Raw genomic sequence first — 40643 nt, forward strand, 5'->3', positions numbered from 1 at the left:
CGCCCTGGGTGGCCTCCCCCGCTAACCCCCCCCCGCCCCCCCCCTGGGGGGCGCACGGCGTCGACGCCGTACTCATCGCCTCGCCGGGGCCCGCCCACGAAGCGGCCCTGCTCAAGGCCCTCGAGTACGACCTTCCCGTACTGTGCGAGAAGCCGCTCACACCCGACGCGGCCTCCGCGCTGCGGGTCATGGACGCGGAGGTGGGGCTGGGCCACCGCCGTATCCAGGTCGGCTTCATGCGGCGGTACGACACCGAGTACGTCAAGCTCAAATCGCTGCTGGGCAACGGTTATCTGGGCCGGCCGCTGATGCTGCACAACCGGCACCGCAACGCCGCGGCGCCGGCCGGGTTCACCAGTGCGAATCTCATCAACGACTCGGTGGTGCACGAGGTGGACGTGACCCGGTGGCTGCTCGGCCAGGAGATCACCGCCGTCACCGTGCTGCGCCCGACCCCCTCGGAGAACGCCCCGGAGGGACTGGACGACCCGCAGTTCGTCGTCTTCGAGACCGACGGCGGCGCCCTCGTCGACGTCGAGATCTTCGTCAACTGCGGATTCGGCTACCAGGTACAGGCCGAGGCGGTCTGCGAGCGCGGCACGGCCAGGATCGGCGATGGCCATGCCATGGTCACGAACATGGCGGGCCGCTGGGGCGGCACCATCGCCCAGGACTTCACGGAACGCTTCGAGGACGCATACGACCGCGAGGTGCAGGCCTGGCTGGACGCCACCCGCCGCGGCGAGGTGACCGGCCCCAGTACGTGGGACGGGTACGCGGCGGCTGCAGTGTGCGAGGCCGGGGTACGCGCCCAGACCGAGGGCGTACGGGTGGAGGTTCAACTCGAGGAGCGCCCGGCGCTCTACGGCTGACGTCTGCGCCACCCCGCCGGGGTTCGGGTCAGGTTCCAGGGCACCGCCGTCGTGGGTTGTGCCCACCCTCCCCCATTGCCTCAAGGGCATGGGAGGTGCCCCCATCGCCCTGCGGAACGTCTGCCCACAACGGTGGCGACCCGCCGACCGGCCGCGCCGACGACCCGTCAAAGCCGCGACAGCTAGCAGGCTTCGGCAAGGAGCCCTGACACCCGAACAGCCGGGGCGATACGGAAGCCGTTCCGCCATTTGCTCACGGAGTGCCGTCAACGGGTGACCCTGTGTGGCGAACGGGGTTGAACGAACCTAGCTTCGCCTCATGACGACTCGAAAGATCAAGTACCTCGGATGCGTCGCAGCAGTCGCGGTGTCGGGGCTCAGTGCAGCCCCACCGACCGCCGCAGCGGCGCGCCACGTGGTGCTCCCGGGACAATCGATCCAGAAGGCGGTCGATGCCGCCCGGCCGGGGGACACCATTGTCATCGCACCCGGCACCTACCGTGAAAGCGTCCTGATCACCAAGTCCGGGCTGACGCTCCGTGGGGCGGGGAGCCGGACCGTGATCGTGCCCCCGACCAGCGGAGCGGGCAACCGCTGTGCAACGGCCGGCAACGGCATGTGTGTGCTGGGCACGGATGCCCAGCCCGTCCAGGGCACCGCCATCCGCTCCCTCAGGCTGTCCGGCTTCAAGAAGAACGCCCTGTGGGCCTCGCGGACCGACCGGCTGACCGTCCAGGGCGTGATCGCCGAGAAGAACGGCCAGTGGGGCATCGCCGAGGAGAGGTCGACGCGGAGTCTGTTCTGGGGCAACACCGCCCGGGACAACGCCGAGTCGGGCCTGTTCCTCTCCAACACGGTCGACACCGAGGCGGGTGCCACGGACACCCAGGGGACCGTGGTCAGGTACAACCTGCTGCAGCGCAACCGCATCGGAGTCACGGTCAGGCGCCTGAGGAACCTCACCGTGGCGAACAACAGCGTCACCGGCAACTGCAACGGGGTGTTCGTCGTCGGCGACGAAGGGCGTCCGCAGGCCGGGGACATGGACATCCGGCGCAACACGATCTACTCGAACAACAAGTACTGCGCGAAGACGGCTCGCCTGCCGTACATCCAGGGATCGGGGATCGTACTCACCGGTGTCGAGGACACGCTCGTGGAGGGCAACGTCATCCGCGGCAACGAGGGCAAGTCCACGTTCTCCGGCGGAGTCGTGCTCTACAAGAGCTTCGTGGGCGCGGTCAACCAGCGCAATGTCATCCGCGACAACCTGGTGCTCGACAACACGACGGCCGACCTTGCGAACCGGGACACCGGACCCGGCAACCGCTTCAGCGACAACATGTGCAAGGTCTCCGAACCCGCGGGCATGTGCTGACCGGCCGGCCGGTGCTCCCGCTACACCAAGCGAATCGAGGCGCTAAATGACCACGGTAACTCTCCGCCCCCAGCCCGCCACGGCCCCCCAGCCGGCCATGCAGTTGAGGGAACTCGTCTTCGGGGCGGCGTGCGCGGCGGCCGTACGCGCGACCGCCAAGCTGGGCGTCGCCGACGCGCTGGGGGAAGAGCCCGCCGGCGCCGAGGAACTCGCGGCCGCGCTCGGCGTCGAAGCGCGGCCGCTCAGGCGGCTGCTGCGGGCGGTGTCCTGCTACGGCATCTTCGCCGAGACCGAGGACGGCAGGTTCGTCCACACCCCCATGTCGCGGCTGCTGCGCGACGACGACCCGAACAGCCTGCGCTTCATCTCCCTGTGGTGCACGGAACCCTGGACCTGGGCCGCCTGGCCGCGGCTCGACGAGGCGGTGAAGTCGGGCGGCAGCGTCTTCCACGACCTGTTCGGCAAGGGGTTCTTCGACTACCTGCACGAGGACGCGCACGAATCGGCCCATGTGTTCAACCGGGCCATGACCACATCCAGCATGCAGTCCGCGCGGGACCTCGTGGAACTGCTCGACATGACAGGGGTGTCGACGGTCGCCGACATCGGCGGCGGCCAGGGCCACGTCGTCGCCGGACTCCTTGAGAAGTACCCGCACATGCGGGGCACCCTGCTCGATCTGCCGCGCGTGGTGGAGAAGGCGGATCAGCGGCTGCGCGAGGGCGGTGCGCTCGCGGACCGGGCGGACATCGTCGGCGGCGACTGCCGGGAGGACATCCCGGTCGAGGCCGATCTCTACATCATCAAGAACATCCTCGAGTGGGACGACGACAGCACCCGCAGGACCCTGCGGAACGTCATGGCGGCGGCCCGGCCCGGAGCCAGGGTGGTGATCATCGAGAACATCGTCGACGACACCCCGTCGATGAAGTTCACCACGTCCATGGACCTGCTGCTGCTCCTCAACGTCGGCGGAGCCAAGCACACCAAGGAAAGCCTGGTCACCCGCATGAAGGAGGCCGGTCTGACGGTGGGTGAGATCCAGCCCGTCAACCCGTATCTGCACGCCTTCGAATGCACCGTGCCCAGCTGACCGGCGCCGCACCGGAAAACGCCGTCGCCGGCTCCGCGGAGTTCCTGCGGAGCCGGCGACGGCGTTTCTTCTCCCCAGCTCGGCCGGTCAGGCCGAGCCGTCCCGTTCCCAGAGGTAGAACTGCTGGGCCATGGCGTCCTTGGGGCTGCGCCACGTCTCCGGGTCGTACGCGCTCACATAGGCGGAGAGCCTGTCGCTGATGTCCCGGAAGGCGGGGTGGCCCGCCACCTTGGCGATCGCCGGGCCGGGCGGCCGGTCCGCCTCCACCATGTGCATATACACGTCACCGAACTGCCAGAGGGTGCGACGCGTGACCCCGACGAGGTGCGGCAGCTCGCCGCTGTCGGAGTCCGCGAACACCTTGGCGATGTCCGTGGCCGAGCCCGGTGCCATCCGGGCCACGATCAGGGCTTGGTGGGTCAAGGGGGTTCCTTTCGTCGGCGCCAAGCCGCGCGGACCGCCCGGAAGGCGGTCCGCAGGGCGACTGGCGACTAGGCGGTCAGTCGGTGGTGACGGAGGCGGTCGGACGCGCCTGGGTCGCGCGCTGCTCGACCTTGTCCCGGATGAGCTGCATCTGGACGACCGAGTTGCGGTTGATGTTGTCGGTCATCCAGGCGTCGTCCACCGGGGCCTCGGGCTTCATCGCGAAGTCCTGAGTCCAGTGCATCCGAACTCCGTCGGGGGTCTCCGAGTACACCCACTCGATGTTCATGTACTCGAAGGGGCCAGTCTCGACCCGGCGGGCCCGGACTTTGAGCGCGCTGCGGTCAGCGACCCGTTCGGAGACCCAGCTCCAGACCTTGCCGTTCTCGTCGGGGTGCATGGTCAGCCGGAAGGTCGTCTTGTCGCCTTCCCGCTCCAGGACATCGACGGACGCGTACTCGCTGAAGAGCTGCGGCCAGTTCCCGATGTCGTTGGTCATGTCCCAGACGAGGTCCAGGGGCGCGGCGATGATGATCTCGTTCTCGGTGTGCCCTGACACGTCAGGCTCCTGCCATCAGGCTGCTGTTGACGAGGTTGAGGAACTCCCTCGGGGTCTTGCACCGCTCCGCGTCGGTGGGCAGCGCGCGGCCGTGGCTGTTCTCCAGCTCGCCTACGATGCCGAGCAGACCGAGCGAGTCAAGGCCGATCTCGGAGAAGCCGGTGTCGAGCCGGCGCTCCATGTCCTTGGCGTCGACGGTGACGCCGGCGGCCTTCTTCATCAGAGCCGTGAGCTCCTGGACGGTCAGTTCGCTGTTCATGAGGATTTCTCCTTCTCACGAGAGGGCGTCGGTCCCGTGCCGGAGCACGAGCGCCGCGTTCGAGCCCATGAGGCCCCGGCTGAGGACCAGTGCCGTGCGCAGCTCGGCGGGCCGGGCACGGGAGGTCACCAGATCGAGGTCATGGCAGATCTCGAACACGTTCGGGGTGGGCGGGACGAGGCCGTGCTCCATGGCGAGAACGGCGGTCGCCGTGTCCAGCACGGGCGCACCGCAGTAAGCACGGCCGATTCCGGTCTTGGGCGCCGTCACCGGCACGCGAGTGGCGCCCGCGCCCAGTGCGTCGGCGATCGCCAGTGCCTCCGCGCGATCCGCCTCCGGTACGCCGAGCGCGTCCGCGAACACCACATCGATCTCCTCGGGGGCGCACTGTGCCTCCTGGAGCGCACCGCGGATCGCCTGGGCCAGTCCCTCGCGGGTCTGCTCCCAGCGCGATGCCCCGGTGAAGGTCGCGGCGTGACCGGCGATGACCGCGCGCGCCCGGACGTCCCTGTCCCGGGCTGCCGTCGCTTCCTCCACCACGAGCATGGCGCCGCCCTCGGCGGGCACGAACCCGCTGGCGCCGGTGGTGAAGGGACGGTATGCGCGCGCGGGGTCGTCGCTCGGGCTCAGCTCTTCGTAGCCGAGTTGGCAGACGACCGAATAGGGGGCCAGCGGAGCCTCCGCGGCGCCGACGACGACTGCGTCGGTGCCGCGCCGGATGGCTCCGGTGGCGTGTGCCAGCGCGTCGAGACCGCCGGCCTCGTCGCTGGCGACTACTCCACACGGGCCCTTGAAGCCGCCCCGGATGGAGATCTGTCCGGTGCTGGCGGCGTAGAACCACGCGATGGACTGGTACGGCCCCACAAAGCGGGAGCCCTGTCCCCACAGCTTCTGTAGTTCGCGCTGGCCGAACTCACCGCCACCGGAACCGGCCGCGGTGACCACCCCCACCGCGAACGGGTCGTCGACGGTGTCGGCACGGCCGAGCCTGGCGTCCTCCCGGGCCATGTCCGCCGCGGCCATCGCGAAGTGGCTGAAGCGGTCGGTCTGTACGAGGTAGGTCTCCTCGATCAGATCCGCCGGCTCGAATCCGCGGACCTCCCCGGCGATCCGGAGCGGCAGGTGCTCGCACCCCTCGCGGGTCACCCTGTCCAGGACACTCGTGCCGGCCTGAGTGGCCTTCCAGAAGGCCTCGGTGGTCGTTCCATTGGGTGCGACGACGCCGATGCCTGTGATGACCGACTGCCGTCCGGGCTTGGAGCTCATCGTGTCCCCCCTTCGGGTCGGGTCAGCACCACTGCGGACTGGAAGCCGCCGAACCCGCTGCCGACGGACAGCACGTTGCGGAGCTTCAGCGAGCGTGCGGTGCGCGGCACGTAGTCGAGGTCGCACTCGGGGTCGGGGGTCTCGTAGTTCGCCGTCGGCGGCACCACCTGGTTGACGAGGGCGAGCACGCACGCCACGACCTCGATGGCCCCGATGGCGCCCAGCGAGTGGCCCACCATGGACTTGATCGAGCTCATCGGCACCTCGTAGGCGTGCGCGCCCAGGGAGCGCTTCACGGCGGCGGTCTCGTGCCGGTCGTTCTGCTGGGTGCCCGAGCCGTGCGCGTTGACGTAGTCGATCCCTGAGCCGTCGATGCGGGCGTGGGCGAGCGCGTCGTCGATGGCGTGGGCCATCTCCAGGCCCTCCCGGGTGAGACCGGTCATGTGGTAGGCGTTGCCGTAGGTGGCGTAGCCGCCGATCTCGCAGTACACGTGCGCGCCGCGGGCGCGGGCGTGTTCCAGCTCCTCCAGCACCAGCACGGCTCCGCCCTCGCCCATGACGAACCCGTCGCGGTTGGCGTCGAACGGCCGGGACGCGTGCTCCGGGTCGTCGTTGTTCGGGGACGTCGCCTTGATCGCGTCGAAGCACGCCATCGTGATGGGCGAGATCGGGGAGTCGGAGGCGCCGGCGATGGCGACGTCCATCCGGCCGTCCTCGATGGCGTGAAAGGCGTAGCCGATCGCGTCGAGTCCGGAGGTGCAGCCCGTGGAGACCGTCTGCACGGGGCCGTGGGCGCCGAACGTTTCGGCCACCTCGGAGGCGAGCGCGCTGGGCGAGAACGCCCGGTGCAGATGAGGGCCGGCCGCGTGGTGGTCCACATCCCACCGCCGGCCCCTCTCGCTCACCGCGACATAGTCGTGTTCGAGGCGCGTGGTGCCACCGACCGCGGTGCCCAGGGACACGCCCATGCGCCAGGGGTTCTCCTGCTCGGGGGCGAGACCCGCGTCCCGGACCGCCTCGCGGGCGGCGACCATGGCGAACTGGACGTAGCGGTCGGCACGCTGCGCCGTCTCCGCGTCGATTCCGTGTGCCGCCGGGTCGAAGTCGCACTCGGCCGCGATGCGCGAGCGGAGCCCCTCCGGGTTGAAGAGCGTGATGCCCCGCGTCGCGGTACGTCCGTTGGCGAGGAGATCCCAGAACGCCGGTACGCCGACGCCGCCCGGGGCAACGATGCCGACACCGGTGACCGCCACGCGCCTGGTCATGACAGGGCCTCGGTGCGCTGAGGCGTCTTGGCCTGTCCGGCTCCTTCCGTGGCGTCGGTCTCCTCGGTGTCGACATGCCCGAGCGCGGGGCGCGGTGCCAGCGGTCCCAGGTGGAACACGAGGCGGGCCTCCTCGTCCCCCACGTTGCGGAACCGGTGCCGCATATAAGGGGGAATGAGCAGGGCCTGATCGGGCCGGATCGGGTGCGTCTCACCATCGAGGTCCACTTCGAGCGCACCGCTCACGACGTACACGAATTCCTCCGAGTACGGGTGGTAGTGCTCACCGATGCGGTCGCCGGGCTGGACGATGGCCAGGCCCATGAAACCGCTCTTGGCGCCCACCGCCATGGGCGTGAGCATGGCGCGCAGATCACCTCCGCGCTTGGTATTGGGCTGAGTCTCGCTGAGGTCCACGATGCGTGGGCGGTGCATGGTCATATTTGCTTCCTCCAGATGACGGGTACCGACGGCGTCCGCGCGTCCGGCCGTGACACGGCCGGACGGGTCCGGGTCAGGAGTCCGATGCGCGGCGGTCGGTGATCAGTTGCATGTCGGAGCGTTCGAGGAAGCGCAGGACGTCCTGTTCGTCCGCCGACGCGCCGTCCACGCCGAGGGCATCGCCGTCGAGCAGACGCCCCAGGACGGCTGCCTTGCGTTCGCCCTTCAGACCGAGCGCCGCGGCGGGGTCGGCCTCGATGGAGCCCCGCACATCGACCAGCCGGACGACGATGTCGTCGCGCTGGAAGACGGTGCTGCTGTGGATGGGACTGGTGGGGTCGTCCGCGGCCGCCTCGTCCTGGCGGGCGAGCAACTGGGCAAGGGGCAGACCGCACCCCTCCTTGGCGGGATACAGCAGCGCGTGCCGCTGAATGTCCTCGGGCTCCGGACCGCTGATCGACACATGGTGTACCGACGGCAGCGCGGCACGTGTGAAGAAGAGCCGCGCGGATCCGGGGTTGCTGAGGTCCCGGTCCTGCTCGAGGTAGGGGTTGATGGCCTCCTCGATCGCCGTGACCTCGGGCTGCTTCGCCACGTAGCGCAGGGCGGTCATGAGGTCGCCCTCCACCTCGATGGCCCGGACCAGCCGGTTCCCGTGCATGTAGACCGAGGTGCGGCGCAGCTTGGTGGTGTCGTCGACCCGCGGGTTCGGCGCGGTGTATCCGGACATGATCTCGCGGACTACCGGCTCGCTGCCCGGCTTCACGGTGAAGGTGAGGGCGTGGCGCACCACACCGTCGCCCAGCCGTGGCGAGACCTGCAGATGGCCCTTGGCCGACTCGGGCAGGGGCCCGGCGACGTTGCCGGTCTCCCGCAGAATGCTGAAGCGCATCGAGCGCGTGTCACGGACGCAGCTGTGCATGGGCTGGACCGTCTCCACGTGCTCTTCGCTGTTCACCCAGGCCAGGAAGGGCAGGGCGCTCTCCCACTCGCTGGTGATGAGCCATTGCGAGGGGTTCTCGATGGACTGGCACAACTGGTCGCTGATGTGCCCGGGCACCGAGGCCACATGGTTGCGCAGTCGCTCGTATGCCTCCAGGAACTCCTTCTGGGCCCCTTCGTAGAGGTCCAGCAGCAGGACGACCCGAACTCTGGAGCCGTCGAACGCGGACTGCGACACGCGTTCCGAGATTGTCATCGTCATCCAGCACACATCTCCTTCGAGACAGCAAGGACGCCACATCTCCTGATGCGACGTCAGGCCGCTTGGAATCCGGGTAGGTGTCCCGCGGATTCCCAGGGTCGTCCCCCGAGAGCGAGGGCGACGATCAGCACGGAACCGATCATTGGTCGGTCCCGGGAGGCGCGCGAGTTGCGTGAACCACGTGGGTGACGGCCCCGGTGAAGCGGGTGACACACCGGGCTGAACCACCCGGGGGACCCGGGCGGCGAAGCGGCTGAACCAGCCGGGTGAATGGCGCTGACGAACCAGTCGCCCCAAGCCCCGTCAGGGCATGGAACCTTCATCCCCGAACGTGGGGGGACCCCAGCTGGAGGCACTGATGAACGAAGAAGTCGACCACCGCGTACCGGTCCTCATCGTGGGCGGCTCCCTGGTGGGGTTGTCCGCCTCGCTGTTCCTGGGCCGACTGGGCATCGAGCACATGGTGGTCGAGAAGCACTCGGCCACTTCGATGCATCCGCGTGGGCGCGGCAACAACGTACGCACGATGGAGCTGTTCCGGGTGGCCGGTGCGGAGGAGCGGATCCGGGAGGCCGCGTCGATCCTCGCGGAGAACCACGGCATCCTGCAGACGCCGTCGCTCGCCGAGGAAGGCGAGTGGCTGTTCAAGGAGATGGACCCGGGTGGCGGGCTCGCCCGGTTCAGCCCGAGCGGCTGGTGTCTGTGCAGTCAGAACGACCTGGAGCCGGTGCTGCTGCGTTGCGCCCGTGAGCTCGGGGGCGACATCCGCTTCTCCACCGAGATGCTCTCCTTCGAGGAGGACGCCGACGGGGTCACCGTGGTCGTGAAGAACCGGGACACCGGCGAGCACACCACCGTGTACGCGGAGTACCTCGTCGCCGCCGACGGGCCACGCAGCCCGGTGCGGGAACGGCTGGGCATCGGCCAGTCGGGGCCCGGCGAGCTGTTCCACAACGTCAGCATCACCTTCAACTCCAAGCAGCTCGCGGACCTGGTGGGCGACCGGCGGTTCATCGCCTGCTACCTCACGACGCCCGAGGCGGACGGAGCGCTGCTGCCGGTGGACAACGTGGAGAAGTGGGTGTTCCACGCGCCCTGGCAGCCCGGGCGGGGCGAGACCCTGGAGGACTTCACCGACGACCGGTGCATCGACCAGATCCGCAAGGCCGTCGGCGCGCCGGACATCGACGTCGAGATCACCGGCAAGGCACCGTGGCACGCCGCGGAGCGCGTCGCCGAGTCCTATGCGGCGGGCCGGGCCTTCCTGGCCGGGGACTCCGCCCACGAGATGTCGCCCACCGGGGCCTTCGGGTCCAACACGGGAATCCAGGACGCCCACAACCTCGCCTGGAAACTCGCCGCGGTACTGAACGGCTGGGCCGGACCCGGACTGCTGCAGACATACGAGACGGAGCGCCTTCCGGTCGCCCAGGTGACCAGTGCCCGCGCCTCGGCCCGTTCCGTGGAGCACAGCCACCCCGGCTACGCCCCCGCGCCCGGTGCGGGCGGCGGACAGCAGGGCGGTGTGCTCAAAGTGGCCCTGGGCTACCGCTACCCCCGCGGCGCCGTCATCGGCGCCGACCCCGCGCAGCCCGTGGTGCCGGACAGCATGCTGCTGAACGGCGAGCCGGGCAGCCGGGCCCCGCACATGTGGCTGCTGAAGTCCGGCGTCCGCACGTCGACGCTCGACCTCTACGAGCGTTCCTGCGTGTTGGTCTGCGGCGCGGGGAGCATGTGGCACACGGCGGCGAAGCGGGTCGCCGAGCGGTTGTCCGTACCCCTCGAGTCGTACCGGATCGGCAGCGGACCGGATGCGGATCTCGCCCCCGAGAAGGGTGCTGACTGGGCCGCTCTGCACGGCACGACGGACGATGGCGCGGTGCTGGTGCGCCCCGACGGCTATGTGGCCTGGCGTGCGGAGGGCGCGGTCGCCGACCCGGAGTCGACGCTGTACGAGATCATGGCGTCCTTGCTGGACCTGGCCTGAGCTCGGACTTCCGCAGCAGGGGCCACGCCGCCTCCCGGTGATGTCGGCACGGGAGGCGGCGGGCGGCTTCGGCGCCTTCTGTCCCGAGGCCGTGCTTGCCGGCCTCGGGACAGAAGCGTGTCTAGACGGTGCAGTCGGTCCCGTTCAGCGTGAACGCGGTGGGTGCGGTGTTGGCGCCCGTCAGCGATCCGTTGAATCCGAACGTCACGGTGGAGCCCGCCGGGATGGACGCGTTGTACGACGCGTTCGTGGCGGTGACCGCGGTGCCGGACTGGCTCACGGTGGCGTTCCAGGCCTGGGTGACGCTCTGTCCTGACGGCCAGCCCCACGCCAGCTGCCAGCCGTTCACGGCGGTCGTTCCGGTGTTCTTGATGGTCACCTGGGCGGTGAAGCCGGTGTTCCACTGGTTCTGCACGGTGTAGGTGACCGCGCAGCTGCCGGTCGGAGCCGGGGTTGTGTCACCGGTCCAGCCGAGGGCCTCCGCGATGCCGTAGTAGGCGGGCTTGGGCTGGTAGCTCTCGTCGTACGGGGTGGCGGCGCCGTATCCGTCGAAGAAGTCCGGGATCCAGGAGTCTGAGTCCGTGAAGCCCCAGACGGTGATGCCCTTGCAGCGCGAGACGGCCACGCAGGCGCTGGTTACGGCCTTGTAGTCGGCCTTCTGCTGGGCGAGCTGGGCCTCGGTGGCCGGGACCGTCATCCGGATGTCGAGCTCGGTGATCGCGACGTCGACACCGAGGTCGGCGAAGCGCTGGATGTTGGCCTGCAAGGTCGAGGGGACCTGGCCGAGGATGAGGTGGGCCTGCAGACCGACGCCGTCGATCGGGACGCCCTGTTCCTTGAGCGACTTGACGAGGTTGTACATCGCGGTGCTCTTCGCGTTGACGCCCTCGACGTTGTAGTCGTTGATGTACAACTTGGCGTCGGGGTCGGCGGCGCGGGCGGCCTTCAGCGCGTCGGCGATGTAGGAGTCGCCGATCGCGGTCTGGAAGACCGACTGGCGGCGGGTGCCGTCCTCGTTGAACGGCTCGTTGACCACGTCCCAGTGGTCGATGCGGCCCTTGTAGCGGCCGGCCTCGGTGGCGATGTGGTCGGTCATGACCGTGCGCAGGCTGTCCGCCGTCCAGGTGCCGTTGCTGACCCAGCTGGGCAGCTGGCTGTGCCAGACCAGCGTGTGTCCGCGGACCTTCTGGTTGTTGGCCTCGGCGAAGTCCACCACGCTGTCGGCGCCGGACCAGTTGTAGCTGCCGCGGGTCGGCTCGACCGAGCCCCACTTCATCTCGTTGCCGGGGGTGATCGAGTCGAACTGCTCGCCCGCAACCGTCCCGTAGGTGCCGTTGAGCTTGGACGCGGTGACGGCGGTTCCGTAGTAGATGCCCTTGGCGGCGGCGAGGTCCCGCAGTACGGGGGCCTCCGCCGCATGACCGGAGGGAGCGCCTCCGATCAGTAACAGGGCGACGGCCGAGACCCCGACCGCGGCTCTGCGCAAGCTCTGCAGCTTCATGGATGTCCCTCTCACTTATGTCTTCACGTGGCTTCCGGTTTCCGGAAGGATTCTGCAAAGTTTCGAGAGTGCGTCCGGAACGGTAGAGGCGTATGAGTCAACCGTCAACGGAGGAGGGGGAATTGGCTGCAAGGGATGCCGTTGGCAGAGTGACGCGGGGGGCCGGGCGCAGGGTCACGATCGCCGAGATCGCCCAGAAGGCCGGGGTCTCGGTGCCGACCGTGTCCCGGGTCGTCAACGGGCGGTCCGACGTCTCGCCGCAGACGCGGGCACGGGTCGAAGACCTGCTGCGCCTGCACCGCTACCGCAGGCGCGTGCCGGGGTCCGGCGACCGCGCGGCGCTGCTCGACCTGGTCTTCGGCGATCTCGGCAGCCCCTGGGCGGTCGAGATCATCCGGGGCGTGGAGGAGGTGGCGCACGCTGCGGGGATGGGCACAGTGGTCTCCGCCATCCACGGGCGCTCGGATGCGCGCCGGTGGATGACGAACCTGCGGGCACGGGCGTCCGATGGGGTCATGACGTCCGTGCTGGAGCCGGTCCTCCACGAGGAGTTGCGCACGCTCGGCGTACCCGTGGTCGTGATCGACCCCGCGGGCTCGCCCGCCCTTGAAACGCCCAGCGTGGGTGCCACGAACTGGGCGGGCGGCATGGCCGCCACGGACCATCTGCTCCGGCTCGGGCACCGCCGTATCGGCATGATCGCGGGTCCGCTCCGGCACCCCTGCTCGCGGGCCCGGCTCGGCGGCTACCGCGCGGCGCTGGAGGGCGCGGGCATCCCCGTGGACGCGAGTCTGATCGCTCGGGGCGACTTCCGCCACGCGTCCGGATTCACCGGCTGCAACACGCTGCTCGACCTGCGCGAGCCGCCGACCGCGCTGTTCGCGGCCAGCGACCCGATGGCGCTGGGCGCCATCGAGGCGCTGCGCAGACGCGGTCTCAGGGTTCCCGAGGACATCAGCGTGGTGGGTTTCGACGATCTTCCGGAAGTCCGCTGGTGCGCGCCGCCGCTCACCACGGTCCGTCAGCCCCTCGCGGACATGGGCAAGATGGCCGTGCGCACCCTGCAACGCCTCGCACGCGCGGAGGAGCTGGACTCCACCCGTGTGGAGCTCGCCACGGAACTGGTCGTACGGGCGAGCACGGCGGCACCCGCAAGAAGGGCCTGACGCCGCCGGGCGCACGGCCGAGCGGCGTTCCTGGAGGCGCGCGTGCCACCTACGAGCGGGCCCCGTCGCCGGCACCGCATGCGACGGGGTTCCCCGGCAGCCGCCGGCTCGGGCCGCGCGGATTCAGCCGACAGGCCCGACGCCCGGACCGCGCGCGCCGGGGTTGCCCTGGCACCGACGGCCGGACCCTGCGGATTCACCCGACGAGCGAGCCGCACCGTCTGCACCGCGCGCGACGCGGTCGCCCGGGTGCCGACGGCCGGGCCCTGCGGATGCACCCCAACGGGACCGGCCGCCGGCGCCGTGCGGGACGGTGTGCCGGCGGCCGGTCGCCCGCGCGTTCAGCGGTCCTGGTGCGGTGAGACGCTGAACGTCGCGTGCAGCCGGCGGGTGTGGTCCACCTGCCGTACCGGTCCGGTGAGCGTCACCGTCGCCGTCAGCCGCGGCTCGGTGCTGGAGGCGCTGAGCCGCAGCTCCAGCTCACCGGGCTCGACGATGCGCCGCCCGCCGCGGCCGGTGAAGGACGCGAGATCGGCGGGCACAGTGACGCGGACCCGGCTCGCCTCTCCGGGGGCGAGAGGCACCCGTGCGTATCCGACCAGGCGCTGGACCGGCTGCACGACCGACGCGACGGGGTCGTGCAGATAGAGCTGCACGACCTCGGTGCCCTCGCGGTCCCCGGTGTTGCGGACGGTGAAGGCCAGCTCCACGGCGCCGTCCGTCGCGGCCTGCGCATCCTCCACGAGGAGGTCGGACCACTCGAAGGTGGTGTACGTCAGGCCGTGCCCGAACCCGTAGGCCGGGGTGGGATCCGTGTTGGACACGTCGCTGAGCTGGCCCAGCGGGGCCGCCAGGTAGGTGGACGGCTGGACTCCGGGCCGACCCGGGATGCTGACGGGGAGCCGGCCGGCCGGGGTGACCCGTCCGCTGAGCACACCGGCGATGGCCGCGGTGCCCTCCTCGCCGGGGAAAAAGGACTGGACGATGGCCGCGGACTCCTCCACGGCGCGACCGAGCGCGTACGGCCGTCCGGCCAGCAGCGTCACGACCACCGGCGTGCCGGTGTCGAGGAGCGTGTCGAGCAGCTGCTGCTGTACGCCGGGCAGCACCAGGGACTCCGTGTCGCAGCCCTCGCCGCTGGTGCCGCGGCCGAACAGCCCGGCCCGGTCGCCGAGCGCGAGGACGACGACGTCGGCGCCGCGCGCCAGCTCGGCGGCCACGGCGAAGCCGCTGGTGTCCGTGCCGTCGACACTCGCGCCGGGCGCCGTGACGATCTCGCTGCCGGGGAACTCGGCCAGAAGCGTCTCGCGAAGCGTCGGAAGCTCGATGCCGACCGGCACCTCGGGGTGGTGGACGCCGACGTGCGCGGGGAAGGAGTAGCAACCCAGGACAGAGTTCGGGATGTCGGCGGTGGGGCCGATGAGGGCGATCCTGGCGGGGCGTGCCAGGGGCAGGGTGCCGTCGTTGCGGAGCAGGACGACGGCCTGTTCCGCGATCTCCCGGGCGATGGCGCGGTTGGCGGCCGAGTCCAGCTCCACCGATCCGCGCAGCGCCTCCGTGTCCGTCAGGTCGGCGCCGGCCAGCGCCTCGGGCACCGGGTTCCAGTCGGGGTCGAGGAGCCCCAGCTCCGCCTTCTGGATGAGCACGCGCCGCAGGGCGCGGTCCACCAGCGCCTCCGGCACCTCCCCTGCGGTGACCGCGTCGAGCAGCGGCTGTCCGAAGGCCTTGACGTTCGGCAGCTCCACGTCCACGCCCGCGGCGAGGGCGGCACCGGCTGCCTCGCCCCAGGTGCCGGCCACGCCATGCAGGGTCTTGAGGAAGGCGACACCGAAGTAGTCGGCAACCACCGTTCCCGTGAAGCCCCAGGTGTCCCGCAGCAGTCCGGTCAGCAGCTGCTCGTCGGCATGGGACGGCACCCCGTCGGTGTCGGTGTAAGCGGCCATGACCGACCGGACGCCGCTCTCCCGTACCGCCATCTCGAACGGCGGGAGCATCACGTCGGCACGCTCCCGGGCACCCATGCCCACCGGCGCCAGGTTGCGGCCGGCCCGGGAGGCCGAGTAGCCGACGAAGTGCTTGAGCGTGGCGACGATCCCGGCGGACTCCAGGCCCTGGATATAAGCGGTGGCGACCGTGCCCACCAGGTAGGGGTCCTCGCCGATCGTCTCCTCGACGCGGCCCCACCGGGCGTCGCGCACGACGTCGAGGACGGGGGCGAGCCCCTGGTGGACACCCACCGAGCGCATGTCACGTCCGATGGCCTCGGCCATGCGCCGGACGAGTGCCGGGTTGAAGGTGGCGCCCCAGGACACCGGTACGGGATACGCGGTGGCGCCCCAGGTCGCGAAGCCCGCGAGGCACTCCTCGTGGGCCAGGGCCGGGATGCCGAACCGGTTCGCCTCGGCGATCCGGCGCTGGCTGCGCAGCAGGGAGAGCGCTCCCAGGGCGGGATCGACCGGAGCCGTGCCGAACGGGCGGGTCAGCTGACCGAGTCCGTGCGGCAGCAGGGCGTCGAGGTCGACCGGTTCCTCCATGTCGTGCTGGTGCGGCGCGACTTCCCCGCCCTCGTCGGACGCTCCGACCCAGACGCTGTACAGCTGCGCGATCTTCTCCGGAAGGGTCATCGCGGCGATGAGCGCATCGGCACGGGTCTCGGCGTCGAGGGAGGGGTCGCTCCACACGGGAGCCTCGGATTCTGTCTCTACGGACACGTTGTCGATCACTTTCCTCCGACGCCCATGAGCCCCTGGACCAGGGTGCGCCGGGCGAACAGGTAGACGAGCAGGACAGGCAGGGTGGACACGACCACGGCCGCCAGCAGTCCGGGGATGTTCATGCCGTACTGCGTCTGGAAGTTGAAGAGGCCCAGGGTGATGACCTTGGTGGATTCGGACTGGGTCAGCACCAGCGGGAAGAGGAAGCCGTTCCATGCCTGGAGTGCGGAGAAGACCATGATGGTCGACAGACCGCCCTTGGACAGCGGAAGCACCAGCTGGAAGAAGACCCGCCAGGTCGGCGCGCCGTCCATGGACATGGCCTCGTACAGGTCCGGGGTGATGTCACGCATGACCCCGGTGAGGATCAGCGCGCACATCGGCAGGGCGAAGGCCGCCGTCGGCAGGATGACGCCGATGAGGTTGTCGTACAGCCCGGCCTGGCTGATGACGTAGAACATCGGCACGATGACGGCCTGCGCGGGGATGGCGAGGCCGAGCAGGAAGAGCCGGAAGACCCCCGTGGTCATCCGGCCGCGGCTCCTGACGATGGCGAACGCCAGCGGCGGCACCAGCAGCAGGACGATGGCGACCACGGACACGGTGACGATCAGCGTGTTGAGGAAGTACTGCCCGAAGCCGCTGGAGAACACGTTGGTGTAGTTGTCCAGCGTGAGGTCGTCGGGAAAGCCCAGCGGACCGTTCTCGGAGTAGTCATCGCGGCTCTGCAGCGTGGCAGCCAGCAGGACGTACAGCGGCAGGGCCACCAGGAACAGCCAGAGCAGCGATCCGAAGCCGGCGAGGTAGTTGGGACGACGCTTCATCACACGCCCTCCATCGTGCTGCGCATCTTGTCGTAGCCCGAGAGGCGCACCATGACGAGCGAGATGATGGTCGCCACGATCACCAGGACGAGGGCGATGGCCGAGCCGAAGCCGAAGTCGAAGCCCTTGAAGGCCTTTTGGTACATGTAGTAGGCGCTGATGGTGGTGTCGGTGCCGGGGCCGCCCTGCGTGAGGATCAGGATGGTGTCGAAGGTCGTGAGGCCGCCGACCACCATGATGATCCCCGAGGTGATCATGGTATTGCGCAGCTGCGGCAGGGTGATGTGGAAGAACTGCCGGAACCTGCCCGCACCGTCGATCTCCGCGGCCTGGTAGAGCACCTTCGGGATCGCCCGGGCCGCGCCCTGGTAGATCAGGGTGTGGAACGGCACGTACTGCCAGGCGCCGACGAAGACCAGCACTCCGATGGCGCTGCTCTGCTCGCCGAGCAGATTGCCGTCTCCGAACAGCCACTTGGCTTGTGCGGGGACTCCGAAGTTCGGGTCGAGGAGAGCACGCCACAGGACGGACACGGCCGTCGCGGACAGCAGCAGCGGGACGAAGAAGATCGCCGACAGGACCGCACGGTTGCGCTGCTGGCCGGCTGCCCAGACTCCCATAAGGATGCTGAGCGGCGTCTGGACGAGCACGCCGAGCACGGTGATCAGCACGCTCAGCCAGAGGCTCTTGACCAGGACCGGGTCGTCGAACAGCTTGGTCCAGTTGTCCATGCCAACGAACTGCGCCGACCCGAGTCCGTTCCAGCTGGTGAAGGACAGCAGGGCGACCAGGACGAGCGGGACGATGGCGAACAGGACGAAGAACACGGCGGCGGGGGCCGCCCAGGCAATGCCCGGGCGGCCCACCTTGGCGGCGGGCCGGCCCGCGGGCCGCCGCCTTTCCACGGTTTTCAAGGTGGTGATGGAGGTCATCTCGGTAGTCCGGCTCACGAGGTCGGCAGGGCCTGCATGGCCTTGATGAACCCGTCCGCGTCGAGCTGCCCGTTGAAGAACTGCTGGATGGCGGTGTGCATCGCGTCGGCCGCGGACTGCGGGTACGCCTGGTCCCACGACAGCTGGAACGACGGGGCCTTCTTGACCAGGTCGTACTGGAACTTCGCGTACTCCGGGCTGGCGGAGGTGTCCAGGAACTTCTCGGTGTTGGTGGTCGTGGGCAGGTTGCCGATGCCCAGCTGCGCCTTCACGAACTTGTCGGAGTACTGCAGCTTCAGGAACTCGGCGACGGCCTCCGGGTGCTTCGTCTTCTTCAGCACCGAGTAGAAGTTGTTGGTGTTGCCGACGACGTTGGCCTGGTCACCCTTGCCGCCCTCGATGGTGGGGAAGGTCGTGTAACCGAGGCCGTTCTTGGCGAACTCGGGGTTGTCGGTCTGGTGCTGGGAGTACTCCCACGAGCCCATCAGCTCGAACGCTGCCTTGCCCTTTGCCAGCAGCGTCACGGAGCCTTGGTCGGTGTACTTGACCGAGTCGAAGTTCTTGCCGAACGCGCCGGTGTCGACCAGCTCCTTGAGCATCGACAGCGCCTTCTTGCTGTCGGCGCTGGCCCAGGCCTCCTTGTCGCCGTTGAGCGCCTTCTCGAACAGCTCAGGCCCCGCGACGCGGTCGTAGACGTACTCGAACCACATCAGAGTCGGCCACTTGTCGCCACCGCCGAGGGCGATGGGGGTCTCCACACCCTTGTCCTTCAGGGTCTTGACCACGTCCAGCAGCTCGTCCCAGGTCTTGGGCGGCTCGGCACCCGCGTCCTTGAGCACGTTCCCGTTGTTGAACAGCACGACCGGCTGGGTGCCGCGCATGGGCACGCCGTAGGACTTGCCGTCGACCACGGCGGCGTTGAACACGGACGGCAGGAAGTTGGACTTCAGGCCCGGGTCCTTGGCGATGAAGTCGTCGAGCGGCAGAAGCAGGCCCGCGTCGACGAACGGCTTGATGCTGCCGCCGCCCCAGTTGAAGAAGACGTCGGGGGCCTGGTCCGTGTTGATGATCGTCTGCAGCTTCTGCTGGTAGTTCGCACCGGGGATGGTGTCCAGAACCGCCTTGACCTTCGAGGTCTTGTTGAACTCCGCGACGATCTGCTTCTCCACCTTGTTGGCGGAGTCACCGTAGACCAGGACGTGGATCTTGCCGTCGCCCCCGCCGCCGGCCGAGTCCTCCGAGCCGCCACACGCCGACAGCGTGAAGCCGAGCGCGAGTGCTGCGCTGGCGGCGACGGCGCGTGGGAGCCATGCCCGCTTCTTCATCGAAGCCCCTCCGAAAATTATCGTGCCCAACACCGAAATATGTTGTGCGCGGTGCGACCGTAGGCGGCCCCTCAAAGTGGGTCAACCCTCTTTCGGGGGGTTACCGAAGCGTTACCGGTCTGTCGTATGCTGCCGCCCATGCGCGATGACGACGAGACGGGGCGCGTCACCCTTGCCCAGGTTGCCGAAAAGGCGGGCGTCTCCATTTCGACAGTTTCGAAGGTCCTCAACGGCCGCCAGGACGTCTCGCCGCCGACCCGGGTCAAGGTCGAGCGGCTGCTGGAGACCCATGGCTACCGGCGGGCCCCGAAGTCCGCGGGTGAGGCCCCGCTCATCGAGATCGTCTTCCACGAGCTGGACAGCATCTGGGCCATGGAGCTGATCCGGGGTGTGGAGAACGTTGCGGTGGCGAACGACGCGAGCGTGGTGCTGACCGAGAGCGGCACCCGGCATGCGCCGACGTCCGACTGGATCGAGAAGGTGCTGCGGCGCCGCCCGCTCGGCGTGATCCTCGTGTTCTCGTCCCTGCCGCTGGAGTTCAAGCAGCAACTGCGGTCCCGCGCCATACCGTTCGTCATCATCGACCCGGCCGGCGACCCGGAACCGGACGTGCCCTCCGTCGGCTCGGCCAACTGGTCCGGCGGATTGGCCGCGACCCGTCATCTGATCGAGAACGGACACCGGCGCATCGGGATCATCACCGGGCCCGAGGACATGATGTGCTCGCTCGCCCGGCTCGACGGCTTCCGGTCCGCCATGAGCATGGCCGGACTGGACATCGACCCGGAACTCATCCGCTTCGGCGACTTCCACGTCGAGGGCGGCTATTCCCGGGCGATGGAGCTGCTGCAGCGCCCGGACCGGCCCACCGCCATCTTCGCGGGCAGCGACCTGCAGGCCCTCGGCGTACTGGAAGCGGCGCGCGTCAACGGGCTGCGTATTCCGCACGATCTGTCGGTCGTCGGGTACGACGACGTCCCGCTCGCCCAGTGGACCAGCCCGGCGCTGACCACCGTCCACCAGCCGCTGAAGAAGATGGCCGAGGAGGCGGCGCAGATGCTGCTGCGACTCAGGGCCGGCGAACCCACCATCACACGCCTGGAACTGGCCACCAGCCTGGTCGTCAGGAAGAGCACGGCCCCTCCCCCGCGCTCCTGATCCCCAGTCGTCCGCAGCGATCGGAGCCCGTCAACTGCAGGCGGGGCCGCAGACGTGGCCCACGACGAAGCGGGCGCGGTGATCGGGGATCACCGCGCCGCGCGTCATCTGCTGTTCATCGGAGGGCGTGCGTCAGGAAGCGGTGCACGCACCGATGATCGGTGCCGACGTGTTGCCGTTCGTCATGACGGTGAACCCGAAGCTCGTCGACGCTCCGGCCGCCAGGCTGCCGTTGCCGTTCGGCTTCATGGTCATCACGTTGCCACTGGTGTCCCACGTGGGGGTGCCGTTCCAGGTCGCGGAGACCTTCTGCGGCGAGGTCACCGTGACGGTCACGGTCCAGTCGGTGATCGCGGAGCTGCCCGCGGTGATCGTCACCTTGCCGTTGAAGCGGTCGCTCCACTCCTCGGCCTTGCTGTAGGTGGCGGTGCAGGTGGCGCCGCTGCCGCCGCCGGAGCTGGAACCGCCGAGTGCGGTGAGAACGGAGGTGTAGGCCGCCTTCTTGGTGTAGTTGCTGTCGAAGAGCAGGGGCGTGCCGCTGCTGCGCCAGGAGTACTTGTCGGTGATGCCCCACACGGTGATGCCGGTGCAGCGCGAGACGGCCAGGCAGGCCTTCACCACGTTGCTGTAGCTGGTGGCCTGCGACGTTCCGGACCCTTCGATGTCCAGCTCGGTGATCTGCACGTCGACGCCGAGGTCCGCGAAGCGCTGCAGGTTCGCCTGGAAGTCGGACGGCACCGGCGAGGCGCTGTTGAAGTGCGACTGGAGGCCGACGCAGTCGATCGGCACACCGCGCGCCTTGAAGTCCTTGACCATGTTGTAGACGGCGGTGCTCTTCGCGTTGACGCCTTCGATGTTGTAGTCGTTGTAGCAGAGCTTGGCGCTGGAGTCGGCGGCGCGTGCGGTGCGGAACGCCTCCTCGATGTAGCCGTCACCGAGCTTGTCCTGGAACGGCGAGCTGCGCCGGGCACCGCTGCTGCCGTCCTGGAACGCCTCGTTGACCACATCCCAGGAGTGGATCTTGCCCGCGTAGTGCTGCATCACCTTGGTGATGTGGTTGTTCATCGCCGAACGCAGGTCGGTGGCGCCGAGGTTGCTCACCCAGCTCGGCAGCTGGGAGTACCACACCAGCGTGTGGCCCCGCACCTTCATGCCCTTGCTCTGCGCGTGGCTGACGATCTGGTCGGCCGAGGTGTAGGTGAACGAGTTCTGCGTGGGCTCCACGGCGTCCCACTTCATCTCGTTCTCGGGCGTGACCGAGTTGAACTCGGTGTTCAGCGTGGAGACGTACTGCGACTCGCCCAGGTGACTCGCGGCGACAGCGGTGCCGAAGTACCGGCCCTTCTCGGCCGCCGCGGCGCCCAGCGTGCTCGCGGCGCCGGCACTGCCCGCCAGGGTGACGACACCGGCCGCGGCAAGGAGGCCGGCCACGCCCAGGGCGACCGCCCTCCGGGCCCGGGACGGTCGTGTCGCGCGCGCGGGTTCGCGACCATGGGTTGAGATGGTCATGTCAACCTCTTCTTTTCGAGTTCCGGGCGGACAGGGCACGCCGCCCGGACGTTGCGGAGTGGCGCCATGCGGGGAGTCGTATCGGGGGCATGGCGAACCCATGACACGGGAGCCGCATGGCGAGAGGTGGAACGAACGGTGGCGAGTGTGGCAGCCACCCCCTGCAACGTCAACGCCAAGTTTCAGAAATATTTCGCACCGGAATCACGTCTGACTGTGCTGGGCGCTTGCAGCTTTGACCAGGACAAACACGGCTTCGATAGAGTCGGAGCGGCCTGGAGACTCGATGTCACCGGGTCTCGCCCAGCGGAGGGTTACGGCAATTCCGCGAAACACTTGACGCAGAGTCACCGAAACATGTCTTCGCATACGAAGGTGGGTCGCACCACGCGCGATGCCGGCGGACGACTTCGGGCGTCGACTCGAAGCCTTCGCCCTCATCTGTCCCACTCTGAGGCGTGCACCCGCACTCGAAACGTTTCGAGATCCGTGCGATTCAGGCGTGTAAGACGGGCGGGTGTCAGGTGTTCAGACGCGGGCCGTCCAGATTCCGGCGCAGGAATTCCCCGACGGTGTCCCAGGTCGGGTCGGCAGCTCGATCCCCGGTGGCCCGGCCGCCCCGGGAGGAGACGCTGAACGCGTCCTGCTTGGTGCGGGGATCGGTCAGGAAGTCGTTCCACGGGCCGTGGCCGGCGTGCGGCAGAGAGATCATCGTGACGTCCCGGCCCGCCTCGGCGAGCGCCGAATAGAGCGCTCGGCCCTGACCGTAGGGCACGATTCGGTCCGCCTGGCCGTGCAGGATCAGGAAGGGCGGAGCCTCCTGGTGGACGTGGGTGACGGGGCTGGCCTGCTTGGCCAGTTCGGGACGTTCCTGCAGTGGGCCGCCGAGCAGCCGGGACTCGGGCGAGGCCGGGTCGTTGTGGCCGTAGGGCCCGCCGGGGAAAACGGTGAACTCCTCGAGGGCACCCGGCGGCATCTGCTCGTCCATGCGCAGCAGATCGGTCGGCGGATAGAAGGACACGGCGGCCCGCACATGACCGGTGACCCCCGGCGCACCGACGGTGAGGGCGGCCATGGCGGCGAGCCAGCCGCCGGACGAATCCCCCATGATCGCAAACCGCTCCGGATCGAGGCCGTACCGCTCGGCATGGGCGTGCAGATGGCGTATCGCCGCCGTGACGTCGTCCAGCTGGGCGGGGAAGCGCGCCTGCGCGCTGGAGCGGACGGAGACGCCCGCGACCGCGAAGCCGCGCGGCACGAGGTGCGCGGCCACCAGGCCGGCGGTGCTCCGGCCGTTGTCGGCGAGCCAGCCCGAACCCTGGCTCCAGATCACCAGCGGCCACGGACCCTTGCGTGGTCCAGCGGCGTCGTCGTCCTCCACCTCGCCGACCCGGCTCGCCTCAGGGACATACACGTCGAGCAGATTTCCCTGACCGACCGCGAAGCCGGAGCAGTAGGCGATGTCCTTGAGCTCAGGCATCGTCGGCACCGTCCGTTGTCGCGGGGAGAGCGCTCGGCACCCCGGACGCGACGCGAGCGGCCGGGTCGGGGCGGCCCGGAACCGGCTGACGACCACGGACTCTACCTCCGGCCCGCCAGACAGAGGGCGGCGGATGTCATCCTTGAGCCTCCGGTGATCTGTTCCGGTTCTTTCGGAAGTGACCCGAAAGGGCGGGCTACGATACCCCTGAGGGTATACGCGAGGGAGTGGCTGTGGAGTTGCAGTTCGAGGGCGGGGAGCTGAAGGCCGTACTGAACCGGCTGCGCCGGGCTCAGGGCCAGATCTCCGGTGTCATCCGGATGATCGAGGAGGGACGCGACTGCGAGGACGTCATCACGCAGCTCGCCGCAGCCTCGCGGGCCCTCGACCGGGCGGGCTTCGCGATCATCGCCACGGGCCTGCAGCAGTGCCTGACCGACGTCGAGAACGGCGCGAAGAACGGCGAGAGCACCGAGCAGATGCGCGCCCGGCTGGAGAAGCTGTTCCTGTCGCTCGCCTGAGGCGGCCCCGGGACCCTAGAGAGCGGCCCCGGGATGGATGCAGTGCGAGTCCTGAGAGTGCGACTGCGCTGCGTGTTCAGGTGAATCCGGTGCGCGCTGCCGGAGGTTCGAGACATGAGTGACGGGCCCCGGCTCAGGAGAGTCCGGGACCCGTCGCGGTGCCCTTAGTGACCGCCGCCTCCGTGGCCGCCGCCGCCTCCGTGGCCGCCGCCGCCACCGTGACCGCCGCCACCACCGTGACCGCCACCGCCGTGACCGCCACCGCCGTGACCGCCACCATCGTGGCCGCCACCGTTATGGCCGCCACCGTTATGGCCGCCGTAGCCGCCGTCATGGCCATTCCCATAGCCGTGGTGGTCCGAGCGGCCGTAGCCGTGGTCGTCATCGTCGTTGTAGTTGCTCCAGTAGCCGCGCCCGTTGTCGTGATCGCGGTCGTGGCCACGTCCGTTGTCGTGGTCGGAGTAACCCGAATCGTGATGCGAACCCGAGTCAGCGGCGCTGGCGACGCCGGCACCGGTGAACGCCAGGACGACCGCAGCGAACAGCGCAGCGGCCAGGCGCCCGAACCTGGACAGGATTGCACTCATGATGCTTTGCCTCTCAGGGGAAATGGATTGTCGCTGATCCCGGAACATCCAGGTCCAGCCGCATCCGGCCCTCAACCGGGGGACCCGACGCGTGGGAAACGCTCACGGCCCTGTCCGACACCCCGCCCAACAACGCGCCACCTGATGCACGACTGTGGACGTGTGGCTCGACGCCGGACCCTCGCGGCTCGCCAACGTTTGCGGCAGGCCGTACTTCCGCGACGCCATCCCTCCGACCGGACCGCGGCACGCGGTCACGGCGCCGACCGGTCTTCGAGACCCCGTGCGGCCTTGAAATCAAGCCCATCGAATCGCCTCGTGTCCTCACGCTAGGCAGATAACCGGCAAAACGTCAACTACTGGAGAAATCGCCCAAAAAAGGGGCTGTTGCGCACTGCGCGAATCCGCGTCAGATTCTCCCGCTGCGCCCTGATTGAGAAGGTTTCTTTGCATTGATACCTTCTCGTCATGCACGAGACTCAGCGGCGCGAAGTCTCGGACGCCAAGGCGCTCAAGGGACTCGCCCATCCCCTCCGGCAGCAGATGCTCACGCGGCTGCAGCGCAATGGCCCGGCCACCTCCGCCGACCTGGCCGCCGAGCTCGGTGCGGACCGCGGTGCCACCAGCTATCACCTGCGCCAACTCGCCCGGTTCGGCTTCATTCAGGAGGACACCGCGCGCTCGACCGGTCGCCGCAAGTACTGGCGCGCCGTACCGGAAGACGTCCGGCTCCCCCACCTCGCGGCCGACACCGAGGCCGAGACCACAGCCCAGGAAATCGGGCATCAGTGCTGGGAGCGCGCCGAACGCGACCTGGCCGCCTTCCTGAGCACCCCCGCCTCCTTCGGTGAGTTCGGCGTCGCCGCCCTCCACTCGCTGGGCGGCACCACGCTGACCGCCGAGGAACTGGCCCGGTTCACCGAGGAGTACATCGCGTTTCTCACTCGCTGGCACCGCGAACCCGATCAGGCGTCACCCGGCAGCCGGCACATCACCGTACTGTTCAACGCGTTCCCGACGCCCGACGACAGTGAACGGCACGGGTCGACTCCGCCGCGCCCTAGCGCCACCGGCGATGCACGTCAGCCCCCGTGAGGCATCGGCTGTGCCGGAACTGTACAAGCGTCAGATCACGCTGCGCTGGCAACTACCGTCCTCTTCGGTCGAGTTGGTGCCGTACCAATGGTGGGGGCAACACCTCCTGGTAGCGGACCAGTTGGCGGTACGCGTCACATATTCGGAGGCTCTATGGGCGGTTTCGGCGGTCGTTCGGTCACGGTGACCTGGGCGGGACGCAGCAGGTGATCGCCGACGCGGTAGCCGGGTCGGTGGACGGCAGCGCAGGTGGGCCGGTCGACCCGTTCCGAGTGGTCGTAGGAGACGGCCTCATGCAGGGCGGGGTCGAACATCTCGCCCTCCCGCCCGAACGACTCCAGACCGAGCGCGGCCAGCTGGTGCTCGAGCGCATCGATGACGAGCCGGAAGCCACCCGTCACTTCGCCGGCCTCGTCGGCGTGCTGGACCGCGTCGAGTACGGGCAGGAGCCCGGCGAGCACGTTGGCCACGGCGATCTCGCGGACCGCCAGGCGGTCGCGTTGCACACGCTTGCGATAGTTGTCGTACTCGGCCTTCAGTCGCTGCACGTCCGCGGTGCGTTCCTTCAGCTGTGCACGCAGCGCCTCGGTCTCCGACCGCTCCGTCCCCTTCGTCTGTTCCCTCTGCTGCGTCCGCCCGCTCGGCTGCGCCTGCGCAGCGCCGCCGGGCCGGTCGGCCGCAGGCCGATTCCGGTCAGGGGTCTCGGGTCCGCCCTTGAGGCCGGGGGCGGCGGGGGACCCCGGTTCGGCGGACTCGCCGCCATCCCTGAACCGGGGCTGAAGGGTGACCTGATCGGTTCGCCGCTTGTCCCGGACGAGCACCAACCGGTCCTTGGGCTGGTGATCGTGGGGCTGGTTCATCCCGTGCCTCCCTTCGAATGCTGTTCGTCATCGACGATCTCGGCGTCGACGACGTCTTCCTCCGCGCCTGTCGCTCCGGTGCCGGATGCCCCGCCCTGAGCCTCGGACGCCTGGGACTGGGCCGCCTGCGACTGGGCCGCCTGGGCCTGGGCGTACATGGCGCTGCCGATCTTCTGGGCTGCCGCCGCCGCCTTCTCGGTGGCCGTCCGGATGGCGGCGGTGTCCTCGCCCTTGAGCTGCTCCTTCAGCTCGGCCAGCGCGGTCTCCGTCTCGGTCCTGACGTCGTCCGGGATCTTGCCCGGGTTGTCCCTGATCAGCCGCTCGGTCTGGTAGACGAGCTGTTCGGCCTGGTTGCGGGTCTCGGCGGCCTCCCGCCTGCGGCGGTCGTCCTCGGCGTGCTGCTCGGCCTCCCGGACCATGCGGTCGATGTCGTCCTTCGGCAGCGCGGAGCCACCGGTGACGGTCATCTTCTGTTCCCTTCCGGTACCCAGATCCTTGGCCGACACATGCATGATGCCGTTGGCGTCGATGTCGAAGGCGACCTCGATCTGCGGAACTCCGCGCGGGGCCGGCGGCAGACCGGTCAGCTCGAACATGCCGAGCTTCTTGTTGTACGCCGCGATGTCCCGTTCGCCCTGGAACACCTGGATCTGCACGGACGGCTGGTTGTCCTCGGCCGTCGTGAAGATCTCCGACCGCTTGGTCGGGATGGTCGTGTTCCGCTCGATGAGCTTGGTCATGATGCCGCCCTTGGTCTCGATACCGAGCGACAGCGGCGTGACGTCGAGCAGCAGGACGTCCTTGACCTCACCCTTCAGCACACCGGCCTGCAGCGCGGCGCCAACGGCCACGACCTCGTCCGGGTTGACGCCCTTGTGCGGATCCTTGCCGGTGAGCTCGCGCACCAGGTCCGTCACGGCCGGCATCCGGGTCGAACCACCCACCAGGATCACGTAGTTGATGTCCGAGAGCTTGATCCCGGCGTCCTTGACGGCGTTGTGGAACGGCGTCTTGCAGCGCTCGAGCAGATCGGCGGTCAGCTGCTGGAACTGGGCGCGCGTGAGCTTCTCGTCCAGGTGCAGCGGGCCCTCTGCCGAGGCGCTGATATAGGGCAGGTTGACGGTGGTCTCGGTCGCCGCGGACAGCTCGATCTTCGCCTTCTCGGCAGCCTCGCGCAGGCGCTGGACGGCCATCTTGTCCTTGAACAGGTCCACGCCGTAGTTGTTCTTGAACTGCTTGGCCAGGTGCTCGACGATCCGCTGGTCCCAGTCGTCGCCACCGAGGTGTGTGTCGCCGTTGGTGGCCTTGACCTCGACCACTCCCTCGCCGATCTCGAGGAGCGACACGTCGAACGTGCCGCCGCCCAGGTCGAAGACGAGGATCGTCTGGTCGCTCTCCTTGTCCAGACCGTAGGCGAGCGCGGCCGCGGTCGGCTCGTTGATGATCCTCAGCACCTTCAGACCGGCGATCTCGCCTGCCTCCTTGGTGGCGGTGCGCTGGGCGTCGTTGAAGTACGCGGGGACGGTGATGACCGCGTCCGTCACGTCCTCGCCCAGGTACGCCTCCGCGTCGCGCTTGAGCTTCTGCAGCACCCGGGCCGAGATCTCCTGAGCGGTGTACCTCTTGCCGTCGATGTCGCCCGTGTCCGGGAAGCGCCAGTGCGCGTCGCCCATGTGGCGCTTCACCGAGCGGGCGGTGCGATCCACGTTCGTGACCGCCTGGCGCTTGGCGATCTCGCCGACCAGCACGTCGCCGCCCTTCGCGAAGCCCACGACCGACGGCGTGGTCCTGGCGCCCTCGGTGTTGGTGATGACGGTGGGCTCACCGCCCTCCAGCACGCTCACCACGGAGTTGGTCGTCCCAAGGTCGATACCGACTGCCCGTGCCATGTCAGATCTCCCTCCTCCACTCACACCTGCGGCAGCAGACACTTTTCAACACCGTGGTAAATCCTGAGTCGCCTCAAGTCAAGAATCCTTAGCGGAAACCTGTTTGCGGCGATGGGGACCGCGGGTGAACAGGACAGATGGGCGACTGGCGGCCCGCCGTCCCGGCCCGCACCCGGCGGAGCGTGTACGGACGTCGCACGGGTACCCGAGTGGCGACATGCCCATGTGAACCGTCGTCCCTGCGGGCGGCCCGCCCGGGGCCGCGGTGGCCGCTGCAGGAGGAGTGCCGTGGAGTGGTTCACCGACGCGGACTACTGGCTGGGCAGGCTCGGCTTTCAGCGCGGCCTGGCGGCCCTGTACTTCGTGGGGTTCCTCAGCACGGTCAACCAGTTCCGGGCGCTCATCGGTGAGCGCGGACTGCTCCCCGTCCCGCGATTCGTGGCCGGCGTTCGCTTCCGGCAATCGCCCAGCATCTTCCATCTCCACTACTCGGACCGCTTCTTCGCGCTGGTCGCCTGGACGGGCGTGGCCCTCTCCGCCGCACTGGCCGCGGGGGCGGCCGACCGCGTTCCCCTGTGGGCGTGCATGCTGATGTGGGCGGCCCTGTGGGTCATGTACCTGTCGATCGTCAATGTCGGGCAGACCTGGTACGCGTACATGTGGGAGTCGCTGCTGCTCGAGGCCGGTTTCCTGGCGATCTTTCTGGGCAACGAGCGAACGGCGCCGCCGGTCCTGGTGCTGTGGCTCCTGCGCTGGCTGCTGTTCCGGCTGGAGTTCGGTGCCGGGCTCATCAAGATCCGTGGCGACCCGTGCTGGCGTGATCTGACCTGCCTCTACTACCACCACGAGACCCAGCCGATGCCCGGTCCGCTCAGCTGGTTCTTCCACCGCCTGCCCAGGCCGGTGCACCGGGTGGAGGTCGCGGCCAACCACGTCGCGCAGCTCGGCGCTCCCGTCGCGCTGCTCACCCCGCAGCCGGTCGCGAGTGTGGCGGCCGGGGTCATCATCGTCACGCAGCTGTGGCTCGTCGCGTCCGGCAACTTCGCCTGGCTGAACTGGCTGACCATCGTGCTCGCGCTGCCCGCGATCGACGGAGCAGAGGCCGCGAAGGTCCTGCCGCTGCCCGGTCCTCCGGCCTTCCCCGCCACCCCGGCGTGGTACGAGGGCGTGGTGCTCGCCGTCACCGTACTGGTGGCCGTGCTCAGCTACTGGCCGGTGCGCAACCTGCTCTCGCGCCGCCAGATGATGAACTTCTCCTTCAACCCGCTCCACCTCGTCAACACCTACGGCGCCTTCGGCAGCATCAGCCGGGTCCGCTACGAGGTCGTGGTAGAGGGCACGGACGAGCCGGAGATCACCGACAGCACCGTGTGGAGGGAGTACCGCTTCAAGGGCAAGCCGGTCGACGTGCGCCGGCTGCCGCCGCTGGTGGCCCCGTACCACCTGCGGCTCGACTGGCAGATGTGGTTCGCCGCGATCTCACCCATCTACGCCCTGTCCTGGTTCGCGCCGTTCATCGGGCGGCTTCTCGACAACGACCGGGCCACCCTCAAGCTCCTGCGCGGCAATCCCTTCCCCGCCGCGCCGCCCACCTACGTCCGCGCCCAGCTCTACGGCTACCGCTTCACCGACCGGCACGACCTGCGAAAGAGCCGCGCCTGGTGGGACCGCACTCTGGTGGGCACCTACCTTCCGCCCGTGGCCAAGGAGCCCTGAGGACCGAGCGCCTTCCCCACTGCTCGTCCACGCGCGGCACCCCGGCGCGAACCCCGTGAGGAGGCCGCCGGTGAGCGTTTCGCCGAGGCGGTGTCCGCCTACGGCACGCTCCGCGGCCCCGTCCTGCGGGAGGCGCACGACGCAGAGCACGGTTCCGCTGCCGCGAGCACGTGGCAGTCGGTCATACGGTGGTGAGGAGGAGAGCTTCACTGCCCGTCGGGCCCGGCGCCAGGAGGTGTCAGAGGTGGCACGACTGCAGGTCGAGGGCGACGAGCTGGTGCTGCACCTGTCGGCGGCGGAACGGCTCGGCGCACGTCGGCGCGATATACGGGTGCCGTTGGCCGCCGTCGAGGACGTCGCCGTCACACGCGACTGGTGGCGCGCGCTGCGCGGGGAGCCCGAGACGGCCGTGTGGCTGCCGGGGACCTGCTTCGTCGGAGTGCGCAGGCACCCCCACGGACGTGACTTCGCCGCCATGCGGATGCCCAGACCGGTGGTGAGCGTGGACCTGCGGCCGCCGTCGCCCTTCGCGCGACTCGTGGTCTCGGACCCGGAACCCGAGGCCGCGGCTTCGGCCATCCGTACCGCCGCGCTGGACCGGAAGGCCACCGCGCAGCCGTCATAGGCCCTGACGCGACCTGGGCGTGGCCGGCCTCAGTCGACCGGCCACGTGTGGACGGGTGCGTTGAGATGCATGTAGTCGATGTACTGCTGCGTCATGCGCCGCAGCGCTTCGTGGTGGCCGACGTGGGACGAGTCGTCGATACGGTGGTACGTCTCCTTCTGCCACACCGCGCCGTTGCGCCCGGTGACGCACCGTTGCTCGATGATGCCCAGCAGCGGCTCCCGCCAGGCCGCGTCCATTCCCGAGAGCTCCAGCCCCCGGTGCGCGAGCGGCAGCAGACGCCTCAGAACGAGTTCGGACACCGGCACTTCGCCCATTCCGGGCCAGTACAGCCGGGCGTCGATGCCGTTCCGCGCCGCCGTGTGGAAGTTTTCCTCCGCAGCCGAGAACGACATGCGTGACCAGACCGGTCGGTCCTCCTCCACCAGGGCTCGGGTGAGCCCGTAGTAGAAGGCGCCGTTGGAGAGGGTGTCAGCGACCGTCGGGCCCGCGGGGAGCACGCGGTTCTCCACCCGCAGATGCGGTTTGTCGTGCGCGACGGCATAGACCGGGCGGTTCCAGCGGTAGATCGTGCCGTTGTGCAGGGTGAGTTCGGACAGCTCGGGGATGTCCCCACGCTCCAGGGTCTCCTTGGGGGGCTGATCGTCGCAGATGGGCAGCAGCGCCGGGAAGTAGCGCACGTTCTCCTCAAAGAGGTCGAAGACGCTGGTGATCCACCGCTCTCCGAACCACACCCGGGGCCGCACACCCTGCACCTTGATCTCCTGCGGGCGGGTGTCGGTGGCCTGCTCGAACAGCGTGATGCGGGTTTCGTCCCACAGTTCCTTTTCGAACAGGAACGGCGAGTTGGCGGCCAGCGCCACCTGGACCCCCGCGATGGCCTGCGCCGCGTTCCAGTAGTCGGCGAACTCCTCCGGGGACACCTGCAGGTGGAACTGGGTGCTGGTGCACGCGGCCTCGGGGGTGATGGTGTCCGCGTAGGTCCGCAGCCGGTCCGTACCGTCGATCTCGATCCGCAGATCCTCGCCACGGGCGGCGAACACCTGCTCGTTCAGCAGCCGGTAGCGGGGGTTCTCCGACAGCGCCGCCTCGCCGACGTCCGACTGGCGCAGGGTGGGCAGGATGCCGACCATGATCATATATGCGCCGACCGTCGCGGCGCGTTCGTCGGCGTGGTCGAGGGCGCCGCGGATCTCGGCCTCCCACGCGTCGGGCCCGCCGGCCGTCAGACGCCGCGGCGGAATGTTGATCTCCAGGTTGAACCGGCCCAGCTCGGTGGACCAGGCGGGGTCCGCGATGGCCTCGAGCACATCCCTGTTGCGCATCGCCGGCTCGGCATGGTCATCCACCAGGTTGAGCTCGATCTCCAAGCCGACCTGTGGCCGCTCGGACTCGAAGCGTGACTCGCGCAGCATCTGTGCGAACGCGTCGAGGCAGTCCTGCATCTTGATCCGGTACCGGCGGCGGTCCTCACGCGTGAACACCAGCGCCGGGACGTCCCGTCCCATCGGCCCTCCCGAGTCTCCTCGGCGGACACGTCACTACCAGACCAGAATCCCACCCGCGGGCAGCACTGACGAGGCGAAGCCGCCGTCCCTCTGCCCGCGGACAGCAGCCGGCGGGGAAGGCGGACGCGCGTAGCGGACGGCACCCGAGGCCCTCTAGCGGGGCGGCGCGGTGGTGCGCATCATAGGGGTGCTTGTACTGCACAGCATCCTCCCTGCTCTCCTGCGCATCTCCCTTCACAGGACCGTTGCGCAGTTGTCGTTTGTCATGGGCGCGCCAAAAGCGCGCCTCTTCGGAAGGGGACGCACCATGGCTTGCGGAACGACCAGCCTGTGGGCCGGCGAGACCAGCTGGTTCTGTTGTGGGAACGCCTGGGGCCCGTGCAGCAGCGCGGGCGGCGGCGCCTGCGGAACCTGCAGGTCCGCCTCGTACCACGGCGCCTGGCCCAACGCATCGCAGGCGTGCTGGGACATCACCCGGCCCGACCTGTGTGGCGAGAACATCCCCCGGCGCGGCTGCGGCTCGGTCATGAACGTCAGACACCAGTGCTCGGGCGCCACCGTGTGCATCACCATCACCGACTGCGGCCCGCGCACCAAGTCCTGGTGCGGCGAGGCAACCTGCTGCAACGGCGTGTGCCGCACCAACCGCGTGCTGGACCTCACGCCCGCGGCTTTCTCGGCCATCGGCAACCTCAGCTCCGGCATGCTGCCGGTCTACATCTACGAGTGAGGGGGAACCAGGACATGACCGCTCACCAGGCCATACCCGGCGGTGTCGGCCGCCGGCGCTTCCTCACCAACGCCGTCGTCGGCGGCGCCACCATCGTCGGCGCGACCGCGCTCGGCGGCATCGACGCCGACGCCGCCTTCGCCGCGCCCCAGCCCTCTCTCGACCCGGCGTTCGCCAAGTCCTCCTTCGTGGAGGGTCGGATCGTGCGCATCGACGGGGGCATGCTGCACGTCCTGGGGTCCCACGGCGACCGGGCCCGCGTACAGCTGACCAACGCCACCAGCATCTGGAAGGTGGAGCCCACCACCGCTGATGCGATCGAAGCCGGCGACGGTCTCTACGCGCGTGGAGTCCCGATGCCCGACGGCACCGTCGCCGCTGACGCGGTGTGGGTGAACATCGTGAACATGGCCACGACCATCCGCGGCATCGGGAAAAGCCGGCTGCACTTCTCCCACGGCAACCACGAAGTCGTCGGCAACGTCGTCCCGTCCGCCACCAGCGCCTCGTACGCCGGCCGGGCACTCACCTCCGACCTCTCCCAGCTCCGCATCGGACAGCACGCCCAGGTCCTGGGCGCGTGGCGGCCGTCCGACGACTCCGTCGACGTCGTGCGCATCTCCGTCGGGCACTGAGGGGGCAGGGGGAGAGATGGAGTCACTCACATCAGGTCTGGTCCCTGCGCTTGTGCCGCTGGTACTGGCCGGGCTGCTCGGATGGACCGGCGCGGTCAAGCTCTTCGGCCGCGGCACCGTCCGGCAGGCGCCCAAGACCGCGCTCGCCCGCATGCTGCGCAGCAGCGAACGGACGGTGCTCGCACTGCGCACCGTGGGGGCGGCCGAGCTGATCGTCGCCGCCGGATTGTTCGTACTGCCCGCGCTTTTGGGGGCGGGGGCGACGGCCGCGGCTGCACCGGGAGTTGCGGCGGCCGCCCTCGGAGCCGGCTTCCTCGGCTACCTCGCCCGGGCCCGGGCGACCGCCCCCGAGTCGTCCTGCGGCTGCTCGGCGAGCGACGACGCCCCGATCACCTGGCGCGCCTTCGCCCGTGCGGCAGCGGTGCTGGCAGGAGGGGCGGTGTCGGCGGCCGGCGCTCTCGGCGTGGCCGGGACGGCTGGAGGCAGTACGGATGCGGATGGTGTGGTGCGGCCCTGGTGGGCCGTGATTCAGGAACAGCCGTTCGCCTCACTGGGCTTCCTGCTGCTGTCCTCAGCAGTGCTGGTGGGGCTCTCGGCGGACCTCGACCGGTGGTGGCGGCTGCCGCTGCGCCGGTTCCGGCTGCGCCTGTTCGGCCATCCGTTCAACTCCGGCGCGGCGGACGGCTCCGCGGTCCCGGTCGCGGCGACGGTCGAGCTCCTGGAGCGTTCGCTCGCCTGGCAGGCCACCTCGCCCGTCGTACGGTCCGGCCTTGTGGACCACTGGGACGAGGACGGCTGGCGCGTCCTGCAGTTCACCGGCGTGTACGAGGAGGGCGAGGCGGCCCGGCCGGTCGCCGTGCTCTTCGCGCTCGACGCGTCGGCGAGCACGGACACGACGGTCGAGCCGGCCGTCCGGGTCGCCGTCGTCGACGCCGACACCGGCGAGGCGGTGGCCGCCGAACTCCTCTCGCCCGTGGTCCGCACCGGCCTGCCACTCGCCGGCTGACGGCTGTTGTTCGCCGGCGCCCACTGTGGGCGTCGGCGAACGGCCCAGGTGCGCGAGCACACTCATGGTCGCGCAGATGCACACCCTGGGATCGGTGCACCGGCAACCAGACCGGCACCGACCAGCCCGGCACCAACCAGAGCGGCTCAGCACAACGGAACCGGCGACCAGCCGGGGACCGACGAGAAGCCAGCCGTCAGCTCCGACGGGCCCGGCGCTGCTACGCGGGTCGGGGAGCGGCCCGGGCGTCGCTACTGGTGAAGCGGGTCGGGGGCAAGGGTGATGGTCATCCACGGCACGGCGACTTCACGGAAGCTCTGCCCGACAGGCTCAAGGCCGCTCTGCTCGGCGAGGCTGAAGGTCGTCACCATGATCATTTCCGAGCCGTCGGCGACGGAGACGAGGTGGGTCCCGCAGCGCGGGCAGAAGCCGCGGTGCAGTGTCGGGCCTGTTGACTGAACTAATTCATGAGTCTTCGCAGCTCAGGTTGGGTGTCTGCTAGCTTCCCGACGTGCTTGATGAGCAACGCCCGGAAGGGATCTGAGGGACTTCGTCCTGCCCGAGTTGGGCCGGCTACTGGAGACGGGAGACCCCTGGGAGCCGTACAGGGTGCTGGATCCGGTCGGGAGACCGGTGGAGCCCACCGTGCTGTACCTCAAGGAGCTGATGGCGAGGACTTGCCCTCCGGGCTGCTCATGCTCATCTGCGGAGACGTCATCCGTCCCGGCCTGCCGTGGATGCTCACCCGCACACACCGGTATCTCGCCTCCGTGATGGCCGAGATCCGAGACCCGGACGGGTTCGCGCGCCTGCACCAACTCGCCGCGGAAGGACCGGCCAGCTCACGCAAGGACGCCCAGATCGCCGCCACACGGATCGCCACCATCCTGGCTTGCAAGGGTGGAAGGATCGCCGACATCACGGTCGGCGACTGCGTGGAACTCGTCGACACCCAGCGACGGGTGCACGCCCGCGGCGGACAAAAGAAGGTCGACTTCTACCTACGGCTGCGGGACCTTGGGAACTTCCCCGAGGATGCCCCGGCCACAATCCGAGCCTTCGGGCTCGCCCTGGGCCAGCTGAGTATCGAAGAGCTGGTGGACCGCTACCGGATCCAGTGCCGACCAGTACGCAACCTATCGGTCGACTATCTGCGCGAACGCCAGCCGTCGCTGGACTTCGCCAGCCTGGACGCGATCTCACGCACACTCGCCGGCCTGTTCTGGGCCCGGATCGAAGCCCTGGCCCCGGGCATCGACACGCTACGACTGCCGCCGGCAGTGGCCCGCGCCTGGAAGGAGGACCTGAAGGTCAAGAAGCGCATGGTCACCGGCCCCGACGGCAAGAGTGTCGAGGTCGCCAGCCCGCGCCTCAATGCCAAGGACGAGCTCATGCGCGTCCGCGCCCTCTACCTCGACATCGCGCAATGGGCCGCCGAGGAACCAGCCCGCTGGGGTCCATGGGCCGTGCCCTGCCCGATCAGCGACGACGAGATCCACAAGGCGAAGGAACGCAAGCGGCGAAAAGCCCGGATGGACCAGCGCACCCACGAGCGACTGCCCGTCCTGCCCATCCTGATCAGCACCGCCGACCGGCGGCGCCGCGCGGCCGCCGACCTGCTCCAGGCGGCACGCAACACCGAGCCCGGGACTGTCATTATCCCGCCGGAACGATCGAGGCCCACCGGGCGTTCATCGCCCGCCGTCGATCCGCCCGCCCCAGCGAGGAGTACCGGATCCCGACTGAAGAAGAGTGGGACGCCTTCCTCGCCCACTTCGAGAAACGGAAGGTGTCCATCGGCACCTGCGCACGCGCCTTCGGGACCCCATGCATTCATGAGCACGCTTGCGTCAGATGCTCGCTCCTCCGACCTGACCCGGCCCAACGGGCACGGCTTGCCGAGATCCGCGACAACTTGATCGCCCGAATCGCCGAAGCCGAGACGGAAGGCTGGCTCGGCGAGGTCGAAGGTCTCCAGGTCAGCCTGGCTGGCGCCGAGGAGAAGCTCCGCCAGCTCGATCGGGGCCACGGGCAGCATACGGCCGTTGACCTTGGCATCCCCACCACGCGTGGTGATCGATGAACCCATGAAGGTGGGCTGCCGCATGGCCCTCAACCAAGATCGAGAACAAGTTCAAAGAACCGTGTATCAAACGCCTTTCAGAACACGATCAAGTGCCGCCCGGCCTGCAGGTCCCCAGTTCGGCTTGCCGCCGGGAAGGCCCCGATCTCCGTTCTGCCCCATGAGCATCAGGAAGAGGCTCTTCATAGCGGCCAGCCCGCGGGCGCGCCGGATCGCCGCCTCGTCTGCATGCGCGTACATGTCGAAGAACCGTGAGGCCGTGCCCGCGGGTAGCAGCACCCATGCGGCGGCAAGGTCCCACGCCGGATCGCCGGCGAACATGGCACCGAAGTCGACGATGCCCGAGAGCGTTCCGTCCGAGACGACGACGTTCGCGGGATGGAGGTCGCCGTGCACCCACACCGGCGGGCCCTCCCACGCGTGGGCCGCAACGGCGTCGTCCCAGACGGCCCGGACGTCGGCAGCGATGTCGTCGGGGGCAACGGCCTGGAAGAAGTTCTCGAAGCCGTCCGTGCAGTTCCGGGGATGGGCACCGCGGTCCGTAGCGATCGGCGCCTCGGCGGGCGCCTCCACATGGAGTGCACGGAGGAAACCCGCCAGCGTGTCGGCCGTGTGGGCGCCGCGGCTGATCGAGCCGTGGTCCAGCGGCTCGCCGGGAACCCACGTCATCACGGTCCAGTGCTTGGGGAAGCGCTCGGACGGTTCGCCGAACCGCACCGGGGTCGGCACCGGGAGCGGCAGGCGCGGGGCCAGCACGGGTAGCCACCGCCGCTCCTTGAGCTGGAGCTCCGGGGTGGGGTCCATGCGCTGCATGCGCACGGCCAACTCGTCCCCGAGGCGCCACATTTGGTTGCCCCAGCCGCCCGCCACCTCGCGGATGGCCAGCCCTGCAAGGTCTGGATGTTGCTCCTGCAGCAGGTCGCGGACCAGGTCTGCGGTGATCTCGATCTCGGTGTCGGTCATGCGAAGTCACAGTACTGAGGCGGCAGGCGGAGCGGCTCTCGCTCTCCGGAATGTCTCGCCGTGATTCCTCTGGCATCACCAATTCGGTTTCAGAGAGCTGCAGATCAGAGGCTTTGGGACGGAACGGCCCCAAAGTTCAGAGAAGCCTGTGTCCGTTGTCCCGTCCTCATCGTTCACGCGACGGAACGTCCGCGGCTCGTTGATCCGCGACAACCTCCTCGCGCGCATCCTGGAAGCCGAACGCGAAGGTTGGCTCGGCGAGCTCGAAGGCTTGCAGAGCAGCCTGGCCCACGCCGAGGAGAAGCTCGCCCAACTCGACGCGCAGATCTCCCGGCAGCAGGAGTCCGTCGACCTGGGAATTCCCACCTTCCGGGAGATCGTTGCTCGCACCACTGCGGTGGCCGCACCGCCGGAGCCTTCGTGACCTGGGCAGTTATCACCTCCGGCGATGCTCAGTGGACGCCGGCACCGATCGAAACCGATCGGCCAGAACGCGGCGCTGCAATCGTCATCCGACAAGACTCGCCCGATTCCCAACCGGCTAGACGCATTCCGATATAGGAATATGATGCTGCCATGGCACGAGCAGCGACGACATCGGACGCGTTCAACGCGATCGCCGAGCCGCAGCGCCGGGACATCCTGGCGCTGCTGCGGGCGGGTGAGCGGCCGGTGACCGACCTGGCCCAGGAGCTGGGGATGAGCCAGCCGCGGGCGTCCAAGCACCTGCGGGTGCTCCGGGAGGTGGGGCTGGTGCGGGTCCGCGGGGCGGGCAAGCAGCGCCTCTACGGCCTGGACGCCCGCGGGCTGCGGCCGGTCCACGAGTGGGTCGGCGGATTCGAGCGGTTCTGGAACGAGAGTTTCGACCGGCTGGACACCTACGTGCAGGACCTCAAGCAGACACGGCAGGAGGAATGACCGATGGCAGGGGCAAGGCAAGAAACGCGGGCGGAGCCGGCGACGGCCGACCGGGAGATCGTGATCTCCCGGGTCATCGACGCCCCGCGGGAGCTGGTGTTCGAGGCGTTCACCGAGGTCCGGCACCTGTCGCGGTGGTGGGGTCCGGAGGGGTTCACCACCACCACGCGGTCCTTCGAGTTCCGCGAGGGCGGGGAGTGGGACTTCGTGCTGCACGGGCCGGACGGGACCGACTACTCCGAGTGGATCCGCTGGCTGCGGATCGCCCCGCCGGAGCGGATCGCGCTGCTGCACGGTGAGTCCCGAGACGACCCGAACGCCTTCGAGTCGGTCCTGACCTTCGCGCCGGACGGCGCGGCGACCCGGATCGTGATGCGCACGGTGTTCCCCACCAAGGAACTGCGCGACGAGGCGGTCGAGAAGTACCACGCGATCGAGGGCGGCCAGCAGACCCTGAGCAGCCTGGCGGCCTACGTCACCGACCTCGCGCGGAAGGGGGCGGAGGGCTGATGGCCGGGAAGGTGTTCTTCAGCGTGTCGATGTCGCTGGACGGCTTCATCGCGCCCGAGTCCGTGCCCGTTGAAGACGAGCTCTTCGCGCCCGATAAGCAGGACGACCCGGACGTTCAGCGCTGGATGGCGCAGTGGGCGGAGCTGCAGCAGTGGCTGTTCCCGCTGCGGTTCATCCGGGAGAACCTGAAGCTGGGCGAGGGCGGCGAGGAGGGCCGCGACAACGACGTAGCGCGGGAGACGTTCGAGCGCACCGGCGCGAGCGTCATGGGCAAGCGCATGTTCGACCTCGGCGAGCAGTCATGGCCGGAGGAGGCGCCCTTCCACACCCCGGTCTTCGTCGTGACGCACACCAAGCGTGACCCGTGGGAGCGGCCCGGCGGCACCACGTTCCACTTCGTCAACGACGGCATCGAGCACGCCCTCGACCAGGCCCGCGAGGCCGCCGGCGACCGCGACGTCCGCATCGCCGGCGGCGGCGCGACGATCCTGGAGCACCTGAACGCCGGCCTGGTCGACGAGTTCTCGATCGCGCTGTCACCGGTGCTTTTCGGCGCCGGCACCCGCCTGTTCGACGGCGTGGACGCGTCCAGGGTCGCGCTGGAGCCGGTCCGTTCGGAGCCGTCGTCGCGGGTGACGCACCTGACCTACGCCGTGCACCCACGGTAGCCGCGCCACCACTCCACCCTAGCCACCCGAGCACCCACGGCGCACACGCTTGAATCAGCAGGCCACCACGGCCAACTGCGAATAGCCGCTTAGACGAGCTTCATCCACGCGGATGATCAACACCACCCCGACCCAGGCCACGAGCCACGCTCTACGGGCGGCGGGCCAGCAAGTGGGCGTCGAGGAAGCCCCGCTCGGACGCTGGGTCGTGGAGCAACCGAGCCACTGTGACGAGTCCGGCCCCGGCCAGCAACTCGGCAAACTGCTCCGCCGGCCAGCTATAGGCGGGCGCCACCTTGTGGTCGAAGCGGACCGGCTCCGGCCCCTCGGTCCCGAAGAAGGACACCAGGAGCAGGCCCCCTGGTGCCAGGACACGCACCTGCTCAGCGAGCAGCGCGGGCAATTCTCCAGGTGGGGTGTGGATCATCGAGTAGTGGGCCAGCACTCCGCCGAGCGCGCCGTCCTCGACCGGCAGGTCCTCCATTCGCGCTTCGTCGAACCGCAGCGCCGGATGGGCCCGCCGAGCGTGGTCGACCATGGCCGGGGAGAGGTCGAGCCCGAAGGCGTCCAGCCCCAAGTCGTGCAGCATGGCCGTCAGATGACCGGGTCCGCACCCGACGTCGGCTGCCCGCAGGTTCCCCATTCCACGCACGAGCTCGGCGAAGGTGCCGATCATGTTCCGCGCGAACGGCTGCGTCTCCAACTGATTAGCGAACATCGACGCATACAGCTCGACGACCCCGTCGTAGGCCGCCCTGGTCTCGTCCTGGTGTTTTAACACGGGAAGGAAACTAACACCCGCGCCACTCGCAGCCGTTCTCCGGCCCCAGACCGGCCCTTTCCCTCGGGACTGATCGTCCCGTCACCTGATCACGGGACGGGTGTGTCCAGCCAGTGGTGTAACTCGGTTGTCGGGTTCTAGCGGCGGGCGGCCGAGAGCCGTCCGTCGAAGGTGATGTCGAACGCCTGCAGCG

The 40643-nt window shown here is 69.1% G+C and carries 39 protein-coding genes and 1 pseudogene; 19 read left to right on the plus strand and 21 right to left on the minus strand.

The features are described 5' to 3' along the window. From ABT009_RS43490 to ABT009_RS43500, 3 genes are all read left to right on the plus strand, one after another. A partial coding sequence (locus ABT009_RS43490) for a Gfo/Idh/MocA family protein (protein WP_351307667.1) occupies positions 1-872 on the plus strand: 872 nt, incomplete at its 5' end. 319 nt (positions 873-1191) lie between these two features. Beyond that, on the plus strand, positions 1192-2250 hold the full coding sequence (locus ABT009_RS43495; protein ID WP_351307670.1) for a right-handed parallel beta-helix repeat-containing protein: 1059 nt from the start codon (positions 1192-1194) through the stop codon (positions 2248-2250). Positions 2251-2296: 46 nt separating this feature from the next. Continuing rightward, positions 2297-3343, plus strand: coding sequence for a methyltransferase (locus ABT009_RS43500; protein WP_351307673.1), 1047 nt, complete (start codon positions 2297-2299; stop codon positions 3341-3343). 87 nt (positions 3344-3430) lie between these two features. Here the strand turns inward: ABT009_RS43500 and ABT009_RS43505 are convergent, their stop codons facing one another. The 7 genes from ABT009_RS43505 to ABT009_RS43535 all read right to left on the minus strand — a co-directional run bounded on the left by ABT009_RS43505 (position 3431) and on the right by ABT009_RS43535 (position 8759). Continuing rightward, entirely contained in the window at positions 3431-3766 is a 336-nt protein-coding gene (locus tag ABT009_RS43505; protein WP_351307676.1) for a TcmI family type II polyketide cyclase, read from the minus strand. Between the two features lie 76 nt (positions 3767-3842). Then, positions 3843-4325: an SRPBCC family protein gene (locus tag ABT009_RS43510; RefSeq protein WP_351307679.1), complete on the minus strand. Its 483-nt coding sequence runs from the start codon at positions 4323-4325 to the stop codon at positions 3843-3845. Position 4326: 1 nt separating this feature from the next. Further along, on the minus strand, positions 4327-4584 hold the full coding sequence (locus ABT009_RS43515; RefSeq protein ID WP_067284952.1) for an acyl carrier protein: 258 nt from the start codon (positions 4582-4584) through the stop codon (positions 4327-4329). A gap of 15 nt (positions 4585-4599) precedes the next feature. Next, positions 4600-5850: a ketosynthase chain-length factor gene (locus ABT009_RS43520; RefSeq protein WP_351307682.1), complete on the minus strand. Its 1251-nt coding sequence runs from the start codon at positions 5848-5850 to the stop codon at positions 4600-4602. Next, positions 5847-7115, minus strand: coding sequence for a beta-ketoacyl-[acyl-carrier-protein] synthase family protein (locus ABT009_RS43525; protein ID WP_351307685.1), 1269 nt, complete (start codon positions 7113-7115; stop codon positions 5847-5849). Before ABT009_RS43525 ends, ABT009_RS43520 begins: the two co-directional genes overlap by 4 nt. Next, the gene (locus tag ABT009_RS43530; protein WP_351307688.1) at positions 7112-7555 is read right to left on the minus strand and encodes a cupin domain-containing protein; all 444 of its coding nucleotides are present in this window, start codon (positions 7553-7555) and stop codon (positions 7112-7114) included. The genes ABT009_RS43525 and ABT009_RS43530 overlap by 4 nt, the downstream gene beginning before the upstream one ends. A 73-nt stretch (positions 7556-7628) precedes the next feature. Continuing rightward, on the minus strand, positions 7629-8759 hold the full coding sequence (locus ABT009_RS43535; RefSeq protein WP_351307691.1) for a SchA/CurD-like domain-containing protein: 1131 nt from the start codon (positions 8757-8759) through the stop codon (positions 7629-7631). Between the two features lie 358 nt (positions 8760-9117). On the opposite strand from ABT009_RS43535, the gene ABT009_RS43540 reads away from it, so the two are divergent. Further along, on the plus strand, positions 9118-10746 hold the full coding sequence (locus tag ABT009_RS43540; RefSeq protein WP_351307694.1) for an FAD-dependent oxidoreductase: 1629 nt from the start codon (positions 9118-9120) through the stop codon (positions 10744-10746). Positions 10747-10867: 121 nt separating this feature from the next. Here the strand turns inward: ABT009_RS43540 and ABT009_RS43545 are convergent, their stop codons facing one another. Beyond that, positions 10868-12247, minus strand: a complete 1380-nt coding sequence (locus tag ABT009_RS43545) for a glycoside hydrolase family 10 protein (RefSeq protein ID WP_351307697.1) — start codon at positions 12245-12247, stop codon at positions 10868-10870. Between the two features lie 92 nt (positions 12248-12339). On the opposite strand from ABT009_RS43545, the gene ABT009_RS43550 reads away from it, so the two are divergent. Then, positions 12340-13413: a LacI family DNA-binding transcriptional regulator gene (locus tag ABT009_RS43550; protein ID WP_502990077.1), complete on the plus strand. Its 1074-nt coding sequence runs from the start codon at positions 12340-12342 to the stop codon at positions 13411-13413. Positions 13414-13754: 341 nt separating this feature from the next. Here ABT009_RS43550 and ABT009_RS43555 read toward each other — a convergent pair whose 3' ends face one another. Genes ABT009_RS43555 through ABT009_RS43570 form a run of 4 tightly spaced genes read right to left on the minus strand, consistent with a single transcriptional unit; the run spans position 13755 to position 19208 of the window. Continuing rightward, complete coding sequence (locus tag ABT009_RS43555) at positions 13755-16124, minus strand: beta-xylosidase/alpha-l-arabinosidase (protein WP_502990078.1); 2370 nt, start codon at positions 16122-16124, stop codon at positions 13755-13757. Between the two features lie 8 nt (positions 16125-16132). Further along, entirely contained in the window at positions 16133-16951 is an 819-nt protein-coding gene (locus ABT009_RS43560) for a carbohydrate ABC transporter permease (RefSeq protein WP_351307706.1), read from the minus strand. Further along, positions 16951-17883, minus strand: a complete 933-nt coding sequence (locus tag ABT009_RS43565; RefSeq protein ID WP_351307709.1) for a carbohydrate ABC transporter permease — start codon at positions 17881-17883, stop codon at positions 16951-16953. Before ABT009_RS43565 ends, ABT009_RS43560 begins: the two co-directional genes overlap by 1 nt. A 14-nt stretch (positions 17884-17897) precedes the next feature. Beyond that, positions 17898-19208: an ABC transporter substrate-binding protein gene (locus ABT009_RS43570; protein WP_351307712.1), complete on the minus strand. Its 1311-nt coding sequence runs from the start codon at positions 19206-19208 to the stop codon at positions 17898-17900. A gap of 126 nt (positions 19209-19334) precedes the next feature. Here ABT009_RS43570 and ABT009_RS43575 point away from each other — a divergent pair, with 126 nt between their 5' ends. Beyond that, positions 19335-20366 (plus strand): LacI family DNA-binding transcriptional regulator, encoded by a 1032-nt coding sequence (locus tag ABT009_RS43575; protein WP_351307714.1) that lies wholly within the window; start codon positions 19335-19337, stop codon positions 20364-20366. A gap of 132 nt (positions 20367-20498) precedes the next feature. Here ABT009_RS43575 and ABT009_RS43580 read toward each other — a convergent pair whose 3' ends face one another. Continuing rightward, complete coding sequence (locus ABT009_RS43580; protein ID WP_351307717.1) at positions 20499-21875, minus strand: glycoside hydrolase family 10 protein; 1377 nt, start codon at positions 21873-21875, stop codon at positions 20499-20501. Between the two features lie 520 nt (positions 21876-22395). Beyond that, a complete protein-coding gene (locus ABT009_RS43585) occupies positions 22396-23355 on the minus strand; it encodes an alpha/beta hydrolase fold domain-containing protein (RefSeq protein ID WP_351307720.1) in 960 nt (319 codons plus the stop codon). A gap of 233 nt (positions 23356-23588) precedes the next feature. Between ABT009_RS43585 and ABT009_RS43590 the strand changes: the two genes are divergently transcribed. Further along, a complete protein-coding gene (locus ABT009_RS43590; protein ID WP_351307723.1) occupies positions 23589-23876 on the plus strand; it encodes a metal-sensitive transcriptional regulator in 288 nt (95 codons plus the stop codon). Positions 23877-24040: 164 nt separating this feature from the next. Here the strand turns inward: ABT009_RS43590 and ABT009_RS43595 are convergent, their stop codons facing one another. After that, positions 24041-24463: a hypothetical protein gene (locus ABT009_RS43595; protein WP_351307726.1), complete on the minus strand. Its 423-nt coding sequence runs from the start codon at positions 24461-24463 to the stop codon at positions 24041-24043. Positions 24464-24931: 468 nt separating this feature from the next. On the opposite strand from ABT009_RS43595, the gene ABT009_RS43600 reads away from it, so the two are divergent. Continuing rightward, the gene (locus tag ABT009_RS43600; protein WP_351307728.1) at positions 24932-25558 is read left to right on the plus strand and encodes a helix-turn-helix domain-containing protein; all 627 of its coding nucleotides are present in this window, start codon (positions 24932-24934) and stop codon (positions 25556-25558) included. A gap of 134 nt (positions 25559-25692) precedes the next feature. Here ABT009_RS43600 and grpE read toward each other — a convergent pair whose 3' ends face one another. Beyond that, the gene (grpE, locus tag ABT009_RS43605) at positions 25693-26418 is read right to left on the minus strand and encodes a nucleotide exchange factor GrpE (RefSeq protein ID WP_351307731.1); all 726 of its coding nucleotides are present in this window, start codon (positions 26416-26418) and stop codon (positions 25693-25695) included. Next, positions 26415-28307, minus strand: coding sequence for a molecular chaperone DnaK (gene dnaK, locus ABT009_RS43610; protein WP_351307734.1), 1893 nt, complete (start codon positions 28305-28307; stop codon positions 26415-26417). The genes grpE and dnaK overlap by 4 nt, the downstream gene beginning before the upstream one ends. Before the next feature lie 288 nt (positions 28308-28595). On the opposite strand from dnaK, the gene ABT009_RS43615 reads away from it, so the two are divergent. Then, positions 28596-30023, plus strand: a complete 1428-nt coding sequence (locus tag ABT009_RS43615) for a lipase maturation factor family protein (RefSeq protein WP_351307737.1) — start codon at positions 28596-28598, stop codon at positions 30021-30023. A 244-nt stretch (positions 30024-30267) separates the two neighbouring features. Next, on the plus strand, positions 30268-30648 hold the full coding sequence (locus ABT009_RS43620; RefSeq protein ID WP_351307740.1) for a hypothetical protein: 381 nt from the start codon (positions 30268-30270) through the stop codon (positions 30646-30648). Between the two features lie 29 nt (positions 30649-30677). Here ABT009_RS43620 and ABT009_RS43625 read toward each other — a convergent pair whose 3' ends face one another. Continuing rightward, on the minus strand, positions 30678-32156 hold the full coding sequence (locus tag ABT009_RS43625) for a glutamate-cysteine ligase family protein (protein WP_351307743.1): 1479 nt from the start codon (positions 32154-32156) through the stop codon (positions 30678-30680). Between the two features lie 307 nt (positions 32157-32463). Between ABT009_RS43625 and ABT009_RS43630 the strand changes: the two genes are divergently transcribed. The 3 genes from ABT009_RS43630 to ABT009_RS43640 are packed head-to-tail and all read left to right on the plus strand — an operon-like array spanning position 32464 to position 34527. After that, positions 32464-32886: an RlpA-like double-psi beta-barrel domain-containing protein gene (locus tag ABT009_RS43630; RefSeq protein ID WP_351307746.1), complete on the plus strand. Its 423-nt coding sequence runs from the start codon at positions 32464-32466 to the stop codon at positions 32884-32886. A gap of 14 nt (positions 32887-32900) precedes the next feature. Further along, positions 32901-33521 carry a cell wall protein gene (locus tag ABT009_RS43635; protein ID WP_351307749.1) on the plus strand — a complete coding sequence of 207 codons (621 nt, stop codon included), beginning with the start codon at positions 32901-32903 and terminating at the stop codon, positions 33519-33521. Positions 33522-33537: 16 nt separating this feature from the next. Continuing rightward, entirely contained in the window at positions 33538-34527 is a 990-nt protein-coding gene (locus ABT009_RS43640; RefSeq protein WP_351307752.1) for a MauE/DoxX family redox-associated membrane protein, read from the plus strand. A gap of 251 nt (positions 34528-34778) precedes the next feature. Here ABT009_RS43640 and ABT009_RS43645 read toward each other — a convergent pair. After that, positions 34779-34988 (minus strand): annotated as a pseudogene (locus tag ABT009_RS43645) (GFA family protein); the annotation flags it as partial. Positions 34989-35297: 309 nt separating this feature from the next. On the opposite strand from ABT009_RS43645, the gene ABT009_RS43650 reads away from it, so the two are divergent. Beyond that, a complete protein-coding gene (locus tag ABT009_RS43650; protein ID WP_351307755.1) occupies positions 35298-36446 on the plus strand; it encodes a hypothetical protein in 1149 nt (382 codons plus the stop codon). After that, positions 36443-36610, plus strand: a complete 168-nt coding sequence (locus ABT009_RS43655; protein WP_351307758.1) for a hypothetical protein — start codon at positions 36443-36445, stop codon at positions 36608-36610. The genes ABT009_RS43650 and ABT009_RS43655 overlap by 4 nt, the downstream gene beginning before the upstream one ends. Positions 36611-36676: 66 nt before the next feature. On the opposite strand, the gene ABT009_RS43660 is transcribed toward ABT009_RS43655, so the two are convergent. Further along, positions 36677-37573: an aminoglycoside phosphotransferase family protein gene (locus tag ABT009_RS43660; RefSeq protein WP_351307761.1), complete on the minus strand. Its 897-nt coding sequence runs from the start codon at positions 37571-37573 to the stop codon at positions 36677-36679. A gap of 199 nt (positions 37574-37772) precedes the next feature. Between ABT009_RS43660 and ABT009_RS43665 the strand changes: the two genes are divergently transcribed. The 4 genes from ABT009_RS43665 to ABT009_RS43680 all read left to right on the plus strand — a co-directional run bounded on the left by ABT009_RS43665 (position 37773) and on the right by ABT009_RS43680 (position 39669). Beyond that, positions 37773-37997: a hypothetical protein gene (locus tag ABT009_RS43665; RefSeq protein ID WP_351307764.1), complete on the plus strand. Its 225-nt coding sequence runs from the start codon at positions 37773-37775 to the stop codon at positions 37995-37997. 152 nt (positions 37998-38149) lie between these two features. Next, positions 38150-38491, plus strand: a complete 342-nt coding sequence (locus ABT009_RS43670; RefSeq protein WP_351307766.1) for an ArsR/SmtB family transcription factor — start codon at positions 38150-38152, stop codon at positions 38489-38491. Between the two features lie 3 nt (positions 38492-38494). Further along, on the plus strand, positions 38495-39001 hold the full coding sequence (locus ABT009_RS43675; protein WP_351307769.1) for an SRPBCC family protein: 507 nt from the start codon (positions 38495-38497) through the stop codon (positions 38999-39001). Then, positions 39001-39669: a dihydrofolate reductase family protein gene (locus ABT009_RS43680; RefSeq protein WP_351307771.1), complete on the plus strand. Its 669-nt coding sequence runs from the start codon at positions 39001-39003 to the stop codon at positions 39667-39669. Before ABT009_RS43675 ends, ABT009_RS43680 begins: the two co-directional genes overlap by 1 nt. 151 nt (positions 39670-39820) lie before the next feature. Here ABT009_RS43680 and ABT009_RS43685 read toward each other — a convergent pair whose 3' ends face one another. Then, positions 39821-40450: a class I SAM-dependent methyltransferase gene (locus ABT009_RS43685; protein WP_351307774.1), complete on the minus strand. Its 630-nt coding sequence runs from the start codon at positions 40448-40450 to the stop codon at positions 39821-39823. Positions 40451-40643: the final 193 nt, after the last annotated feature.

The sequence above is a fragment of the Streptomyces sp. NPDC002896 genome, assembly GCF_040295225.1.
Lineage (GTDB): Bacteria > Actinomycetota > Actinomycetes > Streptomycetales > Streptomycetaceae > Streptomyces.

What these genes read in the sequence shown, in the direction of transcription:
- ABT009_RS43670 (WP_351307766.1), top strand. Translation starts at nt 38,150, where the DNA reads ATGGCACGAGCAGCGACGACATCGGACGCGTTCAACGCGATCGCCGAG.
- ABT009_RS43675 (WP_351307769.1), top strand. Translation starts at nt 38,495, where the DNA reads ATGGCAGGGGCAAGGCAAGAAACGCGGGCGGAGCCGGCGACGGCCGAC.
- ABT009_RS43500 (WP_351307673.1), top strand. Translation starts at nt 2,297, where the DNA reads ATGACCACGGTAACTCTCCGCCCCCAGCCCGCCACGGCCCCCCAGCCG.
- ABT009_RS43600 (WP_351307728.1), top strand. Translation starts at nt 24,932, where the DNA reads ATGCACGAGACTCAGCGGCGCGAAGTCTCGGACGCCAAGGCGCTCAAG.
- ABT009_RS43520 (WP_351307682.1), bottom strand. Translation starts at nt 5,850, where the DNA reads ATGAGCTCCAAGCCCGGACGGCAGTCGGTCATCACAGGCATCGGCGTC.
- ABT009_RS43595 (WP_351307726.1), bottom strand. Translation starts at nt 24,463, where the DNA reads ATGAGTGCAATCCTGTCCAGGTTCGGGCGCCTGGCCGCTGCGCTGTTC.
- ABT009_RS43530 (WP_351307688.1), bottom strand. Translation starts at nt 7,555, where the DNA reads ATGACCATGCACCGCCCACGCATCGTGGACCTCAGCGAGACTCAGCCC.
- grpE (WP_351307731.1), bottom strand. Translation starts at nt 26,418, where the DNA reads ATGAACCAGCCCCACGATCACCAGCCCAAGGACCGGTTGGTGCTCGTC.
- ABT009_RS43680 (WP_351307771.1), top strand. Translation starts at nt 39,001, where the DNA reads ATGGCCGGGAAGGTGTTCTTCAGCGTGTCGATGTCGCTGGACGGCTTC.
- dnaK (WP_351307734.1), bottom strand. Translation starts at nt 28,307, where the DNA reads ATGGCACGGGCAGTCGGTATCGACCTTGGGACGACCAACTCCGTGGTG.
- ABT009_RS43625 (WP_351307743.1), bottom strand. Translation starts at nt 32,156, where the DNA reads ATGGGACGGGACGTCCCGGCGCTGGTGTTCACGCGTGAGGACCGCCGC.
- ABT009_RS43560 (WP_351307706.1), bottom strand. Translation starts at nt 16,951, where the DNA reads ATGAAGCGTCGTCCCAACTACCTCGCCGGCTTCGGATCGCTGCTCTGG.
- ABT009_RS43550 (WP_502990077.1), top strand. Translation starts at nt 12,340, where the DNA reads ATGAGTCAACCGTCAACGGAGGAGGGGGAATTGGCTGCAAGGGATGCC.
- ABT009_RS43515 (WP_067284952.1), bottom strand. Translation starts at nt 4,584, where the DNA reads ATGAACAGCGAACTGACCGTCCAGGAGCTCACGGCTCTGATGAAGAAG.
- ABT009_RS43640 (WP_351307752.1), top strand. Translation starts at nt 33,538, where the DNA reads ATGGAGTCACTCACATCAGGTCTGGTCCCTGCGCTTGTGCCGCTGGTA.
- ABT009_RS43525 (WP_351307685.1), bottom strand. Translation starts at nt 7,115, where the DNA reads ATGACCAGGCGCGTGGCGGTCACCGGTGTCGGCATCGTTGCCCCGGGC.
- ABT009_RS43635 (WP_351307749.1), top strand. Translation starts at nt 32,901, where the DNA reads ATGACCGCTCACCAGGCCATACCCGGCGGTGTCGGCCGCCGGCGCTTC.
- ABT009_RS43580 (WP_351307717.1), bottom strand. Translation starts at nt 21,875, where the DNA reads ATGACCATCTCAACCCATGGTCGCGAACCCGCGCGCGCGACACGACCG.
- ABT009_RS43565 (WP_351307709.1), bottom strand. Translation starts at nt 17,883, where the DNA reads ATGACCTCCATCACCACCTTGAAAACCGTGGAAAGGCGGCGGCCCGCG.
- ABT009_RS43535 (WP_351307691.1), bottom strand. Translation starts at nt 8,759, where the DNA reads ATGACGATGACAATCTCGGAACGCGTGTCGCAGTCCGCGTTCGACGGC.
- ABT009_RS43660 (WP_351307761.1), bottom strand. Translation starts at nt 37,573, where the DNA reads ATGACCGACACCGAGATCGAGATCACCGCAGACCTGGTCCGCGACCTG.
- ABT009_RS43540 (WP_351307694.1), top strand. Translation starts at nt 9,118, where the DNA reads ATGAACGAAGAAGTCGACCACCGCGTACCGGTCCTCATCGTGGGCGGC.
- ABT009_RS43630 (WP_351307746.1), top strand. Translation starts at nt 32,464, where the DNA reads ATGGCTTGCGGAACGACCAGCCTGTGGGCCGGCGAGACCAGCTGGTTC.
- ABT009_RS43570 (WP_351307712.1), bottom strand. Translation starts at nt 19,208, where the DNA reads ATGAAGAAGCGGGCATGGCTCCCACGCGCCGTCGCCGCCAGCGCAGCA.
- ABT009_RS43545 (WP_351307697.1), bottom strand. Translation starts at nt 12,247, where the DNA reads ATGAAGCTGCAGAGCTTGCGCAGAGCCGCGGTCGGGGTCTCGGCCGTC.
- ABT009_RS43495 (WP_351307670.1), top strand. Translation starts at nt 1,192, where the DNA reads ATGACGACTCGAAAGATCAAGTACCTCGGATGCGTCGCAGCAGTCGCG.
- ABT009_RS43575 (WP_351307714.1), top strand. Translation starts at nt 19,335, where the DNA reads ATGCTGCCGCCCATGCGCGATGACGACGAGACGGGGCGCGTCACCCTT.
- ABT009_RS43585 (WP_351307720.1), bottom strand. Translation starts at nt 23,355, where the DNA reads ATGCCTGAGCTCAAGGACATCGCCTACTGCTCCGGCTTCGCGGTCGGT.